The organism is Planococcus glaciei (genome assembly GCF_900099655.1).
GTDB classification, from domain to species: Bacteria; Bacillota; Bacilli; order Bacillales_A; family Planococcaceae; genus Planococcus; species Planococcus glaciei.
Genome location: NZ_FNDC01000015.1, coordinates 1 through 57,671, shown reverse-complemented (window position 1 = coordinate 57,671; position 57,671 = coordinate 1). Strand labels below are relative to the sequence as shown.

48 protein-coding genes and 1 tRNA gene (1 of these 49 running past the window's edge) are annotated in these 57,671 nt (G+C 44.5%); 4 read left to right on the top strand and 45 right to left on the bottom strand.

What is annotated here, in order from left to right; genetic code table 11:
* The 7 genes from BLQ32_RS16295 to BLQ32_RS16265 all read right to left on the bottom strand — a co-directional run.
* Positions 1–1,327: the 5' portion of a glycosyl hydrolase family 28-related protein gene (locus BLQ32_RS16295; RefSeq protein ID WP_074511188.1), read on the bottom strand. Its footprint begins 200 nt before the window's first position; 1,327 of the gene's 1,527 nt are visible here — the first part of the coding sequence; its start codon is at positions 1,325–1,327; the stop codon falls past the left edge of the window.
* 113 nt (positions 1,328–1,440) lie between these two features.
* Positions 1,441–1,818, bottom strand: a complete 378-nt coding sequence (locus BLQ32_RS16290) for a hypothetical protein (protein WP_074511186.1) — start codon at positions 1,816–1,818, stop codon at positions 1,441–1,443.
* Between the two features lie 188 nt (positions 1,819–2,006).
* Positions 2,007–3,068, bottom strand: coding sequence for an S-layer homology domain-containing protein (locus BLQ32_RS16285; RefSeq protein WP_074511184.1), 1,062 nt, complete (start codon positions 3,066–3,068; stop codon positions 2,007–2,009).
* A gap of 161 nt (positions 3,069–3,229) precedes the next feature.
* Positions 3,230–4,309: a D-alanyl-D-alanine carboxypeptidase family protein gene (locus tag BLQ32_RS16280; protein ID WP_074511182.1), complete on the bottom strand. Its 1,080-nt coding sequence runs from the start codon at positions 4,307–4,309 to the stop codon at positions 3,230–3,232.
* Positions 4,310–4,530: 221 nt separating this feature from the next.
* On the bottom strand, positions 4,531–6,048 hold the full coding sequence (locus BLQ32_RS16275; protein WP_074511180.1) for a glycosyl hydrolase family 28-related protein: 1,518 nt from the start codon (positions 6,046–6,048) through the stop codon (positions 4,531–4,533).
* Positions 6,049–6,578: 530 nt separating this feature from the next.
* A complete protein-coding gene (locus tag BLQ32_RS16270; RefSeq protein WP_074511178.1) occupies positions 6,579–8,312 on the bottom strand; it encodes a DNA/RNA non-specific endonuclease in 1,734 nt (577 codons plus the stop codon).
* A 182-nt stretch (positions 8,313–8,494) separates the two neighbouring features.
* The gene (locus BLQ32_RS16265; protein ID WP_074511176.1) at positions 8,495–9,706 is read right to left on the bottom strand and encodes a MalY/PatB family protein; all 1,212 of its coding nucleotides are present in this window, start codon (positions 9,704–9,706) and stop codon (positions 8,495–8,497) included.
* Positions 9,707–9,940: 234 nt separating this feature from the next.
* On the opposite strand from BLQ32_RS16265, the gene BLQ32_RS16260 reads away from it, so the two are divergent.
* The gene (locus tag BLQ32_RS16260) at positions 9,941–10,765 is read left to right on the top strand and encodes an aldo/keto reductase (protein WP_074511174.1); all 825 of its coding nucleotides are present in this window, start codon (positions 9,941–9,943) and stop codon (positions 10,763–10,765) included.
* Positions 10,766–10,996: 231 nt separating this feature from the next.
* Positions 10,997–11,731, top strand: coding sequence for a nuclease-related domain-containing protein (locus BLQ32_RS20060; protein WP_074511173.1), 735 nt, complete (start codon positions 10,997–10,999; stop codon positions 11,729–11,731).
* Between the two features lie 76 nt (positions 11,732–11,807).
* On the opposite strand, the gene BLQ32_RS16250 is transcribed toward BLQ32_RS20060, so the two are convergent.
* Together BLQ32_RS16250 and BLQ32_RS16245 are read right to left on the bottom strand one after the other, a co-directional pair.
* Entirely contained in the window at positions 11,808–12,230 is a 423-nt protein-coding gene (locus tag BLQ32_RS16250) for a CBS domain-containing protein (RefSeq protein ID WP_074511171.1), read from the bottom strand.
* A 319-nt stretch (positions 12,231–12,549) separates the two neighbouring features.
* Positions 12,550–14,004, bottom strand: a complete 1,455-nt coding sequence (locus BLQ32_RS16245; protein ID WP_074511170.1) for an amidase family protein — start codon at positions 14,002–14,004, stop codon at positions 12,550–12,552.
* A gap of 181 nt (positions 14,005–14,185) precedes the next feature.
* Between BLQ32_RS16245 and BLQ32_RS16240 the strand changes: the two genes are divergently transcribed.
* On the top strand, positions 14,186–15,244 hold the full coding sequence (locus tag BLQ32_RS16240; protein WP_083335375.1) for a mechanosensitive ion channel family protein: 1,059 nt from the start codon (positions 14,186–14,188) through the stop codon (positions 15,242–15,244).
* A gap of 24 nt (positions 15,245–15,268) precedes the next feature.
* Here BLQ32_RS16240 and BLQ32_RS16235 read toward each other — a convergent pair whose 3' ends face one another.
* Positions 15,269–16,063, bottom strand: coding sequence for an ABC transporter ATP-binding protein (locus tag BLQ32_RS16235; RefSeq protein ID WP_074511168.1), 795 nt, complete (start codon positions 16,061–16,063; stop codon positions 15,269–15,271).
* 342 nt (positions 16,064–16,405) lie between these two features.
* Complete coding sequence (locus BLQ32_RS16230) at positions 16,406–18,205, bottom strand: M3 family oligoendopeptidase (protein WP_074511167.1); 1,800 nt, start codon at positions 18,203–18,205, stop codon at positions 16,406–16,408.
* Between the two features lie 325 nt (positions 18,206–18,530).
* Between BLQ32_RS16230 and BLQ32_RS16225 the strand changes: the two genes are divergently transcribed.
* Positions 18,531–19,292 carry a neutral zinc metallopeptidase gene (locus tag BLQ32_RS16225; RefSeq protein WP_074511165.1) on the top strand — a complete coding sequence of 254 codons (762 nt, stop codon included), beginning with the start codon at positions 18,531–18,533 and terminating at the stop codon, positions 19,290–19,292.
* 49 nt (positions 19,293–19,341) lie between these two features.
* Here the strand turns inward: BLQ32_RS16225 and nagB are convergent, their stop codons facing one another.
* The 34 genes from nagB to BLQ32_RS16055 form a co-directional block, all read right to left on the bottom strand.
* Positions 19,342–20,079 carry a glucosamine-6-phosphate deaminase gene (gene nagB / locus BLQ32_RS16220; protein WP_036810118.1) on the bottom strand — a complete coding sequence of 246 codons (738 nt, stop codon included), beginning with the start codon at positions 20,077–20,079 and terminating at the stop codon, positions 19,342–19,344.
* Between the two features lie 18 nt (positions 20,080–20,097).
* Positions 20,098–20,937, bottom strand: a complete 840-nt coding sequence (locus tag BLQ32_RS16215) for a MurR/RpiR family transcriptional regulator (protein ID WP_316046791.1) — start codon at positions 20,935–20,937, stop codon at positions 20,098–20,100.
* 112 nt (positions 20,938–21,049) lie between these two features.
* Complete coding sequence (locus tag BLQ32_RS16210; protein WP_074511163.1) at positions 21,050–21,958, bottom strand: ROK family protein; 909 nt, start codon at positions 21,956–21,958, stop codon at positions 21,050–21,052.
* Between the two features lie 77 nt (positions 21,959–22,035).
* A complete protein-coding gene (locus tag BLQ32_RS16205; protein WP_074511161.1) occupies positions 22,036–23,709 on the bottom strand; it encodes an FAD-binding protein in 1,674 nt (557 codons plus the stop codon).
* A gap of 17 nt (positions 23,710–23,726) precedes the next feature.
* Positions 23,727–25,232: a sodium:solute symporter family protein gene (locus tag BLQ32_RS16200; protein ID WP_074511160.1), complete on the bottom strand. Its 1,506-nt coding sequence runs from the start codon at positions 25,230–25,232 to the stop codon at positions 23,727–23,729.
* A 24-nt stretch (positions 25,233–25,256) separates the two neighbouring features.
* Positions 25,257–26,123: an N-acetylneuraminate lyase gene (locus BLQ32_RS16195; RefSeq protein ID WP_074511158.1), complete on the bottom strand. Its 867-nt coding sequence runs from the start codon at positions 26,121–26,123 to the stop codon at positions 25,257–25,259.
* A 19-nt stretch (positions 26,124–26,142) separates the two neighbouring features.
* On the bottom strand, positions 26,143–26,835 hold the full coding sequence (locus tag BLQ32_RS16190) for an N-acetylmannosamine-6-phosphate 2-epimerase (RefSeq protein WP_074511156.1): 693 nt from the start codon (positions 26,833–26,835) through the stop codon (positions 26,143–26,145).
* Positions 26,836–27,235: 400 nt separating this feature from the next.
* Positions 27,236–27,673 carry a MarR family winged helix-turn-helix transcriptional regulator gene (locus BLQ32_RS16185; RefSeq protein WP_074511154.1) on the bottom strand — a complete coding sequence of 146 codons (438 nt, stop codon included), beginning with the start codon at positions 27,671–27,673 and terminating at the stop codon, positions 27,236–27,238.
* Positions 27,674–27,688: 15 nt separating this feature from the next.
* Positions 27,689–28,444 carry an SDR family NAD(P)-dependent oxidoreductase gene (locus BLQ32_RS16180; protein ID WP_074511152.1) on the bottom strand — a complete coding sequence of 252 codons (756 nt, stop codon included), beginning with the start codon at positions 28,442–28,444 and terminating at the stop codon, positions 27,689–27,691.
* Positions 28,445–28,573: 129 nt separating this feature from the next.
* A complete protein-coding gene (locus BLQ32_RS16175; protein WP_074511268.1) occupies positions 28,574–29,119 on the bottom strand; it encodes a DUF2179 domain-containing protein in 546 nt (181 codons plus the stop codon).
* Between the two features lie 170 nt (positions 29,120–29,289).
* Entirely contained in the window at positions 29,290–30,663 is a 1,374-nt protein-coding gene (locus tag BLQ32_RS16170) for an Ig-like domain-containing protein (RefSeq protein ID WP_074511150.1), read from the bottom strand.
* 203 nt (positions 30,664–30,866) lie between these two features.
* Positions 30,867–31,214: a hypothetical protein gene (locus BLQ32_RS16165; protein ID WP_074511148.1), complete on the bottom strand. Its 348-nt coding sequence runs from the start codon at positions 31,212–31,214 to the stop codon at positions 30,867–30,869.
* Positions 31,215–31,352: 138 nt separating this feature from the next.
* The gene (locus tag BLQ32_RS16160) at positions 31,353–31,733 is read right to left on the bottom strand and encodes a hypothetical protein (RefSeq protein ID WP_036810090.1); all 381 of its coding nucleotides are present in this window, start codon (positions 31,731–31,733) and stop codon (positions 31,353–31,355) included.
* Positions 31,734–31,831: 98 nt separating this feature from the next.
* On the bottom strand, positions 31,832–32,554 hold the full coding sequence (locus tag BLQ32_RS16155; RefSeq protein WP_074511146.1) for an amino acid ABC transporter ATP-binding protein: 723 nt from the start codon (positions 32,552–32,554) through the stop codon (positions 31,832–31,834).
* The gene (locus BLQ32_RS16150; RefSeq protein ID WP_074511145.1) at positions 32,551–33,207 is read right to left on the bottom strand and encodes an amino acid ABC transporter permease; all 657 of its coding nucleotides are present in this window, start codon (positions 33,205–33,207) and stop codon (positions 32,551–32,553) included. The genes BLQ32_RS16155 and BLQ32_RS16150 overlap by 4 nt, the downstream gene beginning before the upstream one ends.
* A gap of 97 nt (positions 33,208–33,304) precedes the next feature.
* Positions 33,305–34,129: a transporter substrate-binding domain-containing protein gene (locus tag BLQ32_RS16145; protein ID WP_074511143.1), complete on the bottom strand. Its 825-nt coding sequence runs from the start codon at positions 34,127–34,129 to the stop codon at positions 33,305–33,307.
* A gap of 251 nt (positions 34,130–34,380) precedes the next feature.
* Positions 34,381–35,019 carry an acetyltransferase gene (locus tag BLQ32_RS16140; protein ID WP_074511141.1) on the bottom strand — a complete coding sequence of 213 codons (639 nt, stop codon included), beginning with the start codon at positions 35,017–35,019 and terminating at the stop codon, positions 34,381–34,383.
* 24 nt (positions 35,020–35,043) lie between these two features.
* Positions 35,044–37,476, bottom strand: coding sequence for a transcriptional repressor LexA (gene lexA / locus BLQ32_RS16135; protein WP_074511139.1), 2,433 nt, complete (start codon positions 37,474–37,476; stop codon positions 35,044–35,046).
* Between the two features lie 229 nt (positions 37,477–37,705).
* On the bottom strand, positions 37,706–38,611 hold the full coding sequence (locus BLQ32_RS16130; RefSeq protein WP_074511137.1) for an AEC family transporter: 906 nt from the start codon (positions 38,609–38,611) through the stop codon (positions 37,706–37,708).
* A 200-nt stretch (positions 38,612–38,811) separates the two neighbouring features.
* Positions 38,812–38,895: transfer RNA gene (locus BLQ32_RS16125), tRNA-Leu, on the bottom strand.
* A 273-nt stretch (positions 38,896–39,168) separates the two neighbouring features.
* A complete protein-coding gene (locus BLQ32_RS16120; RefSeq protein WP_074511135.1) occupies positions 39,169–40,503 on the bottom strand; it encodes a UDP-glucose dehydrogenase family protein in 1,335 nt (444 codons plus the stop codon).
* 19 nt (positions 40,504–40,522) lie between these two features.
* Positions 40,523–41,413: a UTP--glucose-1-phosphate uridylyltransferase GalU gene (gene galU / locus BLQ32_RS16115; RefSeq protein WP_074511133.1), complete on the bottom strand. Its 891-nt coding sequence runs from the start codon at positions 41,411–41,413 to the stop codon at positions 40,523–40,525.
* 282 nt (positions 41,414–41,695) lie between these two features.
* On the bottom strand, positions 41,696–43,540 hold the full coding sequence (locus BLQ32_RS16110; RefSeq protein WP_074511131.1) for an asparagine synthetase B family protein: 1,845 nt from the start codon (positions 43,538–43,540) through the stop codon (positions 41,696–41,698).
* Positions 43,541–43,571: 31 nt separating this feature from the next.
* Positions 43,572–44,861: a lipopolysaccharide biosynthesis protein gene (locus BLQ32_RS16105; RefSeq protein WP_074511129.1), complete on the bottom strand. Its 1,290-nt coding sequence runs from the start codon at positions 44,859–44,861 to the stop codon at positions 43,572–43,574.
* Positions 44,862–45,127: 266 nt separating this feature from the next.
* Entirely contained in the window at positions 45,128–45,823 is a 696-nt protein-coding gene (locus tag BLQ32_RS16100; protein WP_083335372.1) for a sugar transferase, read from the bottom strand.
* A gap of 1,037 nt (positions 45,824–46,860) precedes the next feature.
* Positions 46,861–47,877 carry a glycosyltransferase family 2 protein gene (locus BLQ32_RS16095; protein WP_074511125.1) on the bottom strand — a complete coding sequence of 339 codons (1,017 nt, stop codon included), beginning with the start codon at positions 47,875–47,877 and terminating at the stop codon, positions 46,861–46,863.
* Between the two features lie 133 nt (positions 47,878–48,010).
* Entirely contained in the window at positions 48,011–48,697 is a 687-nt protein-coding gene (locus BLQ32_RS16090) for a CpsD/CapB family tyrosine-protein kinase (protein WP_074511124.1), read from the bottom strand.
* A gap of 6 nt (positions 48,698–48,703) precedes the next feature.
* Positions 48,704–49,432 carry a YveK family protein gene (locus tag BLQ32_RS16085; RefSeq protein ID WP_074511122.1) on the bottom strand — a complete coding sequence of 243 codons (729 nt, stop codon included), beginning with the start codon at positions 49,430–49,432 and terminating at the stop codon, positions 48,704–48,706.
* Positions 49,433–49,510: 78 nt separating this feature from the next.
* Entirely contained in the window at positions 49,511–50,602 is a 1,092-nt protein-coding gene (locus tag BLQ32_RS16080; protein WP_074511120.1) for a glycosyltransferase, read from the bottom strand.
* A gap of 277 nt (positions 50,603–50,879) precedes the next feature.
* The gene (locus tag BLQ32_RS16075) at positions 50,880–52,001 is read right to left on the bottom strand and encodes an EpsG family protein (protein ID WP_074511118.1); all 1,122 of its coding nucleotides are present in this window, start codon (positions 51,999–52,001) and stop codon (positions 50,880–50,882) included.
* A gap of 67 nt (positions 52,002–52,068) precedes the next feature.
* On the bottom strand, positions 52,069–53,157 hold the full coding sequence (locus tag BLQ32_RS16070; RefSeq protein ID WP_074511116.1) for a glycosyltransferase family 2 protein: 1,089 nt from the start codon (positions 53,155–53,157) through the stop codon (positions 52,069–52,071).
* 411 nt (positions 53,158–53,568) lie between these two features.
* Positions 53,569–54,681: a phosphotransferase gene (locus tag BLQ32_RS16065; protein ID WP_074511114.1), complete on the bottom strand. Its 1,113-nt coding sequence runs from the start codon at positions 54,679–54,681 to the stop codon at positions 53,569–53,571.
* Between the two features lie 85 nt (positions 54,682–54,766).
* A complete protein-coding gene (locus tag BLQ32_RS16060) occupies positions 54,767–56,242 on the bottom strand; it encodes a lipopolysaccharide biosynthesis protein (RefSeq protein WP_074511112.1) in 1,476 nt (491 codons plus the stop codon).
* Positions 56,243–57,386: 1,144 nt separating this feature from the next.
* The coding region (locus BLQ32_RS16055) for a group II intron maturase-specific domain-containing protein (protein ID WP_280513368.1) at positions 57,387–57,671 on the bottom strand (285 nt) is incomplete at its 5' end.

Here is a 57,671-nt window from a genome sequence, read left to right as displayed (position 1 = left end):
GATGCTTCGGCGGAGCCGGCAAATTGATGATAGATGAGCCGATCAGGTTTCCTGCTTGATTGACCGTAATACGGGCTGTTTCTGCTGTATTGGATGCAAAATTACGGGTTGTTTCATTAATGAAATTATAAAAACGTCCGTTATGGAGCACGCTGGTCGTTTCGTAGTCGAAGGGCTGGTCCCTCAGGGAAGCAATTGAAGCGACGCCTCCAGCTGTTCCGTCCACCGGTTCTGCCAGCAGGGGTTCGATAATGCTGAGGCCAGATGGATAGTCCAAAATGACATTTGCGTAGCCGTTCGCTTCGAAATATGCATGGGTAATCGCATTGGAATAAGCGGGCGTCGTATTGATCATGCCGGAACCGATATGGATGCCGGCAATGCCGTTCGCATCGAAATTGCCGCCTTGTACATTATGTCCATAGAGACCTCTTACTACCAGCCCCGCTCCGGCATTGCCGACAAAGTGGCAGTCGTAGATGCCATAAACATTGTTGTCGCTGCCCCGGTCGGTCTGCAGTCCCGAGCCGATATGGATTTTGTACTCGGTGCCGGAACGAAATGCATTTCTTAAAGCAGGCGATACAGTGATGCTGTTCCTGCTCACTGAATTGATGTGGTAAACCGACCCCGGTCCGCTGCCGATTTTGATATAGGCACCGACATGGACATCGCTTGACTCCGGATTAAAGCGGGAAAAACTGATTTTGTCGCCGGATCCACTGCCGTCGCTTCCTTTCACGACTGTGCCGTTTTGCTCGAACTTGCAGGATTGGTCAAATACACATAGATTGTTATTGCCTTCTTCCGTAATCTGCAGCCCGTGTACTTTCGCCCAGCTGAATGATACGTTCGAGAAGGTTTTGTTCCGGATATTGCTCGCCAACATGCAGACTTTCGTATGCTGGACCGAACCGTTAAACGGATCGCTGCCTTTAAAAGTCAGCCCTTTGATATGCCCGTCCCCGCCGCGCATGCGGACCATATAATCCATTGGAGCAGAAGGCACGATGATGGTCGTCTTATCGCTGTAACCGACCCACGATACCGCTTTTTCTTCGTCGGTCACCGGCACTTCAAGCGGCTTGGAGATGCGGTATTGGCCGGGCGGGAAAAACAGCGTACCGCCGCCTTTGGCATTATAGGCAAAAGCGATGGCCTGCTGCAATGCCCGCCAGTCGTCCGCGTCGTCATCGCCTTTGGCTCCAAAGGCTTTGACGTTGAACGTTTTATCCGGCCGTTCGCTGAACGTCACTTCGTCGGCCATTTTCCTCAATCTATTTGCTGTTGCAAGCGTCTGCTTCTCTTTTTTATTCCCAAATGCCATCTAAATGCCCACTCCCCTGTTGTCATTCACCGACTAAAGACCCTCTATTGTGCTATTGTTACTTATTCAATAAACTCTTCGAAAGTCCTTCACTCCTTTAAAACTTTGTTTAGTTAAAAAGGAAGGTCTTCCAGACGGCTTCTATGCGACTCTTTTTCCTGCTGCTCCAGAAATTCACTGAACTGTTCCCACATATGGTAGCGGGGGTCTACCGTCTCATGCGATGCAAACAATTCCGCCATGAATTTGCCGAAAGAGTCCGGCCGCGCTTCATGGTCCCAGATCAAGTTGAAGTTCTTGCTGAAAGTCACCCGGTTGAAGTTGCCGAAAATCTGCGTCAGCGTGCCGACCAGCATGCGAATTTTCGAAATATGCGGCTTCTCCATAAAGCGGTTGCTGCTGTAAACCAATCCATCTCGGTCAATCAGCCGCACATTAAACGACAGCTCATAATCTTCAAGCACCAGCACCAAATTATTTTTCCCTACCATACGGCACCTCCTGAAAATAAAATACGAAACAGCCCAATTGCCAGAAAATATCTGGAACCGGGCTGATTCAATCATTTATTCAATATCTATCAAGTAAAACGAGGAACAGAAAAAGCAAAGTGGCCACGACATCCAAAGATTTCTTCATGCTTTTTATTAACCTTTCCCCGCCAGCATACAGGTGCCAATCATTCCACTTTCACTAATTGGCTCTCGACTCTTCCTTGTGCATTAATTGATTTCACTGTTGAAAAACCTTCCACCATGTAATACTTCAAACCGCTTTCCGTCGTCACTTCCGTCGCATTCGTAAAAGTTCTGTATGGGGTTCTGACGGTTTTATTGACTCCGGTGATCGTGTTCGTGATGGTTTCATCGCCAAGCCCGGTATTAAATGTCTTGCCGACGCGGACCGGGTAAACGAGCGCCAGGTCATATTCAGAATACGGATAGCCGAATGCGAACATCTGGTAATTCTCAAACTCCAGGTATTCGTAGGTATCCCCGTCCACTTGGACCGTCCACATAAATCCGTAAGCCAAGCCGCCCCGGTCCGGCACATCAGCGAAACGGTGGACCGCCGTTGTTCCATCTGACATTTGGTAGGTGTACGTTTTCGTTTTATCTTTTTGGTAGGAACGGGCAATGCGTGCGTCATTTTTAAATTCCGGTTCCAGGCCGCGTGCCAGGAAAGCGGAAAACTGGCCGCGCGTCACTTCCTGGCGTGGACGGAACGTGTTGTCGGAATAGCCGATTGTGATATTGGCCGCCAGCAGTTTGCTGATGGCTTCTGAATAATAGGCGTTTTGCGGCACGTCCTTGAACGAATGATTAAAACCTAATCCCAGATTGAATACACGCTCGACCACCACTGCCATCTCGCCGCGGTTGATCGGCGAATTCGGGCGGTAAAGGCCATTTCCATCGCCGCGGATATATCCTGCTTTAGCCGCTTCTGCGATGAAGCCGCTGGCGAAATGGCTCGCCGGCACATCACGGAACGGCGTCGCTTTTTGCGTGCCATCGAACCCTTTCAGCCGACCGATCATCACTGCAGCCTCAGCTCTTGTGACAACCGCATCCGGCCGGACAGTACCGTCTGGGTACCCCCGGATTACGCCTTTCTCCATTAAGTAATCAATCTCCTCATAAAATTGGTGGCTCTCCGGCATATCCGGAGCAGCGCCGGCAACAGGCAGAACCAGCAGCAGCGACATCACAAGAACAAGAGGACTCATCAGCTTTTTCATACAGACACTCCTTTCAGTTTCCCGTTTTCTACTTGCCTCCATTCTAACAATAAAAACTTACTAATATCTATATTATTTACTAAATAATCAGAAATATTTATACAAATTAAAACCGCATCCCATAGACGGATACGGTTCCTGCTTACTGTTCTATTTATCTTTTATTCTTCTGTAAGTTCCAAATACTCTTCTAACGCTTTGCCGCTGTCTTTCACTTTTTCAGCATTCTCAGCGCCTAAATAGCGGAAATGCCACGGCTCGTACTGATAGCCCGTTATGTGTTCCTTGCCTTCCAGGTAGCGCAGGATAAAACCGTATTTATGGGCATTATCTGCAAGCCACTGTCCTTCTGCTGTATCCGCAAACGACTTGCTCAACCCGGTATTGGAGGGGCTGCCAAAATCAAATGCCAATCCTGCCTGGTGCTCAGAGTGGCCGGCTTTTGCGCTGACCGTATCGGCTTGTTTTTGGCCGTAGCGATTCACGTAATTATCGTACAGGCCGGCTTGGTAGGAGTACGAACGGAATCCACTGACAGTTTTGATGGAAAGACCTTGTTCTTTTGCCTCTTGCAGCATATCCGAAACAGCTTGTTCCGCTTCCGGAACCACGCCCGGATTATAATCAGCAGGCAAAGCGTATTCCTTGTTGACGACTAAAATGCCATCGATATATGTTCCCGGCGTTTCAATAGAAGGCCCCGGATATTTTTCCGCTTTCTCTGCAGGAGCTTTAACTGCTTTTAGGTAAGCCGAATTCACATATCCCGTTTGATCGCCATAGGAAACTTCGACCCAGCCGCTTTTTCCGGAAATCAGTCGGACTGTCTCGCCTTCCGGGATTTCTGTAATGATGCTATATTGCACTCCGGCTCCTTCGCGCAGATTTAATTTATCTATCGTCACATGGGTTTGTGCTGCCGGTTTTTGTTCTTCTCTGTTTGACAGGAATTTCGAATTCACATAGCCTGTTTTTGCACCGTAGCGCACTTTCACCCAGGATCCGCTTTTTGACACTAATTCCACTTGCGCTTCTTTTGGAATGATTGTCACCACTGCGGTTTCTGCCGAAGCGCCGGAGCGAAGGTTCAAGTTTTCGATTGTTTGATATGTATGGGTGGATGCTTCTGCTTGAATTGCATGATTAAAAGGAAGCTTTTCTCCGAGCGGCGTCACAGTCAGCGCCAAAGCCGCTGCTGCACTGGCCAGGCCTGCATTCCTCAACCAAAATTGTTTTTTCATCGCTGGTTCTCTCCTTTTTCACCGCCTGGATTCTTCACATCGATATCCAGTTACGGTTGCTGTTTTATAGTCTTTTTATTTGATTCAATAAAATCTTAATAAAACATACTCTTTATATTACCTCTTTTCATAGGAAAAAACGTGATGCAAGGGTTCTAATTTTTTGCCAATCAAAAACCTGGAAGCTCCTTTTCTCAAAGTGACTTCCAGGTTTCAAATTTTTATAGTTGGACAGGTAAGGTATGCGACACCATCCAGGAGGAATTTCTCGGGCTGTAAAACACCGTAATGACAAACCCGATGCCTCCCGGAACAACGATCCCACGTTCGCCGGCTTGCTTGTTTACTCCGGCATGTTCACAGACCAAATGGACCGGCTGACCGCCGCTGTCTTCCACAAAAATTTCAAGCTTTTCTCCGAATTGGTGGCGGGGCACTGTCGGCAGCTGAATGACCGCCGGACTCCTAGCACCTGCCGGACGGTCAATAGCCAGCTGCGAAGTCCCTTCCATCTGATAAGAGCTGCTGCAGTCCGTTTTGGCCACATAACCATACTGCCGCCCGTTGTACGAGATGCTCGTCGAGTCAAAATCGAAATAATAGCCGCGCAGTGACGTAATCGAAGCGACGTCCCCTGCTGTTCCGTCGACCGGTTCTGCCAGCAGCGGATCCAGAACGGTAAGGCCGGATGGATAGTCCAGAATGACATTGGCATAGCCGTTGGCTTCAAAATAAGAATGGTTGATCGTATTTGAATAAGCGGGAGTCGTATTGATCATGCCGGAACCGATATGGATGCCGGTGATGCCGTTTGAATCGAAATTGCCTCCTTGGATGTGGTGGCCGTATAGACCGCGTACCATTAGCCCTGCTCCGGCATTGCCGACAAAATGGCAGTCGTAAATGCCGTAGACATTATTATCGCTGCCGCGGTCTGTCTGCAAACCGCAGCCGATATGGATGGCGTATTCGCTGCCTTCATCAAGCGGCTCTTTCAAGTCGGGCGATACGGTTATGCGGTCTGAAGTGACTGCGTCAATATGGTAAACCGACCCTTCCCCACTGCCTATTTTCAAATACGCGCCGACATGCACATCGTTCCTTACCGGATTGAAATCACGGAATTGAACCGTATCCGCTGAACCGCTGCCGTCCGTCCCTTTTGCCACTGTGCCATTTTGTGAAAAAACACAAAGCCGGTCGAAGACGCATAAATTGTTATTGCCTTCGCCCGTAATTTGCAGACCGTGCACCGCTCCCCAGACAAATGCAGCATTTGAAAATGCCTTGTCCCGGATATTGGTCGCAAGCATGCAGACTTTGGCGTTTTGGGCATAGCCGTTCAACGGATCCGTCCCCCGGAACTTGATGCCTTCGACCTTTCCGCCTTCTCCGCGCATCCGGACCAGATAATCCATCGGTTCGGACGGGGCAATCACGGTCGATTTGGAGCTATGGCCGATCCAGGAAACCGCATTGTCTGTGTCCGGCACTTCCAATGGCCGGCTGATCCGGTACAAACCCGGCGGGAAAAAGAGTGCACCGCCTCCCGGCTGCCGGTAGATCACATCAACCGCTTCCTGCAGCGCTTCCCAGTCATCCGATGTCCCGTCCCCTTTGGCGCCGAAGCATTTCACATTGTATGTACCATCCGTCGAATTGATATCGCTGCGCGTATCCAGCTCGCTTTTGCTTGGGCGGTTGCCGAATAGTTTCCCTGATTTTGATTTGAAAGGCATAGCATCTCGCTCCTTTAGGCATCATCTTAACTTAAGATTATAGAACTTTCAGAACTCTTTCAATCAAGAACTGGTTATAGTGGATCTTCCGTTTCCGAAATTCAAAACTCGAATGGACAAGCTAAAAGCCTATTTGCTTCATCAAAAAGCAAGCAACGCAAAATCTTTACCAGAGTTTCGAGTTGTTTCTATCGGTGTAATTTAAGTTTCTATCGTTGTTTTCTGCGTTTCTATCGAAGTTTCTCACATGTCTATCGATGTTTTCCAACTTCCTATCCATGTTTCGTGAAAAATCCGCGTCCTAAGTTCAAAATACAATTGGAAAAGCCCTTCGCCAAGGCGAAGGACTCCTTAAAGCCAAAGCGCTTTTTGCTGAGGCAAAAAGCAAGCAACCCAAAACCTTTATCAACGTTTCAAGTTGTCTTTATCGATGTAATTTAAGTTTCTATCGATGTTTTCTGCGTTTTTATCAAAGTTTCTCACATGTCTATCGAAGTTTCCTAACTTTCTATCGCTGTTCTCACCATACATTACAATCGAATATCCTCCCGCCCGGCAATCACAACTTGCACTGCCGTTTCCGCGAGCGGATCAAACTTCCGCAATTCCCCAAAACCAAGCCCGGTCAGCTCTTCAATCTGGGTGACCGGCACCTGGTAAGTCTGGAAGTCGCCGTAGACAAATTCCAAATCACCGAGCAGGTTTTCCTGCGATTGCAGGTAAGCGGTCGCAGAAAGCGTGCCGTCTTCTTTCCGCAAAACGGCCACTTTCCAAAACTGGGAAGGAATCTGGCAGCCGCGGTATACCACATCGCTTTCGCGGAATACCGGCCCGGTGAACACGGTCACTTTCAACCCATAGTCGCCGGCGTTGTCCAATATATAATTCTCCAGATCCAGCCAGGTCTTTTGGTTGAAATTTTTGTGCTGGGGAGCACAATTGGTGAAATGGAAGGTGTGTTCATTCGCTTTCACTGCATCGATTCCCCAGTTCGGATCTTGCCTTCTCGTCAGATGCCCGCGGTCAATGTCGTTGTTTTTATAGACTTCCGGCCCGACTTGGAATTCTTTTGGAATCCGGGGGTCGAAATACCACTTGTCGTTTTCGCGCCGGACTTCAATGAGCTGCGTGCCGTCAATATTGACGGCACTGTAAAACGCGAGTTTTCTCGACCGGCTCATGACAATCGAAAAATGCGTATAGTCGAGGATTTTTTTGCCGTCTTCCGTTCCCATGACATCCGTCTGCTGACTCTCATTCAATAACGGAAGCGGCACTTCAGCGTCCAGACCGAGAAATGCTGAATTATAGCCGGCCGCTCCGCTGTACCACTCGGCTTCCAACGTCCCGACTTCCATGGCGGGAACTAAAGAATCAGGAGCCGCCAGCAGCGCGTCGAGCAATTTGCGTCCGGCGCCGTCTTCCACGCCATTCCGGCGGAGCCGGAGAAACCGTAAAATCGAACTGATGCGGATGCCTTCATTGGCAATCCATTCCCCTTCGTTGTCGGGGTGCGGGATGCCGGCATGGTGCAGAGAAACGACCACCCATTGGTCGTTGAACACGGGCGAACCGGATGAGCCGGGTTCCGTGTCGCTGACGTAATGGACATAATCGGAAGAAATCGACTTGACTTCGTTTTCACGGAGGGTGACGGCTTTCGGTCCGCCTTTCGGATGCTGAATGATGCTCACGTATTCTCCTTCCAGCACTTTTCCGGTTTGCGGCAACAGCGGCAAATAGCCGAAATCAGCCAGCCGAACGCCTTCCGTGTCCACTTCATGGACCGCAACCAAGGTGAAATCAAGCCCTATATCGGTGATAAACAATTGTTCGGGCGCCAGCCGGAAAGAAACGATTTCCTTTGGCATGAAATTCACGTCGTCTTCGTAATTGAACTCCGCTACCGCATACTGCGCCGCATCAAATGCATCAAGTACATGATTGTTTGTGAGTAGAAGCGACGGCGCCACCATAAACCCTGTGCCGTAGCCTTCAATTTGCCCGCTCCGGTTGCGGAGGGAAATGCGGCAGACCGCTTTACTGACATCGAGCCCTGCCTGAAGATGGGCAATCGGGAACAAATCGCTTCGGTTGATGATGCGCTCCATCGCCAAATTGTCATGAACATTGATGATGCTACTGCGGCTCATCATGCGGGACTGCGCATCCTGTGTCGCGGCTGCACTTTGTTTTTCTGCATTAAACTGCAAATACCGTTTTAACGCCTGTTGTTCGATGTGAGCCAGTTTGCTCGTCTGCATAATCCCATCCGCTCCTTTGAGTAAACGAAGTGCTGTTGCCGGTTAAATTTCCCTTTAAAAAGTTCAAATATTCAATTTATTGACTTCCTATTATTTAGTTTAGCATAATCCCCCTCATTTCCCTTGCTACTAAAGACGCAAAAAAGCGGCTCTCAACTGCTCGTTTGAGAACCGCTTTTCCATTAGTTTTCAATAGTGCTTGCTACCGGCAAATCCTTGAATTCCTTCGCGATCCGCTCAAGTGCTTCCTGGATCAGCGGACGCGGCGACGGAATGCAGATGCGCTGATACATCAAGCCTTCTTCGCCAAACATACCGCCGTCTTCGAGAAGCACATTGGCTTTGTTATAGATGCGGTCATGGATTTCTTCAGCGTTAATGCCATAGCCGCTAAAATCGAGCCACAAAACATACGTCCCTTCCGGAATATACACTTTCACTTGCGGCATTTCTTTTGCGAAAAATTCTTTGGCGTATTGCATCGTGCCGTCGATATACGCTTTCAGCTGCTCGAGCCAGTCTTCACCTTCGTTGTAGACCGCGATCAACGCTGCTACCGTAAACGGCGATGGCAGCTGCATACCCATTTCAGTGGCGAACGTTGCACGCAAGTCTTCGTTCTGAATGATGACGTTTGTACAATGCAAGCCCGCTACATTGAAGGTTTTATTGATGGCCGTCAAAGTGATCAAGTTATCGGTATTGCCTGCGGCTTTTGCCATCGGGATAAACTTCTGGTCTTGGCGGATCAGGTCGCCGTGGATTTCGTCCGCCACAATCAGGACGTCATGCCGCGCACAAATTTCCGCTATTTTGCGCAGTTCTTCTGTGGTGAAGATGCGCCCCGTCGGATTATGCGGATGGCAAAGGATGAACATCTTCGTGTTTTCGTCTTTCGCCTTTTCTTCAAAATCTTTAAAATCGATGGTGTAATGCAAGTCAGCTCCCGCCACGAGTGGGCTGTTGACGACGACCCGTTCGTTCCCTTCAATTGCACCGGTGAACGGCGGATAGACCGGCCGCTGGATCAAGATCCCGTCGCCAGGCTTCGTAAAGGCTTTGACTGCAACATTCAATGCGTGAACCGTGCCGGGGCTGAAAACGATATCCTGCTTGCTCACTTTCCAATTGTGGCGCTTCAAGAACCACGATTCGATCGCTTCATAATATTCTTGCGGGAATACCGTATAGCCGAAAATCCGGTGGTCCACTGTTTTATGTAGGGCATCCACTAAAGGCTGCGGCACCGGCAAGTCCATATCCGCTGTAAACAACGGAATCGTGTCTTCGTCGTAGCGTTCTGTCAAGCCAAATTCCTTGATCAAGTCAGCGCCGTCCCACTTTAAAGAATACGTGCCTCGGCGGTTGATCATTTCATCAAAATTGTATTTCATGTCGCAACTTCCTTTCGTCTTAATCTCTCTTAAGTGTAACGCAACTAGTCTTTCATTACCCCACACCGTGCTTTGTTAAGCTGGGAACCGCTCTTTACTACTGTAAATTTCCCCTATAGCTTATAAAATTAATACTTCTGAAGTCGAAATAAATGCATGAATAAGGGTTACTCTTTATACTAGAAGGGTATTCTTTATTGCAATGAAAATTACCAGACAAAGGGGAACTGCAAAATGGAATTTGTGACGTTAAACAATGGATTAAAAATGCCGCAGCTTGGCTTTGGCGTCTGGCAAGTGCCGGATGATCAGGCAACTGCAGCTGTAGCGAAAGCCATCGAATCCGGTTACCGCTCGATTGATACCGCGATGATCTACCAAAACGAAAAAGGCGTCGGTGAAGCCATTAAAAATTCCGGCGTGGCACGCGAAGAACTTTTCATCACGACAAAAGTCTGGAACAGCGACCAAGGCTATGACAATGCCCTTCGCGCTTTTGATGAAAGTCTGGAGCGTTTAGGCCTCGATTACGTCGACCTTTACTTGATCCACTGGCCAACTCCTGACTTCGACCAATACGTCGATACATATAAAGCGCTTGAAAAGCTTTATAAAGATGGCCGCGTCAAAGCGATCGGCGTCTGCAACTTTGAAATTGAGCATTTGGAGCGCTTGCTGTCTGAATGCGACGTAGTGCCTGTCTTGAACCAGATTGAATGTCATCCGTACCTGGCTCAGAATGATTTGAAAGAATTCTGCGCAAAACACGACATTTTCGTTGAAGCCTGGAGTCCGCTTGACCAAGGCGGCGAAGTGCTGCAGGACGAAACCGTTCAGCAAATCGCACAAGCGCATAGCAAATCACCGGCACAAGTTGTGCTGCGCTGGCACTTGCAAAACAACACGATTGTCATTCCAAAATCTGTGACACCTTCGCGCATCGAAGAAAACTTCCAAGTATTCGATTTCGAGCTGTCCGCAGATGAAATGGAACAGATTAATGCCTTGAACAAAGACCGCCGCAAAGGCTCGCATCCGAATGAAATGAATGTGCGATAATCTGACTCAAAATAGTTCTGTGAAAAGCTTATTCCTTTTGGGATAGGCTTTTTCTCATTTCATAACAGCTCTTCAGTCTTTTTCTGATGGTTTAGAAAGTCGATTGGGTTCAATCCTGTAAAGCTTGTTCTCATTGCACAATTCTAATTTTTCAAAAATCACCAAAAAAACCTTCCAATATAAGTAATAAAATGTGATAATAGGACTAAACATTATTCCTACGAGGTGCCTATGCCATTTCTATTCTTACTTTTCATGATTATTCTTGCAGCCGTGTTAAAGTCTCCCGTTGTAAAGGGCTTTTTCGGGGAACTGGGTGTCCGCTCAGCTTTGAACAGACTCGATATAGAAGATTTCCGGGTCCTCCATAACATCACATTGAGCGACGGCAAGAAAACCACACAAATTGACCATGTAGTCATTGGGCGGACGGGCATTTTTGTAATCGAAACAAAGAATTACAAGGGCTGGATTTTCGGTTCCGAGAACAGCGCCAAATGGACGCAGACCATCTACAATTCCAGACGCCAGTTCCAAAACCCGATCCGCCAGAACTATGGCCACATCAAAATGCTGGAACATCATTTCCCGGGCTATAAACAGCCGATGGTGTCCATCATCAGTTTTTCCGGCAACAGCGTGTTGAAGAAAGTAGATGTAGCTTCCAGCCACATTCATGTTCTCCATACTGCCGGCATCGTACGTGCTATCCGCTCCTACCAGGAAACCATTCTGTCTAAACCGGCGATTGCCGCGTTTGCTGATCACTTGGAAAAAGCCAATATTAAAGATCCCAAGTTGAAAAAGCAGCATGTCCAGACCATTAAAGAAACCGAGCACCGGAAAAAGAGACAGTTTTCTGCAAACATCTGTCCAAATTGCGGAAGCCCGCTCGTCTCCCGTATCGGAAAACACGGCAATTTCAAAGGTTGCTCGTCTTTTCCAACATGCCGCTTTACCGCGTAATGGATTTACAAAACAAAAACCACGCTCAGCTAAATGAGCGTGGTTTTCCTATATTAGTTAATATCTTGTTCTATTTTCAGCTCGGTTCAGCCGGTTTTGAAATATCTTCAATGGCAGCGCCTGCGTGCATATCGGATGGGTCTTTCACGGCAACGTCTCCCAAGGAAACAATACCGAGCAGTTTGTCGCCTTCCACAATTGGCAAGCGGCGAATCTGGTGTTCAGCCATTAAGTCCGCAGCTTCTTCCAAGTCCATATCTGGCCGACCGGTTACAAGGTCTGCTGAAAGAATTTCTCTCACCGAGGCATCCAGCCCAAAATCGGCAGCAATGCCGCGTATAACTAGGTCACGGTCGGTGATGATTCCTGCCAATCTGCCGTTTTCAACAACCGGAATCGAACCAACATCCCACTCCATCATCATTCCGGCGATTTCTCGAAGCGACGCATCCATTGTGCAAGTTTGTACATCTGTCGTCATAATATCTATTACTTTCATGATTTGTAGCCTCCTTTTAGTTTTCCAACTAGCCGTAAGCGTTATTCACGAAGTTCAAGACAAAATCCTAACAATGCGAAACCGAACTTTTGACTTGTTCAACTGGGATCCGACACTAGCAGGACGGCCAGAGCATCCATGCTTTATTTACGTGGATTGATGATTTGAAGGTTTTAATGAGTTGATTCATCCGCCACCTCCTCTAATTTCACATCTATACTGTTCCCCCTTACCTGCCGGATAAACTGCTTCCTAAGTCTTAAAATGTCCACAAAAAATAGCCGCCCCAACTGGATATTGGAACGGCAGCTTTCTCTGCTTATTCAAATTTCGGTGCAACGCGCTTTTTCGTGGCCTGTTCATAGCTGTAAGCCAGTTCAATCAAACGCGGCTCACTCCAAGCCAGTCCGCTGAAGGTTACACCGACCGGCAAGCCTTTGCTCGTGTAACCTGCCGGCACCGTAATGGATGGATACCCGGCCCGCGCGGGTTTTGCCGCGCCGCGGTTGTTCTGGAACAAGAGTGCATCCAGGCCGTACTCCGCCATCACTTGGTCGATGCCTTCCGTAGTGGACATTCTAAGGTCGATTTCCCGGTGCTCCAAATAAACCGGATCTGCCGGGTCATCACTCAACGACTCGGCCTTTTCAAGAATCGCCTGCCCGAACTTCATGCGCATGTCCGGGTCCTGCTTGTTGAATTCGATGACGTCCGCAAGCGACTTCACCGGCACCTCTTCCGGAACCGTGCTCAAATAGGCATTGACGCCTCGTTTAAACTCATACCACATAACGTCCGATTCGAATTCCTGCTGGGGAATCGCCACTTCCACGATAATTGCTCCCTGCGCTTCCATCTCCGCCATCGCTTCTTCGATGATGGCCCGTTCTTCCGGTTCTTTGTCGTTCAGGTAGCTGTAATCGATGCCGATTCTTGCTCCCGACAGGCCGTCCACCTTCAAATGGGCGGTATAATCCGTCAAGCCTTTCCCAACACTCTGTTCTGTCGCCGGGTCCCGCTCATCCACTCCTGTCAGAACGCCGAGCGTAATGGCTGCGTCTGCCACGGTGCGTGCCATCGGGCCTGCTGTATCCTGGCTTTCCGCAATCGGAATGATGCCCGTGCGGCTCACCAAACCAACGGTCGGCTTGATGCCGACAATGGAATTGGCACTTGCTGGACTTAGAATAGACCCTGAAGTTTCCGTACCGATGCCTACAACAGCAAAGTTCGAGGCGATGCTCGCCCCGGTTCCGGAACTGGAACCGCCGACGCTTCCTGCTTCAAACACGTCCGCTTCGTAAGGGTTTAGCACTTGTCCGCCGAGGGCGCTATAGCCGCTCGGTGCCTGTTCATCTGCCATGAAATATGCCCACTCGCTCAAATTGACTTTGCCCAGGATAATGGCGCCGGCCTGGCGCAGCTGGGAAGCAATAAAGGCGTCTTCAATCGCAAAGTTGTCCTTTAATGCAATGGTCCCAGCTGTCGTCGGCATATCGTCCGTCGTGTTGATATTGTCTTTTACCAGGACGGGAATTCCATAGAGCGGCCCCTGCCCTTCCTGTCCCCGCATGCTATCGAGTTCTTCAGCAATTTTTAGGGCATCGGGATTGATGCTTAGCACCGAATTGATCTTCGGCCCATTTTTATCGTACATCTCGATCCGGTCCAAATAAGCCTGGACGAGTTCAACGGATGTCAGCACCTCTTCTTCAAACGCTTGCTGAATGACTTTGATCGTTGCTTCTTCTATTTCAAATGCGATTTTTTCCATAACCATCTGCCCCTGTCGTGTTGTAATTTCTTCCATTCCATCTTTCTCTATTATAAGTAATTATTCCGAAATGGGAAATAATATTCTGGCCAATATATTCTTATACCGAATAAAGGATTTAAAAAAGCGCATAAAGGGAAAATTTAACCTATAGCCCGCATATTGAAATGAGGGACAAACAATGGAAAACACTCAATTATTCGATGGCATTGAATTTCTGAAGACTATTTCCCTTCTGGAATTTTTTATGTTTTTCATTTACCTTTCCTTAATTTTTGCGCTGCGGTCGTTTCTTGTGTTTTTGCTGAAACAGCTCGGTTCCTCCAAGCGGTTTAACGAACGGATTTTCCCGATGCTCGAAGACTTGATGAATTGGCTCGCCATTTACAGTGCCATCCTTTTTTTTCTGTTATATTTCTCGGAAGAACAGTGGCTGTTTTATCCGTTTTATGAAACGGACGGCATCAAAGTATCGGTATTCTTGGTTGTAGTGGTCGCCATTGTGGTAAATTTTGCGAGCCATTTGGTGAAAGCATTCAACCGTTTCGTCATGCCCGTTTTCTACAAGCAATTTGGCGTTGATGAAAGCTTAAGCTATACGCTCAACCGGGTCATTTACTATGTCGTGATGTTGATTGCCTTAGCCATTGGGTTCACCGCCGTTGGCATGGATTTGACAGCGCTCGGCGTGGTCTTCGGCGTGCTTGGCATCGGCATCGGTTTTGGCGTACGCAACATCGCTGCGAATTTCGTGTCCGGCATCATCATTTTGTTTGAGCGGCCGATGAAAGTCGGCGAACTGGTCGAAATCGATAAAAATATTGGCCGGATCACAAAAATCACGCTGCGTTCCACTATCATTGAAACCTTAAAGAACGGGACACTTATCGTCCCCAATCAGTATTTCATCGAACAAATCGTCAAAAACCGTTCCAGCGCCAAACTGTTTGCCCGGGTAGTGGTGGGTGTCGCTTATGGCAACGACACCGAACAAGTGGATGCCCTGCTCCATGAAGCGGCCGTCAAGGAAATGCAGGCCTTCCCCGGAATTCCAAACGAGGCGCCGGATGTCCGCTTTATCAATTTCCGGGATTCTTCGCTTGATTTTGCAGTTGAGGTCCGGGTCGTCGATATCGAGATGAAAGAACAACTTGAAAGCCGGATCCGCCATGCAATCGCCGAACTTTTCATGAAACATGCCATCCGGCTGGCCGAAATGCCGAGTTCCAAAGAAACGTAAATCCCGATATCAGGCAACGGCCTTCTACCGGGATTTACGTTTCACTTTCGACAACAAAGGCCTCCCTTGGTTCCAGCCCACTTCCACCGGCATGCCGAAAAATGCCGACAGCCCTTCACTTGTCACCAATTCGTTTGTATGGCCGGAGGCAAATACCGCTCCGTCTTTTAGCAGCAAGGTTTTAGTAAACACCGGCAAGATTTCTTCAATATGATGGGTGACATAGATAATCGTCGGCGCATCCGGTTTCTTTGCAATGCCTTCAATCGTTTCCAGCAACATTTCCCGGGCAATGAAATCAAGTCCATTGGCCGGCTCATCGAGCACCAACAGCGCCGGCTCCGCCATCAAGGCGCGCCCAATCAGCACTCTTTGGCGCTCGCCGTGCGACAAGGTTTCGTATGTACGGTTTGCATATTCCAGGCAGCCAAGCTCTTTTAATATCTCCACGCCTTTTCGGTCAATCGCTTCGGTCGTTTCTTCATACAATCCGATGGATGCATAGGCGCCGCTCAACACCACTTCGTAGGCATTGTCGTACGGACTGATTTTCTGCTGCAGCGATGAAGACACAAAGCCGATCTGCTTGCGCAGTTTCTCCGACAGATAAGTTTTGCCGAATTCCAATCCAAGAACACTCACTTTGCCTTCCGTTGGAAAAATATAGGCATTGATCAAATCGAGGAGCGACGTCTTGCCAGCGCCATTCAAACCGTACAGCACCCAGTGCTCTCCTTTCTCGACTTGCCAGTTCACCTTGTTTAATACCGTTTTGCCGTCCCGCCGGCGTGTAACGTTTTCCAGTTCCAATACTTTCATCGTAGGGCCCCTTTCTATAAAAAACCTTTGAAACAGATCAAAATCCGATTGGAAAAGCCCTTCGCTAAAGCGAAGGCCTCCTAAAACCCAACCCGCTTTTTGCTCAGGCAAAAACCATAGGCCAAAATCTTTATCGGTGTTTCCAACTATCTCTATCGATGTTTTTCCGACTTTTATCGAAGTTTTTAAACTTTCTATTATAGTTTTTTCAATTTCTATCGAAGTTTTCAAGTTTTCTATCGAAGTTCCCCAAAATCCGGCAGCCAACTCTCCGCTTGTTAATTCACCGAATAAGCAAACGCCGCCTACAGAATCAATCCGATTCTGCAGACGGCGAAACTTTTACTTCACAGCGACTTCCGTCAGCTCCAAAAACTCTTCAACATCTTTCACACACACCGCAATCGCATCTTCCCAAAAAGCGGCTTCTTCCAAATCAACGCCTAAATGTTTCTGCGCCAACCCTTCCACCGTCATGCGTCCGGTATCCCGCAGGAGTGCATTGTAGGATTCTTCGAAACCGCCTTCCGTTTCCAACCCTTTGGCATAAATGCCTTGGCTGAAGAGATAGCCGAATGTGTACGGGAAGTTATAGAACGGCACACCGGTAATGTGGAAATGCAGCGTCGACGCCCAAAATGTCGGGCTGTAGCTTGCAAGTTCTTCGCAATAGGCTTCTTTTTGAGCTTCCACCGCCAGCTCGTTCAAGCGCTCTGCCGATACTGCTCCGTTTTTCCGTTCTTCATAAAAAAGCTTTTCGAATAGGAAGCGGGAATGGATGTTCATGAAGAACGCGATGCTGCGCTTGATCTTGTCTTCCAAAAGCGCAATTTTCTCTTTATCGGAAGAAGCATTTTTCACCGCCGCGTCCGAGACGACCATTTCCGCAAAAGTGGAAGCCGTTTCAGCCACGTTCATAGCGTAGCGCTGGTTGAGCGCTTCCGTTTCGTTCATGACGTGCTGATGATAAGCATGGCCCAGTTCATGCGCCAGCGTGGAAATATTTGTAGCCGATCCCGAAAATGTCATAAAGATGCGGGTCTGCTCACTGTCTGGGAAACTGGTGCAGAAACCGCCGGGGCGCTTGCCGGCCCGGTCTTCCGCTTCAATCCAGCGCTTTTCAAACGCCTTCTTTGAAAACTCGGCCATTTGTGGGCTGAACTTGCCGAATTGCTCCAGGATGAACGCCGCCGCATCGTCGTAGCTGACTTTTTGGGTGGACTTTGTCAGCGGTGCATTCAAGTCGTGCCAGTCCAATCTTTCAAGGCCCAGCAGTTTCGCTTTCCGCTTCAAATATTTCACGAAAGGCGCTTTTTGATCGCTGATAGCTCCCCACATCGTGTCCAAAGTCTTCTCACTCATGCGGTTCAGATCGAGCGGCTCTTTCAGCACATTGTCCCATCCGCGGTGTTTATATGTCTGCAGGCGGAATCCAGCGAGGTTGTTCAAGGTTTCGGCGAAAAGATCCGCGTCTTCCTGCCACGCCGCACTGATTTTGCCGGATACTTCTTTGCGTGCAGCCCGGTCAGGCGTACTTAAACGGTTTGCGGCCTGCCCCATCGACAACTTTTTCACTTGGCCATCTTCCGTATGTTCAATGCTCATTTTGCCGACCAGGCTCGCATACATCTGGTTCCAGGCCGCATAGCCGTTGACCGACAAATCGTTGATCAGGATTTCCTGTTCAAGCGGCAGTTTTTCTTTTGCTTGCGACCGGCGTTCATCCAGCACAAAAGCGACCGGCTCCAGGCTTGGCTGTTCGAGCATGCCCTTCCATACCGCGTCATCCACCTGCAGAAACTTCTGGTCGAGCTTCGCCATGACCGACGCAAACGCAGCACCGAGTTCGCTCCGTTTTCCTGAAAGGATTTTCGCTTCATGGTCGGTGATGTCCTGAGCGGTCAGGCAGCTTGCAAACGCGCCGATTTCCCGCAGCTGTTTCGTGGTGCTGTCCAGCAGTTCCAAAGCCAGCGACAGCTCCTGCACTTTTTCCGGCGAGTCGAGTGGGGCCAAACTGTTCACTAGCTCTTTCAATTCGTTGAGATTCGCTTCAAATTTAGCTATGTAGGTTTTTAATTCCGGCGACGTGCTGCCGCCTTTAAAGATAGATTCCAGATCCCATGTCAAGTCATATTGAGCCATTTGTTTTTCTCCCCTTTATTTAGCCGTGTTCCTCTATATTAGTTTAAAAATTCTTTCAATTCAAGTTATCGGCGGATTCTCTGCTTAGAAACCTGCACCGGAAATACATTGCACTAAACGAGCCGTTCCCGAATGGTGAGGGGAAACCCCAAAATTCTCTTTTGACTGCTGAAATAGGCTTTGCACAACCCATTCATGTCTTTAAACTGATATCAAAAAAATATTATTTTAATGATAAATTAATAAAATTATAGATTAAGTAAGAATATTCTGATAATATATTTTATATCGAAACTACATTTTATTCTTCAGGAGATGCATGCATATGAAAAACATCGCAAAAGTTCTGTTCATCTTTCTATTCACTTTCTTTCTAGCTGGATGGGCCCATTTGGAAAACTCAGCTTCAGCGGCCCCGCAGCCCAATTATGTAAAAGATTTGCCGCCTGGCCATTCGATGCATGACTACCTCCTTTATTTAGCAAAAGACCTGGATGCATTTTGGTCGCCGATTATGGTCGGGGACGGCTACGCTGATCCTGCCGCAACTTATTCCTTCCCGGCTCCCGGCGTGCCGGTTGTTACCAATTGCGCCGTTGAAGAGCCGGCAGATTTCCCGGCGCAAGCCTTTTACTGCGGCTTTGACGACCAAATTGTCCTAACACAGGAAATGGCAAGGCAGTTGTGGGACGGCACCTACCGGACCAACTACGAGGCACCTGTCACATACAAGGCCGGCGACTTTTCCGTTGCTTTTGTGATGGCGCATGAATATGCCCATAACCTTCAGACCGAACTCGGCTGGCTGCCGGTTTACGAAGAAGAAGAACCGCTGGCGACGTCCCGCAGCCTCGAGCTGAACGCCGATTGCCTCGCAGGTGTCTGGGCCCGTTCCGTTAATGACCGCGGGCTTCTCGACGCGAGTGATCTCAACGAAGCGAAACGGACCTTAACCGACCTCGGACAGGATCCCAACGATCCGAATCCGACACACGGCACGCCGCAGGAACGGAACAAAGCGTTTCTCTTAGGCTATAACAACGGCACAGCCCCTAGCTGCGACCCATATTTATTGAATCCATATTAATAAAAAAGAACCGTTTGCCGGCTCCATTAGAAGCTGGCAAACGGTTCTTTTAGGATTTTGACAATGAAGGCTCAAGCGCCAGTTCATCTGCAATGACTGTGACATCCGGATGTGTCTGCAGGATGGATGCCGGAAAGTCTTCCGTCACATCGCCGTTCAGCAAACGGTGCAGCGCTTCCGCTTTTTGCTCACCGGACACCAGCAAGAGGATTTTTTTGCTTTCCATAATTGATGCAATGCCCATGCTGATGGCTTGCGTCGGCACCTCTTCAATGCTTGGGAAAAAACGGGCATTGGCGCGGCGTGTTGATGGGGAAAGCTCTACCACATGCGTCCGGCTTGAAAACGGCGTTCCCGGTTCATTAAAGCCGATGTGGCCGTTCAACCCGATTCCAAGTACTTGAAGGCCGATGCCCCCTGCACGTTGAATCTGTTTTTCGTATGCCCGGCAATCCTGCTCTAAATCCTCAGAGTGCCCGTCCGGAAGATAGATCTGGTCCGATCTAAGATCGACATGATCAAACAGCTTTTCCTTCATATAATGATGGTAGCTGTTCGCATCGTCTTTTTTCAGCCCGACGTATTCGTCCAGATTGAAGGTCGTCACGCTCTCGAATGACACTTTGCCTTGCTTGTACTTTTCAATCAAACAGCTATACAGCTTTTCAGGCGTGGATCCGGTCGCCAGTCCGAGGACTGGATTCCGGCTCTCTTGAATATGCTCCATGATTATGGAACACGCTTTTTTGCTCATTTCCTCGTAGTTGTCCACTTTAACAAGTTGCAATTTTTCCACCTCTATCGATTAATATAACTTGCTTGCAATATGCTCCGTGATTTCCCGCTTTACACTCTCTGCATTTTTGAAGTTATTCATTGTGAGTCCCGTGCAAATCAAATCAATCAAATATAATTGGGCAATTTTCGACACAAGCGATCCGCTGTCCAACGGACTTTCTTTTGCCGATGACAGCAAAATATGGTCGGCGTATTTTGTTAACGGCGACTTCACGTACGTCGTTAACGCAATAACGGCTGCGTTCTTTTCTTTGGCAATCTTTACTGCATCGATGATGTCTTTCGTGCTTCCTGTCAAACTAATGGCGATTACGACGGAATTTTCATTGAGCGACGACGCCCGCATAATCTGGAAGTGGGAGTCCGTAATAACGCTGACATGTTTGCCGATGCGCATCAAGCGGTTTTGCATATCGAGCCCGGCAATGCCCGATGACCCGATGCCAAAAATGACAACATCCGATGAATCGTTGATGGCTCGTATGCATTTTTCCAAAGTTTCAGCATCGACGACATCCGATGTGTCTTCGACCGCCTGGATGATGTTGTTGCGGATCCGGTAAATAAAGGACTCGTCGTTTTCGGAATGATCCGCAGCCGGCACTTCCTGGGCAAACAGGAATTTAAAGTCCTGGAACCCTTTAAAGCCGAGCTTGCGGAAAAAGCGCAAGACAGTCGCTTCGGCAACACCGCTCAGCTCGGACAATTCCGTCAAAGAATGGTAGAGGACCTGGTTCGGGTTCGACAGGATGTATTCGTAGATTTTATGTTCGGATTTTGTGAAATTGTGCTTGTGCTGTTCCATTAATAGGGAAGGTTTCGGTCCAGCAATTGTTCTCGAATCCATCATTTGGCCCCCAATCAGTTGAAATATTCCACTGGTGCTTCAAGTCTTAATTATGGTCTGTGCAATGGTCCATAACCCGTATGAATTATACGTTAATCGCCTAATTGCTAACCTACTCCATGCCGCTCTTATCCAAAAAATTCTTAGCGGCACCAAGCAAATTCGATTTATTGTCGTGTTCGGCCATCTTAATCTGCAGGGATTGCCGGTGATTCGGCATGATCTTGTTTTCCAAAGAGGACAGGACGGCTTGCTGCAGGAAGTCACCTTGGGCAGAGATGCCGCCCCCGATGACGATAAGCTCCGGATTCAAGAGGTGGACGAGTGTCTGCAGGCCAGTGGTGAGATCATCCAGCCAGTGTTCAAAGAGCTGGACGGCTTCCCGGTTGCCTGCTTTTACTTGCTCAAAATACGCTTTTAGTTCCCATCCTTCTCCGAACTGCTCAATTACTCGTCTTTGCAGTGCCAAGCTGGAAGCGTATTGTTCGTAGCAGCCGCTTTGTCCGCAAGTGCACGGTTTGCCGTTCGGATACAAATTGATGTGCCCGATTTCTCCAGCTGAAAAATGGCTTCCTGTGTAAAGTTCACCGTTTAAAAACAAGGCGCCTCCGATGCCGGTGCCGATGGTCACACAAAGGAAGTCCCTCGTTCCTCTTGCCGCCCCTTTCCAGTATTCCCCGAGAGCGGTGCAGTTGACGTCATTTTCCACACATGCCGGCAGGCCGGTATGTGCGGAAATCCGTTGAGCCAGTTCAGTACCAGTATAGCCCGGCAAGGTGTCGGTTGCAAAAACGACCTGGCCGTTGACGTTGTCGATCTGTCCAGCGGAGCTGATGGAGATGCCGTCTAGTTGAACTTTTCCCATCAACTCATCACAAAGGCGCTGCACTTTTGCGACCAGCGCTTCTCCACCTTGAGCCGCTTCTGTCGGAACCGAGCCGTGAAACAAAAACGAGCCCTCTTCATCCACCGCTGCATATTTGACGAAAGTGCCGCCAATATCAATTACACCAAGCTGCATGTGATGTTCCCCTTTTCGTTATGAATAAAAAGAGAAAAACCGCGTTGATGGGCTTTTCTCTTTTTAATCGCTTCTCTTTATTGGTTCAGGAACTCAAAAGATAAAGTTCCCGGTTTCGTTTCTTTTATAAACAGCCGTTTTGCGAATTCTGGCTTTTCCTGCGGATGGTCTTCCCGGTAATGAGCGCCGCGGCTTTCTTTTCGTTCCAGCATCGCCTGCAGCAAAAGCGGCGACAATTTCAAGAAGTTCTTTGCCTTGATTGCCAATTTCCGTGTGGCTTGCTGCTTGAAAAAGTGGGCCAAATCAAGACCGTTTTCCAATGCGTTGATCTCTTCTATTGCTGCGAGCAGCTGTTGTTCTGAACGGACGACGTTGCCGGCATACCATAGGATTTCGCGGACTTTATCAACCGCCTCATGGACTGCCTCGGCATGTGTGCATTTGCCCTTTTTGTTAAACAACCGGTCCAATTGAAGTTCCGCTGCCTTTAAACCAATCTCGTATGGTTCCACTTCTTGCATATAGCGGGAACAATCAGCGGCCGCACGTTTCCCAAATACCATACAGGCCCCCGTCGAATTGCCGCCGAGGCGGTTCGCCCCTTCGATATTACAGGACAGTTCACCGATGGCGTAAAGACCGGGCACGCCGGAGCGGCCGTTTGGATCGATGTAGACGCCGCCGTTGCTGGCATGCGCGAACGGCGCAATCCGGACTTCGTCCTCCACCAAATGGATGCCGTTTTGTTCTAGCCAATTCAAGTATACCGTATAAAACTCTTCATCGTTTTCATAGAGCTCCGGATCATACAACAGCTTAAATCCTTGTTCGCTGCGGGTTCTGATGATTTCTTTCATCATCGCGATGTCCACCCATTTCGACTCGAGCGAATCAGTGAACGGGCCGTGGCCGCTGCGGATTTCCAGGCATTCTTTCCGGGACAGCCCTTCCGGGAGTATTGGATCCAGCAAGCTTTCCCCGCTGTCTTTCACAATATCCCGGCAGTACATCAACGTGTGTTCGCCGAATAAGGTCTTGTAGCGCGGGGTCGTAATGCCCGGGATAAACTGGATGAACTCCATATTGACGAGGCTCGCTCCGGCTTCAAGCGCCAGCACATGGCCAGAGCCGTCCACGTCGTTCGGATTCAAATTGTGTTTGTACAAACTGCCGAAACCGCCGGTCGCCAAAACAACCGCTTTGCATTCGACAACAATCACTTCATTGTACCGGTCGAGGAGGAGCGCCCCTACCACTCGCTCTTCCTGCTGGATCAACGAAATGACAACGGTCCGTTCCATGACGTTCAACTTTTCGTAGCCGCCAAAAATCTCCGTAACGTTTTCGCGGATGCCGTCCCAGTTGCTGAGCAGATAAATGTTCCGTGGATGTTCGGCAAAACACGCTTTCCGCTCGCCCTCCAGCTTTTTGGAGATGACGCCGATGTCGCCGTATTCTTGAACCCGCTCCGCAATTTCCTCGACGTATACTTCGGCAAGATCCTGCCGGTGCATCCCCCGGCTAGCTGTTTCGATATCCGCCATGAACACCGGTTTATCGCTGCCGTCTTTTGTCACCTGTGTGCCAAGAGACGCTTTTAACGGGTAGAAGCTGGAACCGGAAGCCAGCTTCATCTTCGTTGCCATCAATACTTCATGGTGTTGGTCTGCCAGTTCTTTCGCCACTTTAATGCCGGCCAAACCGCTTCCCACAACCAATACATCCGTCTTGATTTTTCGGTTAATGCGCACAACTGATTCTCCTATTTTCAAAGAGTTGATTTATTGTAGTCGAAGAACGTAAGGCCTTCCTTGCCTTCTTCCTCTTCGTCTTTTTTCGCAAACAGCAAACTGAAGCCATAGCCAAAGACAATCGATGCTACCAGGTTAATGACGGAATACGCCCAAAGTGTGATATCGGTAAAGTACGAGATGTAGATCGCTACTGCCGTAGTGGCGATAAATCCAAGCATCGCACCTTTTGAATTCGCTTTCTTAGTCATGATTCCTAAAGTGAAGGTACCGCCGATGATTCCAAGTGCAAGCCCCATCAAACCGTTAAACCATGAATACGCAGAGCCAACATCCGAATAAGCTAAGACGATTGCGAATGCGATGGAGAAAATTCCGACCACAGCCGATACGGTACGCGCCATTTTCGTGCTTTTTTCATCACTCATGTCTTTTCTCAATACTTTTTGAATATCCAAAGTCCAGCTTGTTGCTACACTGTTCAATCCCGTCGAAAGCGTCGACTGTCCCGCTGCGAACAATCCGGCGATCAACAATCCGGATACCCCTGCAGGCAGTTCACTGACGATAAAGTTTGCAAAGATCAAATCGGATTTTCCTGTCGGCAAAACGCCGCCTTTTTGAAGATAGAATACGTACAACGACGTACCGATCAAGAAGAACAAGGTCGCTGTCCCGAGTGACAGGAATCCGTTCAAATACGTCATTTTGTTCATTTCCTTCAAGTCGTCGGTGCTCAAATAACGCTGCACCATGTCCTGGCTGGAAATATACGAGAACAGTGTAGAGAAACCCGCACCCAGGAAAATGATGAACAAGCTGTTGTTGACCAAATTGGCGTCAAAAATCGCCACATCGCTGAAGAATTTCTGGTCAGATGTTCCGACGCTGATAACTTCCCCAAGACCGCCATTGATCGAGAACAACAATACGATCAAAGCGAAGAGCCCGCCGCCGATCAATACGACACCTTGGATAAAGTCTGTCCATAGTACGGACTTCAAGCCGCCAAATGATGAATAGATCGTCGCGATGACACCCATGAACAGGATGATGACGACTGTATTGATCCCTGTAACCGCTGCCAATGCAATTGCCGGCAAGTACATGATGATCGACATCCGGCCAATCTGGTAGACGATAAACAGCAAACTTCCCAAAATCCGCATGCGCTTATCGAACCGTCTTTCCAAGTATTCATAAGCTGTGTCCAAGTTTAGCTTCCGGTAAACCGGAAGGAAGAAATAGATGGCCGCTGGAACGGCGATAAACAGCCCGAGTTGCGCCACCCACAGTTCCCACGTGCCGGCATATGAATTACCGGCAAGCGACAGGAACGAAATCGGGCTCAGGAGTGTGGCAAACAAACTAACCGAAGTCACCCACCACGGAATCGTGCCGTCCCCTTTAAAGAACTCTTTGCCTTTCATTTCCTTTTTCGCAACCGCAATTCCGATATACAAAATGAACAACAAGTACGCAAATAAAATGACATAATCAATAAACGCAAATTTCCCCGCCATATGGCTTATCCCCCCAGTGAATGATTACAGATATTTTTCCGCGATGCTTCTCGCTTTTAGTAATTTTTCTTCCGACAATCGCTTCATCGGCTTGCGCACATAGCCCGCATGGACGCCTTGTGTTTCAAGCATTTCTTTGATGGTCTGGTACAAGCCGTTTTCAAGGATTTCCGAAATCAAATCATTTGTCACTTTTTGGATTTCGCGTGCTTCGTCGATGCGGCCGCTTTGCGCCAAAGTGAAAATCTGCTTCGCACGTTTGCCGTTGACGTTGAATGTGCTGCCGATCGCGCCGTCTACATTCAAGACGCTCGCTGACAACAGCATTTCGTCAAAGCCGGAGTAAATCAGTTTGTCCGGGTAGGCATGGCGCAGGCGCTCAAGCAAATAGAAGTCCGGGGCCGTAAATTTCACGCCGATGATTTTTTCATTTTCAAACAGCTCACCGAACTGCTCCAAGTTCATGCTGACGCCGGTAAGCGCCGGGATGGAGTAAATGATCAGCTTCGTGTCAATACCTTCCAAGATCGTGTTGTAGTAGTCTTTGATTTCCTCGAAATCGAATTTGTAGTAGAACGGCGTTACCGCAGAAATGGCATCGTAGCCAAGGTCCGTCACGAATTGCGCCAACTCCGCCGCTTCGTCGACGTTCAGTGAGCCGACTTGTGCCATCAGTTTCACCCGGTCGCCGACTTCGTCTTTGACGATTTCGAAAATCTGCTTTTTCTGTTCGGTCGAGATGAGGAAGTTTTCTCCTGTGCTGCCGTTGACGTACAAGCCGTCAACTTCTGAAACTTCGATATTGTAGCGGACAATTTCCCGCAAGCCTTGCTCGTTTATGTTTCCTTGCTCATCAAATGAGCACATCAATGCTGTGTATAAACCTTTCATGTCGTCACCTGTCCCTTTCTTATTGGGTGTTGCTGATTTTTTCCTGGATGGCATTTGCAAATTTCTCAGTGATTAATTGCGGGCGGGTGATAGCGCTTCCAACCACGACCGCATGAGCTCCGAGATCCAATGCTTTTTTGGCTTTTTCCGGCGTGTCAAAATTGCCTTCCGCAATCACGGGAACCTTAACAATTTCAACCATGCGCTCGAGCAGTTCGAGCGGAACCGTTCCCTCCGAATACGGCGTGTAGCCTCCTAGTGTGGTAGCTACGATGTCGACGCCTGCCTGTTCAGCAGCTATCGCTTCTTCGAGTGTCGAGGCATCTGCCATGAACAGCTGCTCCGGGTATTTCGCTTTCACTTCCGAAAAGAATTGCTCGAACGTCTTGCCGTCCGGCCGTTCCTGTTTCGTTGCATCGAACGCGATGATGTCAACGCCTTCTTGATGCAGTGCGTCCACTTCTGACATCGTCGGCGTGATGTAGACATTGCTGCCCGGATAGTTCTGCTTGATGATCCCGATAATCGGCAAATCCACTTCTTTCTTGATTGCCTGAATATCTTTAACCGTATTGGCGCGAATTCCCGATGCCCCGCCTTGTTTAGCGGCCAGCGCCATTTTGCTCATGATGTATGGGTCATGAAGCGGTTCGTCCTCCAATGCCTGACAGGAAACGATTAATTTCTTGCTGATTTGTTCTAAAACCGTCATGCGAAAACTCCCCATCTGTATGTAATGATCAATACCCTTGCTGTTTGCAGCCGAATACCGAACCGGCCTCCTTTTCTTTTTGAATATTTTATTAATCGAACTATATCATTTTGACAACTGACTTTCAATAAAAAAATTTAAAATGATTATTTATTTTCATTTTAAATATTTTTATTAAGCTATTGTCCCTAGGATGAGCTGATTAAAATAGTCTCTAAAATTCCTTGATGTGCATAACGTCGATAGAAATTAAAAACCCACTGATAGAACCGCAGAAAAACGTTGGTAAAGAGTTTACACCAGTCCCATTCTCTATAAAAAACCACAACAAAAAACCACCTGCAACGAGGAATCGGACAATTCCGCTGCAGGTGGTTCCAAAGTTATTCAGTTTCAGCAATCACTGCGTATTCCGTTCTTCAATCCCCCGGATCAGCTTTTCCTGAAGCGACAAATACTGCCTGACTTCCTCTTCGCTCAACACATCAAACAGCTCCAGGTAAACCTCTTGGCCGATTTCCTGGGCTTCGGCCAAGGCTTTTCTGCCTTCGGCTGTGAGGCTCAACTGAATCGTCCGCCGATCGCTTTCGTCGTACAGCCGCTCAGCCAGACCCAATTCCACAAGCTTCGCGGCGATGCTCGTCATAGCGCCTTTTGTGACGCCCACCGTCTCTGCCAGTTCCGCCTGCTTTTGAGGGCCCTTTGTCTTCAATTCAGACAGCGCCAGAATCGGCGAAATGCCGATCGGGTAGCGGAAAGCTTTTGTGAAGCGCATGATGTTGCTGTTGTTCATCTGTTCGACCATCTGGATCAGCCGAAAAATCGTTGTTTGTTTCAAAGAAATCCCCCCTGATTAGCGCAGCATAATGGAGCCGCCGTCGACCATCAGCGTTTGCCCGGTAATGTACTGGGAATCGTCTGAAGCGAGGAACACTGCCACCCGGCCGATATCTTCCTGGACATCCCCGAAACGGCCAAGCGGTATTTTGTTTTTCACGGCTTCGTAATATTCCGGCTGCGCTTTCGCCCAAGCCTGGACTCCCGGTGAATCTGCGATCGGGCTGATGATGTTGACGTTGATGCCAAAACGGCCCCATTCATTTGCGGCGACGCGTGAAATGCCGCGGATTGCTTCTTTTGCTGCCGCGTAAGCGCCTTGCGTTTCATGCCCTGCCAGCCCTGCACCGGATGCAAAGTTGATGATGTTGCCTTTCGATTCTTTCAAATGCGGCAAAGCTGCCTGCATCAAATAGAAGGTCGGGTAAAAGCCTGTACCGAACGACAAGTCCAGATCTGCCTGCGTGGTTTCTTCAAGCGTCACTTGTTTGGACGCGTGCGCATTATTGACCAATACATCCAGTTTGCCGTATTCCGATACGACCGCTTCCACAATCTTACCCAAGTTTTCGCGGTCCATCAAATCCGCTTTCAAGAACATCGATTTCGGAGACACTTCCTGCAGCTCCTGCGCCATCGCTTTGCCCGTCTCATCGTTGACATCGACAATCGCCACAATCGCCCCTTCTTTCACCATTTCTTTCGCAATTCCGCCGCCAATGCCGCCGGCTCCTCCAGTGATGATGACAACTTTATCCTGTAATTTCCCCATTCAGAACATTTCCTTATACTTTAAACTGCAATTAGTTTAACACTAAACTGTTTAACATTAAACTAAAAAGTCTTAAAAAAAGCTGCCGGAACTTTTAAGAAGTCCTAGCAGCTTTCCCCTCTTATTCAATTACCGATGAGACATGGTTCTCCCTCTCACCGTCCGGATCCAGAACCCGCCATGAATCGTCTTCGAATCATTGGCCACTACAAAGGCTTGCGGCTCCAGTTCTTTGATGGTCTGGTATAGTTTCAGCTCGCGTTTTTTCGGCGTCAGGATCTGCAGCGAACGGCGCGGTCCCTCGTGCCCGTTCGTTTCCCAATCTGTCACCCCGTAGCCCCGTTCACGCAATTGCTTCGACAAATGGTCCGAGTTTTCCGGAGATACCACGGTCGCGGTGACATAGCCGAGCGAAATCTTGTCTTCAATCATGGAACCGACAATGACCCCGGCACCGAAACCGACCGCATACGAAATTAAGTTCTGGATCTCTGAAATGTTCTCGAGTACAAGACCCAAACCTAAAATATTGATGATGACTTCGATGATCGATAAGCCCGCAGACAAGTAGCGGTAGCGGTAGCCTTTCATCATCAAGATCATCCGGACCGTCGACAAGGTCACATAAACGATGCTGATCAAGAAAATAATAATTACCAATACAATAGGATTCATGCCCAATATAAAACCCTCTTCCTAATAGTTTATATTTTCCATTTTTATTTTTAGGATATGGTACTTTTCCCTGTCAAAATGGAATTAAACATAGCAGAATCTTACTTTTTAGACTGATGAGCTCAAAATAAAAAACCGCCTGAAATTCAGGTGGTTAAAAGTAAAATCGACTATTTGCTTTTAGTGAATACTACTTTGTTCAAGCCCGAAATTTCAATACGGTCTCCATTACTGAATGTTTGGGTTACGCTTGTTACAAAATAAGGTTCCTTTTTGGAAGAGAGCATTGCATTTACAAGCAAGTTAGAGCCTCGGTATACAAATAAATTTCCTGCACCGCTTGGCGTAGTGACTCGGTATCTGCCTGCTGCGATATCTTTGCCCACTGTCCAGTTGCCTGCATGCAATGTATTCGATTTTACATTGGTGACTTTCGTAAACTGAACACTGTCGAGACTTAATATGTCAATTTTATCTCCTTTTTTGATATCAGTCGTCACCATCTGGACTCCCCAATCTTCGTTGGGACCAGCAAGAATTTCATTGATATACAAATCACCTGTTGCGGGTGTTATGAATAAGTTGCCTGCACCGGATTTAGTCGTAATTTTATAACGGCCCGTACCAATATGCGTACCGCCTTTCCAAGTACCTGCAGACAGGGTTTTCACATACGGAACAGTAACCGTTGCCGTAACGGTTTTGCCGTTCGCTGTCGTCGCCGTAATTTTAGCCGATCCGGCACCGACTGCTTTTACGACGCCTTTACTGTCGACAGTGGCAACTTTAGCATTCGAGGTTTTCCATTTCACCGATTTGTTTGTTGTGGTGCTCGGACTGATTGAAGCTTTTAACGCATAGGTTTTTCCAGCGGCCAATGTAAGGCTTGTTTTATCCAGCTTTACGGATTGCGCTGCAATCGGAGAGGTGACTGTCACTTTTGCAGTTGCTGCTTTGCCTCCGCTCACTGAGGCGGTAATTGTTGCGGTACCTTTGGCTTTGCCAATAATTTTCCCTTTCGCGTCAACTGTAGCAATTTTAGCATTGGAACTCTTCCACGTAACAGTTTTAGGCGTACTGTCGACTGGGGAAACAGTCGCCGTTAATGTAATCGCTTGTCCCGCAACAACGGACACACTGGCTTTATTCAATTTTACTGTTTTCGCAGAAACCGTTACCGCCAATGTTTTGGCTATTGCCGGATTAGCTTTTGCAGTAGCGGTAATGACAGCTTTGCCGCTAGCGATTCCTTTAACGGTACCTTTCGCATCAACCGTTGCAGCTTTAGGGTTGGAGCTTTTCCAAATGACGGTCGAATCTGCCACATTTGCCGGCGCAATAGTCGCTGCTACTTTATAGGTTTGATTTGTCGCAATTGCTAAAGAAGCCTTACTCAATTTCAACCCGTTTGGCAATACCTTATCAGCTACATCAGTGTTAGTACCTCCCGAAGTATCAGCAAATACTGTCGCCACATTGCCAAATAGCAACAAGCTAGCCAAAACAAGAAACAAGAAGCTTTTCTTCAAAACATTTCTCTCCACTCAGTCACCTTCTTTCTTATGAATAAATTGATGAATAATCAACCAAAATATGGTTGCTCCTTTTCTTTATTATAGTTATTACGCCTTAACGTGAATGAGTTTATCTACCTATCTTTTAAAATAAGAAAGAAAAACCCTTTTCCGGAGAGAATTAGTGGATTCTCGGAAAAGGGTTAATGCAAATCGTAGAGTGTCAATTGAAATTAGACGTTCTGATTCCGCTTCGGATGTGGCTGCGTGATATCCACGGCATATACTTTAATGCGGTTGACCATCAAATCACGGATGCCGTATATCGGCCGCTCGTTTGCCTGCACCTCGCTGATATACGCATTCATCTGCTCCTGCAAGTAAACGCCGATCGGCTTGTCCTTGTATTCCTCGCCCAAGCTTCCACTGTCCGCCGCAGTGCGGAACGAAGTTTCAAAATACAAATTCGACACCTCCAGCGCTTTCAAGGTCTCGCCGTCCATATGTACGCCCACCACTTCGTAATAATTTCCGTACTCATCTCTTACCAAGTCGTTCGCCTTGATGTTTTGCATGCTCAAACTGATCCTCTCCTTTCCTGGACTCTTTCGGCGCGCGCCAACAGAATCCTTTCTTTAGTACATTACCTATCTGGCATAGGGGCGAAACCTAAAAAAACGCTTTCTTCAGTTGTGGGCCGAAGAGAAGCGGCATCTTCCTTAAGATAATTTAGTTTGATTTTTGTTCTTTGGCCACAGCACAAATTCTCCCGGCGGCGAATAGAAATGGACAAGTTCATCATTGATCATCCATCCAAGCCCCTTTGTTTCCAAAGCCGCTTTGACGTGCTCCGACAATTTCTCGCCGTATGCATTCAGCCAACTGCCCCCTCTATGCTCTTTTGCAAAGTCTTCTCTTGTCTGAAAACCTACAAGAAGGGCCAGCATATCCAGTTCATCGCCAATCGTATGGCAAACGCCACTTTCGTATGGTTTATTCGGTTTCACACAATTCGAATCGCCTGCGTATTCATAAAACCCGCTGACGCCCTTTTTAATTCCCGGCAACACCATATACCTTACCGCAATTCGCTTCCCCATCCGTCTCCTCCTTTGCACTAACAATCAGGCCGGAAAATATTTCTCTTCAAATCCCTAGTAATGATCTATCATTTTTCAATGATTGAAAGTACCCGTCTTTAAAGCACCTTACTCAAAAACAACTGCGTCCGCGGATGCTGCGGGCGTGAAAACAATTCCTGCGGCGTGTTCTCTTCGACAATATAGCCGCCGTCCATGAACAACACCCGGTCGCCGACTTCCCGCGCAAATCCCATTTCGTGCGTCACGACAATCATCGTCATGCCTTCAATCGCCAGCTGCTTCATGACTTCCAGCACTTCGCCGACCGTTTCGGGGTCAAGCGCGGACGTCGGTTCATCGAACAGCATGATTTTCGGGTCCATCGCGAGCGCCCGGGCGATTGCCACTCGCTGCTTTTGGCCGCCGGACAGGGAATCCGGATACACATTGGCTTTTTCCACCAAGCCGACTTTCTTCAGCAGAGCCATGGCTTTTTCCTTTGCCGCTTTTCCGTCGACGCCTTTCACTTTGACCGGAGACATCGTGATGTTCTCCAGCACGGTCCGATGCGGGAACAAATTGAACTGCTGGAACACCATGCCGACATCGGTGCGGATTTTGTTGATGTTCGTCTTTTTATTGGTGATGTCGACGCCTTCGATATAGACATGGCCGTCGGTGATCGATTCGAGCAAATTGATGCATCGGAGGAACGTCGACTTGCCGGACCCCGACGGCCCAATAACAACAATCACTTCCTGTGGTTTGACTTCCACACTAATATCTTTCAGCACTTCGTTTTCACCGAATGTTTTCTTTAAGTTCACAACTTTAATCATTCAGTAGCCAACCTCTTTTCTATACGATCTAGAATAAAGCTCATCGACAAAGTCAAAATCAGATATATCAGCGCCGCCGTCAAATACGGCTCCCAAATTTTATAGTATTGCCCCTGGAACGCCCGCCCCCAGTACATCAATTCCGGCACCGTAATAACGGCGAGCAGCGAAGAATCCTTCAGCAGCACGATAAATTCGTTGCCTAGCGGCGGAATCATCCGTTTGACCGCCTGCGGCAAAATCACGTAGCGCATCGCCTGAAGATGCGTCTGCCCAAGCGAACGCGCGGCTTCCATCTGCCCCCGGTCAATTGACTGGATCCCGGCACGGAAAATCTCCGCAATATAGGCTGAAGCATTGAGGGTCAGCGCCACCACACCCGCGACAATCGCGTTAGTCTCCCCGATGACCAATGGAATCAACCCAAAGTGGATCAACAGAATCTGTACAAATAACGGCGTCCCCCGGAAAAACGTAATGAACAAATTAAACGGAAACGCCAGCAATTTGTTCTTCAGCATTTTCCCGACACCGATCACCAAACCCAAAATGGTGCCAAATAAAATGCCGAGAAGAGAAACCCCGATCGTATACAAAGTTCCTTCCAGGAAAAAAGGTAAGTAATCTCTAATCAAATCAAAACGAAAATCCATAGCCTGCCCTCTCTTTCTAATCCGCATGAAGTTTTTGTGCCAAAAATTGCGTAACACTAGTCACTAGAGTTACGCAATTCAGCTAAGATTTTTATGCTTATTGTTGGGCTTTCAGAGTTTCAACATCCGGCTGCGAACCAAACCATTTCTCGTAGATTTCCGCATATTTGCCGTTATCCAGAACCGTATTGATCGCTTTATCGATTTCCGGCTTCAAGTCGCTGCCTTTCGGGAACAACACGCCGTAAAACTCATCGGCGAAACTTTCGTCTTCGACCGCTTTCAAGTTTTGATCCGGGTTCATCTTCGTGTAATATTCCACAATTGTATTGTCCGCGATGACCGCATCTGCGCCGCCCGCAAGCAGCTCCTGGATCGCCAAGTTGTTGTCTGCGAACTTCAAAATATCGCGGCTGTTTTCGCCGACGATCTTCTCTGCCACTTCCTGGCCGGTTGAACCGTTCAATACGGCAATTTTCTTGCCTTTCAAGTCCGCGCCGCTTTTAACATCGCTGTTTTCCGGCACCAGGATTTTATTGGTAGAAAGATAGTAAGGCACGGAAAAATCATACGTCTGTTTTCGTTCGTCGTTGATGGTAATCGAAGAAACTGCCATGTCCGCCGTTTTTCCTTCGATTTCCGCAAAAATCGGATCCCAGCCGATGACTTCGATATTTGGCTCATATCCCGCTTCCGCGACGACCGCTTTTGTGAAATCAATGCCGAAGCCGACCACTTCGCCGCCTTCCATGTACTCCATCGGCGCATAAGCGCCATCCGTTACAATACGGAGCTCTTTCTTCTCTTTCCCTCCTGAATCTCCCCCAGAAGCACTGCCATTTGATTCATCCGAACCACAGGCAGCCAAAAACATGGCCAGCACCAACATCAGTAAAAAGCCGATTCTTGATAATTTCCCCATAAATAATTCCCCTTTTGTGATGTATTTAGAAAATGCCGGCTCACATAAGCGCGGCACAAACTCCTGAAGATTGTTTGATGCTAAATTCTTCAGAAGCTTTCCGTTGTCCTCCTATCTTATGGGCAAAAGGTTAAATAAAGGTTAAGAAGTCTGAATAAAAAGTAATTTTAAAACAAAAGTTTAGGGCAAAAGAAAAAAGCGATTCCATCGTACTGGAACCGCCTGATTTTAGTCTTCTATTCATATTCCCTTTACGGGTTTGCAGATTCCCGCTTAGCGACTACTTGCGCCGGAACCCCGACGACCGTCGTAAATGCTTCGACATCTTCCAGTACCGCAGACCCTGCCCGGACGACGCTCCACTCGCCAACACGTTTGGTTGGTATGACGCTGGCTCCCGCTTCTATCAAAACGCCATCACTAATCGTTGCCACACCCGCCACCGTAGCGCCGGGTGAGACATGAACATAGTCGCCGACTGTACAATCATGTTCCACCACAGCCCGTGAATTGATGATGGAATGATTGCCGATCTGCGCTGCCGCATTGACCACTGCGCCGGGCATCACCACAGTCCCTTGGCCAAGCACCGCACTCGGACTGACAATTGCATCTTTATGGATGGCAGTCGCATAGTGATCGGCCGTTAATGCCAGATGCTCGACAATCTTTTTTCTCACCGTGTTGGCCCCGATTGCGACAATCACTTTTGCCCCTTCTTTTTGGATCAACGCATGCACTTCCGAAACAGGGCCAAACCAGCAGCCGGCTTCTTTGAAAAGCTCGCTGTACTTGTCATCGAGCTTGGCGATTACTTGATGGCCGCAGGAAACCAGATTGTCCGTAATGACCCGCGCGTGGCCGCTGTCTCCGATTAAGATGATGTTCATAGTCATTCCCCCTAGGTCAGCACCTTATTTCTTCAAAACCCCAATCACCCGTCCGTTGATCCGGACGTCTTCGCTTCTCATCAAAATCGGTTCATATGCCGGGTTTTCAGACACCAGCAAAATGTCGTTGCCCATCGGCATGTATTTTTTCATGGTCGCTTCTTCCGCAATGACGGCAATGACAATGTCGCCGTTTGATGCAGTGTTTTGAGCATTAACAACGACAAGGTCTCCTTTATCGATGCCGGCACCGGTCATGCTGTCGCCGGTAACCGTGAGTGCAAAGGTTTCGCGCGGCGATACGAGCCATTCACGCGGCACGTAGAAAGAGGTTTCGTAAGACTCTGCAGCAAGCGATGGCAGACCCGCTGCGACGTTGCCAATCAGCGGAACAGCGGCTTTCTCGTGTACTTGGAGTTGCACGTCACTGCCTGCTTCACTTACTTCGATATCTTCTGCCGAATCCACATCGATTGCGTAAGTGTAGTCCCGGCCGTTCTTCAAGTTTCTATAAAGCCGGCGATTTTTCGTCTCCGGCAGGAACTGCGGCCGGCATTTCGGCAAGTCCTGCACTTCTTCGCCGCTGCGGTCGATGATTTTCAGTTCGAGCCCGTCAGTCGCAATGCCGTAAAACGCCCGGCTGTCAGCCTCCAAATACGACTTCAGCTGGACCAGCGCCTCGCCAATTCCGCTCCCGAAGCGCTTTACTTCTGCAATGATGTAAGGCCGCGCTTCACCTGCCATGTACACCATCACCGCAATGTCGCAGTAGCCCTTTTTGGAGAACTGCTGGACCCCGAATTCAAGTTCCATTAATTCATATGGGTAGCCGTACGTTTCCCGCAGTTCCCGCACAAGCCACTGGCGGACAACTTCTTCTTTGGAATGCAGATCCACCAATTGGTCCGTCAGCTGATAATCGGTCATCGGAATCGATTCAAACGGCTTTAAAGAGGCATCTTTTTTCATTCGCAAGTGCTTGCGATTGATTTCCTTGATGAACTTGGACGGTTTTTTCACCGAAGACATATACAGCAGTTCGTTGGCCCGGGTCATGCCGACATACAATAACTTCCGTTCATCCGACTCCAGCGTCTCCTGGTCTTCCGCATCGGCGTACCGGTCCGGCGGAATCAGCCCGCTGTTTAAGTCGATCAGGAAAATCACTTTAAACTCAAGCCCTTTGATCGAATGCATCGTCACGAGCTTCACCCGGTCGGATTCAAAGTCCGGTTCACTATTTTGCAGAAGGTCATTCGGAATGCCGGCCGCATTCAACCCGGCCGCCATGCTTTCAATATGGCGCTTTTCCCGGGCGACCACGCAGATTTCCGATAACGCATAATCGTTTTGAAGCGCCCGGATTTCCTCGATCAAAAACTGCAGCTGCTGCTGAGGCGTCAGGAAAAAACGGTAAATCGGCGGATGGCCGTGGCGGTCAATCAAAGCCGGTTTGACGAAATCGACATTCGACCGGATGCTCTCGTCCGCTTCGATGAGATGGAATGCAGCCGTTGAAATTTCCGTCGTCGTCCGGTAGTTCTTGCTCAAAGCGCGCGATTTCCCGCTCATGTCATAGCCGATCGACGTATACGGACGCCCTTTCCCGAGCCAAGACAACGGATAAATGCTTTGCGTATTATCCGCCACAAACAACAGCGACGAATGGTCTTTTTCCCGGTACAGTTCTTTTAGGAACAGCAGCTGCACACGCGTCAAATCCTGACTTTCATCGATCAATATATGGGTGTAAGCATGGGAACGGCTGCGCCGGACTTCTTCCAGCGCGTACAAATTCATTTGCTTGAACGTCGTCAGCCCTTCTTTTTCAAGCAACTCGATAAAATGAAGGCAGACATCAAAAATGGCGGCCCGCAGCTTCGAATTCTTCAATAATTTCTGGGGCGTTCCGCCGTCTCCTGAAGAGCGCCCGACGCGGTCAGCCGCCTGGTACGTTTCCACATCCGTCATGGCACAAGCCAATAGCCACTCCACTTCATCCAGCAGGAATTTGCTGTTTTTCGGCGTCAGCACTTTGACATCCGGATTGGATTTCTTCACGTGGTGAATCGCCAGAACCATGAGTTTGTACATTTTTTCAGGCGCTGCAATTTCCAGCTTTTTATTCAGCCGCTTCTGATAGCGCATAAACTCCTTGTACATCAAGCTGTCGATATTTGTAATATCCACTTCCGCATCCGAAGAAAACAACTGGGCGGCCGACAACTCGTCTTCATCCGCCAGCCGGGCATACTGATGCTTTATATACTGAAGCAAGGTTTTATTATACGTGACCAGCAAAATCCGGTCATCGTCTTCATGGCAATAATGGTCTTTCAAAAAATTAAGGCGGCGAATCGCTACAGTCGTCTTTCCAGATCCTGCTACGCCTTTTACGAGCATTGGGCCGGCCGGTTCCAGTTCCACGATTCTGCGCTGTTCCACGTTCAATTTCATGCTGACACCTCCGCATTACTTACAAGTTCTACCTTTATTCTATGAATATTGTCGTAAAATAGCAAGTTGATTTCTGAGTCTTCAGAATCTGGAGAGACCGTATCTATTAAACATATTTTGGGTCTTTAATAAAACAAAACCCGTCGGGCGATTTGCTTTATCACCGGACGAGTCTATTCATGTTCTGGCATAATTCTTTAGGCTTCATTTCTCATGTCCTTTTAAAATTTTACAGCAGCAGCAACAACACCGGAATGGTCACAATGCTCACAAGCGTACTGACAAACATGGCGCTTGAGACCATATCAGGGTTCATTCCGAATTTAATGGCGAGCAGGGTCGTTGTCGCAGCTGTTGGTGTAGCAGCACCTATCAATAGCACTTTTGCTTCCAGTGCATCCGCCGGATAAATCAACAGCAACAATGCATAAGCAAGTGCTGGAAAGGCGATTAATTTGAACAGTGTCGCCGTTCCGATAAACTTGATCACGCTTTTTAACTGGATTGAAGCAAGCGTGATGCCAAGCAGTGTCAACATTGTAGGAATCGATGCCTGGCCAAGCAGCCCGGTCGCATTTTCAATGGCTTCTGGCACCGGTATTCCGGTGATTTTCAGCAAAAGTGCTAAGAGGATAGCACTAAATCCAGGCATCCGCACCACGGTCAAAAGGATGTCTTTTTTCGGGACTTGCGCATGATTGGAGGCATAGAACACTCCGGCTGAATTCATCAAAAGAGACTGCATGACCAAATAGATAATTCCGATTGCCACTCCTTCTTCCCCAAATGCAAAAAGGATAATAGGCAGTCCATAATTCCCGGCATTCGGAAATCCGGAAGCCAGCATCAAGGTATTTTGGTAAGCTGTATCCCAGCTGAAGAATTTCCCGGCTATGTAGACAAATAACGCAAATAATAGAAATAAGGCAAACGCAAAAAGGACAATCCGCCCGAGATCCGCCATATCCATTTCAGAAGTCGATACTGAATAAAAGAACAGCGTAGGGCTAAAAACATAAATTGACAAATCGGAGACCGACTTCGAATTGATCGACATGTATTTGCCAACGATAAAACCGACACCCAATAACAGGAATACCGGCAAGACAACATTCAAAATTTCTGCAATGACCAACTGAACTCACATCCGATGCTAATCTAGGAAGGCTTCTTCCTTAATCATTAAGTTTACGGAAAGTTTGCTGAAAAAACCAGCGTTCTTCAGCTTCTTCCCTATAGTACAGCTCCCGATTCACTCCTCTGTGCAGTACAACCAAATAAAGCCCGCCTAATTAGAGGCGGGCTTCATCGTATTCTTTCTATAAACGCTTGGTATGCGGACGAAGGGAGTCGAACCCTCACGGTGTTTCCACCACTAGACCCTGAACCTAGCGCGTCTGCCAATTCCGCCACGTCCGCCAGGCAAAACACGTTTCTCAAAAATTAATTGTCTTTATGGCAAGTAATTGCTTTCTAAACATGTCAATGTTTAATTTTCTCTACGTATTGAAGCAATCCTTAAAATTAGATATTTGTTTTATCCAACAATTTTTATACTTTCATTTTTTAGCTGAAAGCCATGGTAAAACACTTAAAAACATGGAAGAAAATCAGGAGAGTGTTGGATTGTTAAAGAGAACTTTTACGTACACTTTTTTACCTTCAGATAAATCATTCCAAATAGAAATATTTTTATTTAATTTCTGAAAATGTTTGATTTGTCACCTCAACAATGGATGGCCTTCCTATTGAATGGTACTCAATTGAAAATGATTTTACAGAATCTAATTTGTAACAATTTCTTCCATCTATAATCAACGGCCGTCTCATTTTTGTAAAGATATTCAAGTCAGCATTCTTAATTTCATCCCACTCGGTAATAATTAATGCTGCATCACTGCCTTCAATTGCATTTTCAACTGAAGCAGCATATGTCACATCGGAACTAAGAAGAACTTTAGCGTTTGCTATTGCTATTGGATCATAAGCAACTACTTCTGCCCCTTGCCGCAAAAGCTCTTCGATTATTAATATGGAGACTGCCTCTCTCACGTCATCTGTGTTTGGTTTAAAGGCAAGTCCTAAAACAGCTATTCTCTTTCCTTCTATAGTATTATAGCAGTGACGCAACTTCTCAATAAGCAGCATCTGCTGTTTTCGGTTTACATTAATGACGCCTTTTAATAATTCAAACTCATAGTTTACGTTGCCAGCGATTTGGATTAATGCTTTGGTATCTTTTGGAAAACAGGAACCACCATAACCAATGCCTGCCTTTAGAAATTTGCCTCCAATCCGGTTGTCCAGTCCCATCCCAAAGGCTACGTTTTCCACATCGGCACCAACCAGTTCGCAAATATTTGAAATTTCATTCATAAAGCTGATTTTTGTTGCTAAAAATGCATTAGAAGCATACTTAATCATTTCTGCACTTTTTATATCAGTATGGAATATCGGTACACCAAATGGTTTATTAATAGCTTCCACAATCACTGCTTCACGCTTGTTGTCAGAACCAATTATAATTCGATCTCCTTGAAAAGTATCCTCTATGGCCGAACCTTCTTTTAAAAACTCTGGATTTGAAACAACTTCTACTTGGATGCGCCCTTTTACCGCCGTTTGAATCTGTTCTTTGACTTTATGATTCGTCCCAACAGGAACTGTACTTTTAATTATCACAATGACATCATTAGCAAGATGAGCGATAATGTCTTTCACTGCCTGTTCTAAATAAATTAAATTAGCGGAACCGTCTTCATTTTCCGGTGTTCCGACAGCAATATAAATCACTTCTGCATTCTCAAGACCTGTTTGATGATTAGTTGTAAATATTAGCCGATTATCGGCAATATTTCTGGCCATCATCTCACTTAAACCTGGTTCGTATATGGGAGAGATAGCTTGTTTCATTTTTTCAATCTTCTGTGCATCCAAATCGATACAAATGACTTCGTGTCCTATTTCCGCCAAAGTTACACCTGTTACAAGGCCAACGTAACCAGTTCCAATCACCGATATGTTCACATCAATCCCTCCCCTTACCCTACAATATTTTAACCATCGATTTTATTTTCAATAATTCAATCATTATTTCTTCGACTTCACTCTTGTATTCTTCATTTTCCAAAGCAAATTCGATAGTAGTTCGGATAAAGCCAATCATTTCTCCCACATCGTATCGCTTGCCTTCAAAATCATAGGCATAAACATTTTGTACTTTATTCAGTTTTTGAATCGCATCTGTTAATTGCACTTCTCCTCCCGCTCCTATTTCTTGTTTTTCCAAATAACGAAAAATTTCAGGAGTTAAAATATAACGTCCCATAATAGCTAAATTGGAAGGTGCAGTACCTGGCACCGGTTTTTCAATAAAATTTCTGACTTCGTAACAGCGTCCATCATTTTGTGTTGGTTCGATGATGCCATAACGATAGGTTTGATCTCCCGGAACAGTTTGTACGCCGATAATGGATGACTGCATTTCATCATATTTACCAATCAATTGTTTCAAACATGGCTCTTTCGAACGGACGATATCATCTCCAAGCAGAACCGCAAACGGTTCATTCCCTATAAATTTACGAGCCGTCCAGATTGCATGGCCAAGTCCTTTTGGTTCTTTTTGACGGATATAATGGATTTCCACTCTTGAAGAAGCTCGTACCTCTTTTAATAATTCAAACTTTCCCTTTTTCAAAAGATTGTCCTCAAGCTCGAAATTATTATCGAAATGATCTTCGATTGCTCTTTTCCCCTTGCCGGTAACAATTAGAATATCTTCTATTCCAGATGCTACAGCTTCTTCTACGATGTATTCAATAGTTGGCTTGTTTAAAATCGGCAGCATTTCCTTAGGCATCGCTTTGGTAGCTGGCAAAAAGCGTGTCCCCAAACCAGCCGCTGGAATAATGGCTTTAGTTACTTTTTTATTCATCCAAGGTCCTCCTCAAAATAGAAACTTAGTAAAGACATTAACTTGCGGTTTCAAAAGCAACACAAATGTTGACTTAGTTTTTTATTGCATTTATATAAATTAAGAAAGATATCAATTCTATTAAATCAACAAAAATGAATGCTAAATTTTTTCAAAAAACGCCATCTTCAATTTTAATTTTTGAAAATGGCCATTGATCGATGTCTGGACAACATTATTAATCGAATACTTGTCTACTGCCGATTAAAATTTTAGGAATATTCCAACTTTTTTTGAAAGTTCTTAATTACTGTATTTGCTTTTCTTTTCTGGCAAGAAATTAGTTGCAGGAGTATTTTTTACTTCTATCAATTCTTCTTTTATATTTATATTTTTTAGATTGCTATATAATGTTTGCAGCAAGTTTATATGTTGCATCCTTGTTAATTCATTGCTTTTAAAGAGCTTTTCAACTCGTTCTTCTGTAAACGCATCAGCCATTACTGTGATTCCTTTTGCATATTTAGATATATAGTCTTGAAACTCTTGACTCTTAATTATCATTTTCCATTCTCCCCAAGGCCCCTGAAACCCTTTTACTAATCCGATTCTGGTGCTGATTTGCTGATAACTCCATACTCCAGATTGAATAATGCAATTCAAGTACCAAGGAAAGTAAGGCAATCTTCCATCTGAATGAAACAGCCATTTGCTTTGTTCCAAATACGGCTTTGTTGTTTTAAGAAAAAGCCGTCGGTTAAGCCTCCAATTTTGCGGCACAGAAGCACTCACCTTTACAACACCATTCGACATAAATGGTTCATAACTTCTAAAGAGACGTCGATTTACATGGGTTGATGGCAAAACCCAATTCATCGAACTTGGCCATAATTCAAACCACTCTTCAGCAGATTCCTTCCGAAAACTTTTGAGCCATTTTAAATGAGCTGACCTCCGTCGATTCAATTCTTCTAATACCTCTGCTTTAAATAGGCTGCACCTGATTTTATCGCTTCTCGAGTAGGCACGGCTCTTGATCTGCGGAATAAACGGGAGACGTAACTTTTCCAGCATTTTCACGATGCATTCTCCTTTTAATAGATCATCGGAATACAGCCCGCCGAATACAGCAGGATACTCCATCAATCGGCACGACTTATAGAACTTTAAAGTATGAGCATGAATGTATTCCGCTCCACTTCCCACCAATTCAGCACTTGAAGGGAGAATTTCTAAATAAAAAAATTTGCTTCGGATTGCTAATTTAAATTGAGCATCATAAGCATCAGCAGCTTTTTTTGCTCGTCTCCCTTCAAGGTTCATAGAATCCAAAAATATGAATGCATCGCGGTTTAATTTTTTTGGCAACAGGCCCGAAAGTGTCCTCGAATCTTCTCCTCCGCTAATGAATTGAGCGACACTAGTCATTCCTTCTGTTACTCGAGAAACATAATCCTCTAAAGCTTCTCTCAATTCTCTAGCCGCATCGTCCATTGCTTCATAATTGATGGATTCAGTTGGAAGCCAATAAAATTCAGAAGACATTTTATTGGAATTTGGCACTTTAGAATGGATAGAAGCTGGTTGAAGCTGAGTAATCTGCCGATATACAGTATAAGGATACGTAACGATTCCATGAAGAACGAAATCTACTTTTGACACGATATCGATGTCGTGCTTTTGCTTGCTTACTGCTCCTAATACGTCAATATGTGTCGATATCATTATCTCTGATGAATGCTGATAAGCAAACACGGGTATAAAAGACATGAGATCGGTGATGCAATGAGCGACAGCTTTCTTCTTTTCCACAATCACTACCACAAAAGGGCCACTTAAATCTTCATCCCACTTCATTTGGCCAGATAGCCATCGCTGAAAAATAGAGACCGTTCCATCACTAGCCTGCCCACCGTTCAAAAACAGATTGTCTCTGAAACAAAGCACCGGCCCACCAACCACTGCACATATATACGAATCATTTTCATAAGGGTGAAATCCGTTATAAAGATTACGACTTATCCCCAAAGAACCCCATTTCCCATGAAATTCATCTACTTCCGGTGAATCCTCTAGATAAATTGATTGCAGCTCCGAAGTTAATATTCCTTTTGGCAGTTGACTTGCTGAAAAAACAAAATCACTCATCCTATCCCTTCCTTCTGTCATAATAGCCACACTAGCTTATCTGGTCTTGTTTTTTGCTAAAATACAATGTCATATACAAGAATATGATTTCCAGAACAGCCTCTGCTATCGCAGCTATGATTATCGCTGCTAATGCGCTGGAAAAAACATAAAGCCCAATTAGAAATGCGGAAATTTTAGCGATTAAGAAGATAACCGTGCTGCATAAAAGGAAGGCCTGAGCAGATAAAGCAGGCAATGCTGTTAAACTGGCACTATTCAAAAATCTGAAAAACATCCAAAGAGCCATCCATCTCGCATATTCACCAGCGGTCCACCAATTTTCTCCGAAAACAAAACTAAATAGCCAAGGACCAAATACAATTATGACAAGGTATGGCACAATTCCAGCTAATCCTAAATAAAAAGTCGCTTGCTTGATCAGCTTTGTCATATTCTCCCCATTATTCTTAGCATCAGAAATTCTAGGATAAAAGACGTCCCCAACAGATTTACCAATCAATTGGGCTGGCACCGACAATACCGTATAACCGATAGAATAGAAGCCAGCCGAAGCAGGTCCGAAAAAATTAGCTAACAAAAGGATAGGAACCCCAAGCGTTATTGCATCGAGAAATACTTCTGGAGCACGAAAAGCAGGAAAATCTTTATGTTTAGTTGCCAGTTCTTTCAGTTCCGTTAGATTTTTCCACCCGATTGTTGTCTGTTTTAAAAAAGGAATTTGTGAAAGCGAGATCATCATGACAGCTTTAAATCCTATAGCTAAAGCTGTAATGATAATCAAGACCGTCGCCTCTGGATAATAAATTCCGATTAAGACTATACTTCCTTGTACAATCAGCGCTTGGATAACAGTAACTCTTGCAGTTACCTTGAATTGTTTAGTCCTGATTAGCCAACCTTCTGCAATTTGCAGCATCCCCGAAAATAAAGCTATAAATGGCAACAGAAACAGAAAAGATGATAAATGCTTCAAATTAAACCAATTGACGATAAAATCACTGAAAAACAACAGTAACATAGCAAGAGCTGCTGCACTTCCTATCGATATCATAAAAGAAATTTGCATCAACCCATGTGCTTCTTTATTTTTTTTAGGAAGAACTATTGCAAATGGATATGTCAGTGCAGCTACAGGCCCGATTATCGCTACAATGGCCATAAAAGCTCCCATTAATCCATACGCTTCGGGCCCATACATCCTAGTGATGATAGGTGACAAAGCCATATAAATTATTTGAGCCATGGCAGTGCCTGTCGCCATAACTGCTACATTGCGCAAAAATGGCTTATTGGCTATTTTCTCAACTTGGCTCTTCATTATCTGCCTAATACCTACTCTCCATCATCGATTTGCAGAATCGCCATTACCAAGTGGCATAATTGATATTTATATTTCTTGAATGAAAGCTTGAAATATGCAACAGCAGTCCATTCGATCAATTTTGAAGTTATAGTGAATCTTTTCTAAACTCAAAGAACATATTTTCATCTGTCGTAGATTCCTTCCTCACGAACGAGCTTTTGCATGATTCTTTAACCTGCTCAATAATCCTGTCCTAAGATTCCGCTGCTTTATCGTTTCGTTTAATAAGCATCTTTAGAACCGAAAAGGACAAAGAAAGTTTTAAAAATCAATTTAAAATCAATCCAAATAGTATGTTCACTTACGTATTTCAAATCCATTTCAATCCATTCTTCAAATCGGACATTGCTTCTGCCACTTACTTGCCAATAACAAGTTAACCCTGGAATGACATTAAGTCTTTGGTGTTCATAAAGAGTATATGTTTTCACTTCTTCCGGAAGAGGTGGCCTTGGCCCTACTAAACTCATCTCGCCTTTTAGTACATTGATCAATTGCGGCAATTCGTCCATGCTAGTTTTTCGAATAAACTTACCGACAAAGGTAATTCTCGGGTCTAGCCTAATTTTGAATACAGGTCCCGTAGCTTCATTTCTATTAAGCAATTCAAGTTTCATTTCTTCTGCGTTGCATACCATGGAACGGAATTTATACATAACAAATTCTCTGCCGTTTTTTCCGACACGTGTTTGGGAAAAGAAAGCCGAATGGCGCGGATCTTCTATTTTAATCGCAAAGTAAACTAGCAAGAGAAGAGGAAACAGTAAAATGATTCCGGCGATGGCACCTAAAACATCAATTATTCTTTTCATAATCAAATATGACCTTGCATCATTTATTTCCTTGAGGTATTGTGCGCTTTCTTGTGTTTCGCTGATTAAAATTTCCCTGGTTCGCTCTGGATTGGAAACTGCCATACTTATCCCTTCCTTCAGCTTTACTCGAAGTATCCAGCGGCTGTCGTCATTACCTTTTTAACTCGTCCCTTGGTATATCAAGCGCATTCTTTGTTGCCTCTTTTTCATAAAACTTTATTCAAAGTAAAAATATTTAAATATTTCAAATACCATTTTGGCTAATCAGTACTACTCTCCTAAGGATTATTCTTTCAAAACTTTTTACTACTTCCTCTCTTGAACTAACGTCTCCCTTCTGATTACATTTTTACATTGAAATTTTGCTCCCTCGGTAAAGCTTTCTTCAAATCTTTTTCTTTAAACTTTCTTTTTATACTAGTTGTGCTGTACACCCTATGCCTTTCGCTCATAATCAAATTTTTAATATTGTGAGAGCCTTACACCGTTAAAGAGTATTCAAAATCTTTTTTGTTATGCACCTGAAGATAACAATCAAGAAATCAAAAGTACATTTTCATTATTTCAAAATATATACAAAAAAATAATCAATTATTACTAATAAAATATTTTTTTGATTTTCTTTTTAACAAGTCTAACTCTATTTACCTAGAAATTCAACATAATTATCAATTTTTTCTGAAATTTCAGATTAATATGAATGTTATTTTATTGAAACCTTCATCTAATCTACTTTTTAAAGAGAAAATATTATAAAAGATTTTTTGCTTCATCTGGCTTTGTTAATAAATAATGGATTTTGGTTTCATTCAGTACTGAATCGACATTTATGATCTTGAACTAGACATGTAAAGCACTTGCTTTTCTCCTGTAAAAGGATAACTATTTTATGTAAAATTTAAATAGTTCCCCTCTTTTCTTAGCACAAATCAATAGCATCTTGCTCGAAACCTGCTGTTTTTATTGATACCTCGAGCTTACTCGACCGCGACGCTCTTTTTAAGAATCTGAAATGTCCATATTAAAGTATCCCTGTAACCGGACTTCAATCGTGTTTGCCTCTTTATCGAATGATTTTTGAATCATTTATTCGAGGATTTCTCACAATAAGAAGCGCCTTTTTTATTATGGCACTGGCATTATACTCCTCCTTTGTTAGTTACACTGTTTGTCTTCTGCCCGCTTAAACTTGCCGTTTTTTTGAAAGCAAACGAATAATAGCCAGTGTTAAATCGCTCATACCGTGTATGAAGATAAAGTAGAAATTTTAAATTTACATAAGTCGATAAATATAAAAACATACTTTTATGCATAGTATGTTTTTTCGACAAGCTTGCAACTAAGATTTTTCTAGAAAGTTTAACTTTTTCTTTGTCTTGGCTGATTAACCCCACCCTGAAAATGGTTTTTGCTATTTTGAAACTGAATTTTCGAAACACGCTTTCCCCATTATTATGAGCAAGCCCTTTATATATTTCATAAATTCGCATATGACCGTCTACTACCGCCTTATGATTTGTTGATATCCGTTCACCGGGATGTTGAAAATACAATACTAAAGGTTCCTTAACAAATTCAAATTGACTTATTTTCGCTAATCGAATGTATAGATCCCAATCCTGACAGCTAGGCAGCGAAGAATCGAATCCTTCAATCTGTTCAAGTATTTCTTTCTTCACTAAAATAGATGAAGTTGTGTAGATGCAGTTTGATTCTAGTAATTTTATTAATAAGTCCTCCTTATATTTCGGGAAAATATCTTTAATAAAAGTAGTATTTTGCATTACTTTTATACCTGTATATACTACTTCTGCTTTTGGATTCTTTTTAAAAACTGCTAATTGCTTTTCTAATTTATCAGGGAGCCACTGATCATCCGAATCCAAAAAACCGATAACACTTCCCGTAGCATGCTTAATACCAGTATTCCTGGCTTCCGCTCCCCCCTTATTCACTTTATGCTGAAGATAAACAATTCGTTTGTCATCTATGCTTTCTACTATCCGAGCCGTGGAATCGGTCGAACAATCGTCCACAATAACAATTTCAATATTCCGATACGTTTGTTCTTGAAGGCTTTTCACTGCCGCCATCAATAACTCCGCCCGATTATAGGTAGGTATTACAACACTCACTTTTTCACTTGCGATTGTCATCAGCATTCACCCCTTCATCCATTCACTACCCTACTTTCAGCACAGCGTTTAGTTATTCGGAATGGCACGCAAGTTTATGAAACCAGCAGACTTTCTCCTCATTGCAGCCATAGACTCGCTGCTTTTTGAAGCATTATCTTTTTTGGAAATTACCGGACATCGGAGTCAGAAAATTATTTAAAATAACCCCCATTAATCTGCCGTTTGAAAATGTGATGGCATCTTTCGCTTTGATAGCTTCTTGTCGATCCGTTTTTCCTGCATGGATAACAAGAATACTTCCATCGCTTTTACTGGCCAGGATCTGGCCGTCAACCACTGTAGTCAAGGGCGGAGAATCAGCTATAATTATGTCATAGCTCATTTTCATAGATTCCATAAAATTGTCCATGCCTGCCGAAGAAAGTAATTCAGCAGGATTAGTTGGAATCGGTCCACACGCCAATAGGTCCAGTTTATCCATAAAAGTCTTTTTAATTGCTGCCGCCGCTTCAATCTCTCCTGTTAGAACATTGGAAAGTCCCACATCATTCAAAGTATTAAAAATCTCATGCGCTGATGGTTTTCTCATGTCACTATCTACGAGCAGCACTTTTTTGCCTTCTTGGGCGTAAATGGCTGCCAGATTGGCTGCCACCCACGTTTTCCCTTCTGAAGGGGCTGCAGAAGTAATAACGATTGATTGTATTTTTTGGTCAGAAGACGAGAAATTTATGTTGCTTCGGAGTCTTCGAAACTGTTCTGCTATATGAGTTTGTGATCCAGCTATGACTACCAATTGTTCCTTGTCTTTGTTAATCTTGTGTTTCTTTTTCACCATACTGGATCAAGCCTCCTTTTCCTCTAACGCGACTTTCGCCGATTCATTGTCTTTTAAATTTTCCTGCGCTGGAGACATCACTGCTAAAACTGGCACTTTAAGATATTTCTCAACATCTCTCTCATTCTTTATAGATGTATCCAAATAAGACAATAGGAAGGCTAAACCTATGCCAATTATCAAGCCTAAAGCCGCGCCTATAGCCATGTTGAAAAGTGGTCTTGGCGAAATCGGATCCGCATTTTCAATAACTTCAGCTGGAAACAAAATTTTTACATTATTTGCATTCATTATAGTCTTAACTTCTCCCTGAAATATAACAGCTGTTGCATTGGCAATATCGACGGCTCTTTTTTGGCTCTCATTGGCAACAGCGATTTCAATAAGTTGGGATTCTGCGCTTGAGTTGATTGTGAATTGTTTTCTCAGATCATTGACAGTTGTACTTAGATTAAGTTGTTTTATCACTTTCCCCATAATTACCGGACTTTCAATCAGCCCTCTGTAGGTGTTTACCAGCTGCAAATCTGCTTGCACATCATTTTCAGTCAATCCCTGGATCCCTTCTGCACCTTGACTGACCAAAATTTGAGTAGTTGCTTCGTACTTTGGGGATAGGACGTAATAAGAAAATACAGCCGCTAAACCAGCCGCGGCCAATATTATTAATAAAATCATCCCCGCTCGCTTTTTTAATAAACTAAAAACTTCTTGCAACTCGAGTCTATCCTCCATTTTGCGACCTCCTTTAAATTACAAAACTCAATAGTTTTGATAATCATTATTCATCTGCCCTATTGCACGCACTTTCCTTTAAACACTTTGATAAATAGTAATCAGTTTTTTAAGCATCTGATTGATATTAAAGCGGTCATTGAAAATGCGATATGAATTGTTAGACAATACCTCCCATTGTTCCGGGTTTTGAATAAGATTTTCTACAAACTCATAAATAGCATGGTCTTCTTTGTTATTGAATAAGAGGCCATTTTCTTTCTCCACCACCAAGTCTGTGTGTCCAATAATATTACTTAAAAGAAGTGGCAGTCTGTAGGACATGGCTTCAACTACAGCAAAAGGCAACCCTTCATATTGGGAAGTGGAAAGGTATAAATCTGATTTCAGGAAGATTTTCTCCTTTTCACTCGAAAATCCGATAAATTCTACTTTTTCGGCTAATCCATATTCCTTTACTTTTTTCCGAGCCTCTTCAAGATACTTGCCATTGCCCGCCCAAATAAAATTGACATTCATATCTTTGTTTAGAATATTCCTGGCTATTTCAATAAATTCAAATGGGTTTTTTGGATCATCCACTCTGGCTAGGTTGACGATAGTGAAAACATCATTTACTCGGCCGATGGCTTTTACTTCCGGATCTTTTGAACCGTTTAAAACAACGGTTGATTTACCAGCTTTGGTTAGCTTATTTTCGATTGCTTCTCTTTCTTCACTAGTTGATACATGGATAATCAGATCCGAAGATTTATTAATTCGTTTTTCCACAAATCTGACGAGTTTTTTTTTTGCTTTTCTCATGCTTTTGAATGAATAATAGCCATGCGGGCTATAGATGTAAAATGGTTTTCGATTCAAGAAAGAATATAAATATATCAATATTCCAGCAAATGTACTGTTTGCATGGACTATATCGATTTTCTTTTCAATTATTACTTGATGAAGTGTCCGTAAAGCCTTAATCAGTTTAAAGGGAGACTTTCCAAATGACATATTATTTTCTATCAAATAAGAGTGATCGATTCCTTCGTTGTTTTCTAGCCTCTTCGAGCTGACAAGGGCTTGAAAACAAATAGGTATTTCTTTTTCCTGATTTAACATAATGGTGTCAATATAAGTTTTGACTCCGCCGCCGTAAGCTTCTCCTACTAATAAAACATTTCTCACAAGCCTCTCCTCCAAAGTCTCTTTAGCAATCATCCTGCTTCTTAAAGCAAAACAGTCTCTCTAAGTCCTTTCCAATCTGGTCTGATTATAGATTCACAAGTAAATAAACTCTTTTATTTCTTATCTATAATCATACAAATTGCACAATATTTAATTTGGCAATATCATGAAAAATTACCACTTATTCCTTTAATGTTACATACTATTAAAACTTTAGTAATTATTTATAAAAGTCTGTACCTCTTCATTTATTGAATTTACTTTTGGAGGTTCTCCACTAACTCATAAAATTATATGGTTTTATGCCTCCTATGCCTTGATTTACTCTCAAAATGAAATATAGAAACCAAAAAGATATGCTAGCTAATACAACCATCCTATTCATATTCACTTTTTTACCGCTTTGTTCTATTTCTCTAGTTGTATAAATCGAATGGATTAGATAGTCATAGAAAAGGATAATGGAAGGGTAAAAGTAGTACTGTATCCGGTCAACCGCTTCAACCCCAGAGGCTGAGTATAAAAACAGAAAGGCCAAATAATAACTTGTGAGAAACTTTTCGTAAACACTTTCTGGTTTTTTTAAATTAAAACTATAATATAAAAATAAGTACTGGATAATCACTGGCATAAATTGCAGTATTCCCTTTTCTTTGTTGACTAAAAAAAAGAAATCCAAATCATTCTCATATTTTTGGGCATAGAAATCAATCACCGCTAGACTATAGCCGATATTATTTTTTATAAACGGCGTGAAATACCCCATTACTGTAAGAAGAAATACAATAACTATAGTTGCTCTATTTACTTTGAAGAATCTTAAAAAAAGTAATGGAAACATAAAAATTGCGCTAACGTGGAACTGTGCCGCTACAAAAATTAATAATATAAATGCCAAAAAGTCCCTCATTCTCATTTGTTCTTTTTGAACGAAATAAACAGCCGAGAATACAACAGCAATGGCCACAGCTTGTCTCATGCCATTAAAGACAAAGAAAAAATAAAAAGACAAAACAAAAATTGTGAAACTCACAAAAAAGTTATAGGTTATTTTTTTTATCGCTAACAAATTAAAAAGCAAAAACAGACTAGTAATAATGAAAGTAAAAAAGAGAAAGTTTCCTTCATTCCGAGCGAAATCATAAATTAGTACAATAAAAAGATCGAATTTCTCAGTATACTCTCCATTAACGTAAAAGTTATAGTACATTTCATAATCGGTTCCTACATTTAAGGATCTGAAAATCGCTAAATACATGAGATAGCCGATTATCGGAATTAAAAGGAGGCCTCTCATCGCTTTTACATGGGTTATTCCTGAGCTTCTATTCGGGAGTAGCGGCAGGTTGATTAAAAATAATATATAAAGTAGACTTCCAACAAATACATAAGTAAGCATGGTGACCTCCCGTCCACTTTCACGAAGCTATCTTTTGTCATCATCATTAGAACTGTACTATAGCCATTCAATGCTTTTTCCATTCAAAGACTTCTTTTTCCGTTTTTAAAACTTTGTTTTTTCCTGAGTGCAGTTTATTGGCCTGTACATAATTCTTCCAATTTTTTACGACAAGGTATGCAATCGTATAAAATGTCCAAAAAAAGGACTTCCCTATCCCATCGAACCTTTTAATGTAGTCCGGACCGAGCCTTCTTTCAAAGAAAGGAGCATTCCATTGTAAAAATTCATTGTCTTTCCATTCTGGAAAACGAGTGTATATCAAACAGCGGGTTGCTTTCATTTTCCGATGGAATCCCCAGAAGTTGTATTTGAAAAACCGGAGCTGCCGATACATATTTGACCAGCCAAGCAATTTGACATACTGATAACATAAGCCTTGCCGATTTTCATTTGTAAGCGCATTATGCTCAAGATAAAAGCGATAGGTACTTTCTAATGCTTCGTAAAGATCGTTGATATTCGATGAAACAGTTGAAAGAATGCTGCCTTTCCTATTTTTTCGGTAATTGTACAAAGCCTCATTGATGTAGATATAATCTTTCGTTGAATAGAGCAGTTTGTAAATTGTTCCTACGTCTTCATAAACACGGCCTTTCGGAAATGAAACGTTTTTGAATAGAACGGTATTATATACTTTGTTCCAAGCGCCTGGCTGGGCTGTCCAAAGAAATTCCGCAAATTCTATTCCCTTTACTACTTGCGGAGCCTGTCCTTCTAAGTAATCCATCCAATTAAAGATGATCAGATCGGGCTTTTTTTGAATCGCCTCTATAACTCTTTCGAAATACGCTTGCCGAATCCAATCATCACTATCTATAAAAGTGACATAGTCATATTTCACAAATTGAAGGCCGTAATTTCGCGCTTCCGAGATACCACCATTTTCTTTGAATAAATATTGAAAGTTAGCATGCTTTTTTGTATATTTTCTTGCAATTCTTCCAGAACCGTCAGGGGAATCGTCATCAACTAAGATGATTTGAATGTTTGGCAAATCCCCCATGCTTTGTATTACAGATTCAAGACATTCTTCCAAGTAATTTTCTACGTTATAGATTGGGATGATGACACTGAGCCCCTTATTATTGTCCATTCCGGTTCCCCCATTCAGCCGATTTTCTATATGTTACCTTTCAATTGTTATCACACAACTAACCTTAAACTCTTCTCAAGATTATGATTTTTTGGATCTACACCAGGGGTAGGGAAATTTTATATATTTATCAGAATATTAAGAATATAATTTATTTTTTACAATTCTATCACTACAATACGCCTAAGTCACTATGAAATTTTTAAAAAAAGTTTTTTGTATTTTATAAATAGTAATTTAGAACTATTTTTAACATTTAAAATGCTCTCCAATTAGATTGGAGAGCATTTTTCTTTGAAAGTAAATGAATCTGACTGATACTTTTAAATGTCCTTTAGCTTTATAAAAACGGTCTTGTAATATACAAGTTTAATTCTCAAGACAAATTCTTTTTAATTTTTGCATTCACCTCTATACCTGCTTGTCTAATTCTTCAATTTTAGTCATGATCATAAAATATTTGTTGAACATATCCGTCAAGTCCAATCGATGTACCACTACTTTTAAATCATAGTGAATGATCCTATCAACTAAGTAAACGGCAATATAGTATAACTTTTTTTTGTTATCATACTCTAGCCCCATAGCTTCAAATAGTTTTTTGTATTTTTCGTCGTACGCTCCTTCTAAGAAAGCCTGGACATAGGAAAAGTCACCGTTCATCGCTTCATTGAAGATTAAGTTTATCAAGTCATAAATAAAGAAGTAGGCAGCGGAAAACTCCAAATCAATAAAATAGAATTCCTTTTCCGCCAATAGTATGTTTTCGAATTTCATATCCCCGTGCCCTCTTATAATTGGGTACAATAATTCCTCCGGGGACTCTTCCAACCATTCTTCCACTGCAATAATTGTTTTATGGTTTTTATAGTCCGTTGCCTTTATTTCTTCGAATAAAGCGGCAGGATTATGAGTAGGTATATCCCCTTTTTTGATTGTGACAAAATAGCGGATATAGGAATTGAAAATCTCATTGATGCAATCTTTTATGTCGCGTGCTTCCCAAAGGTTGTAGGGGATAAATTCAAGGTATTTTTCGTAATATATAAATTCCTCATCCAAAAATTCAATAATAGTCATTTTAAAATGCTTGTTTAAACTTTGATATCCTTGTTTGACTCGTTCATAAGTAAGGGGGGCAGCTTCCATTCTGTTCAAAATGATTTTTTTAGTAAAATCAATTATTTTAACGTTGCTGCTATAAGTCATCATAACGAGTTCACCTTCGAGCTTCTGCTCTTTCTCGTTGGTTATTGTAATCGTAGAAAGGCTTGCTGAAATGGCATCAATCACCGATTTCATCTTAAATAGAAACGAATTATTGGATTGCAGTTTATTTTTTAGCAAGAAATGGGCAGTATTTTTATTTTTCAAATAAACTTTCCGTTTGCCAGTCCAACTAACCCTGTAAGTTCCGCTTACTAAATATTTTTTATTGTCTTCAAGCACAGAAATTAAGTAGTCTTTTTCTCTGATTTTCTTCATGAAATAAAATTTCAGCTTCTTTTCATGATTAATGATCAAAAAGCACCGCCTTCCTCTCCTATTTGTTATCTCAGTGACTGCTTAAGCGTTTGTTTGAAGGAGCAGTCCAAGATTTTCATGGGCATTATATTTTAGAAAACCTGATTTTTCTAACTATCGGAATCAACAATTGATAAATATCGTTCAGCTCATTTATCTTCAGGCATTTACAAATGAATATATAGAAAAGGACTCCAGCAGTTGATTGGCTGACAAGCTGAATAACATTTCCGCTCTGCACTATTTCCCCGACTGTTAAGACAACTCCTCCCATTACAAGCGAACTAATATAAATAGGAAATAAATCTTTTATTTGTTCTCTAACAGGATATGAGATTTCCCTACCTGAAAAATACGTATTAATAAATAGAGCAATATAAGACATCAATACAGTAACGATAACCAGTCCGATAATTCCTGTATCTAGCCAAATGGCGAGGACAATAAAGAAGGCTGCCACAACAATTTTGGCTATTTCAAGCAGTAAGAACAAATCAGACCTACCTTTTACTTGAAGAACATTCAGATTGATTGCCTGAATTGGAAACAGCATACCCGCCAAACAAAGGAGCTGAAAATAACTCAACATAGGCATCCATTGATTTCCAAGCAGTATTTCTATAAGAGGCTCACCAACTGCTGCCAGCCCGATCATAATGGGAAAGATAAGAAACGCGGTTGTTTTGATGATTTTCCTATAGGCTTGTTTAAGCCGGTCTTCTTCTTCCTGAATACTGCTGAGAATAGGATATGCCACTCGTCTAATGGTAGCAGTCAATGTCTGTGAAGCCATATTGCTGAACCGGTATGCATTCGTATAAAAGCCTAATTGATCGGCAGAAAATTGCTTCCCAATGATAAGCGTGTAGACGTTCTGGTAAAACGCATTGATCAGTTCCGCAACAAGCAGCTTCCAGCCGAAACCGAATAACCGCCGGAAAGAAGCCAGACTAAATGTAATTGACGGCAACCATTTGGTTACCCATAATGAAAGCACTGATTGCAGTACATTCATTATCAGCACGCGGGCAATTAAGCTCCAGACACCAAAGCCGTTCAGTGCCATCAACACTGCCGATATACCTGATATCACGCTGGTAGTAAGATTAACTTTGGTCATGGTCTTGAAGTTGATTTCCCTGGCGAACATGACTCGTGGGACCATTCCAAAAGAATTGATGACGATGCCCAAAGCCAGTACCCTTAAAAGAAAAACAAAATCCGGCTCATTGAAAAAGTTGCTAAGAACCGGGGCCGAGGCGTAAAGCAAAGCATAAATAATTATGGAAATCATCAGATTAAAATAAAAAACTGTAGAATAATCTTTTTGCGTCACTTGTTTTTCGCGTATAAGTGCATTGCTGAATCCGCTATCTACAATCGCGGCAGAAATGGCATTAAAGACCAGGATCAGTCCAATCAAACCAAAGTGCTCCGGAAGCAACAGCCTCGCCAAAATAATTTGAATCAGAAACTGGCTGCCTTGGTTTGCAAGTTTGTCAACAAAGCTCCAAAATACCCCTCCAACCGCTTTGCCTTTTAAAGAGTTTCGCTTCTCCATTGGCGTTCTCCTTATTATAAAGACGTCATATTACATATTTCTGCACAACCTGCTTATCGAAAGAGGCTAAGCCTAATCTTTAATTACTATTTTTGAACTAAATAAAGTTCCAATACGCCTCTTTTTCTAAATGATTTTAAATACTCCTATAAAAACTAAAAATCCACATTATTTCCAGGTATATGAGTGTGTTTAATATAGTCCACCATTGTGCCTTTCATTTTAACATATAAGAATCTATTAATAACTGATAATTCTAATAATTTAAATTCAATTTTTTACAATCTACCTTTCCTTGCTGTTCGTTATTCAAGCTCTATATCCAAAATAAACCACCTCCACCAGCTAACTGCGAAAGGGGCAGTTAAAAAGCCAAAGTAAATACCAGAAAACGTGGCCAGTCCCCAGCAGCCAAAGGCTGCGACAACAACCGCTGCTATGAATAATATGCCATCAACAAACAGAGCATAAAGAGGCCGGAATGGACAAAACCGAAAACCGGCTACTCTAGTTCCACATTCCCCGCGTGCTGATAACTTTCAGAAGTCTGCGGAAAAACAATCAGCTGACACTGCTAATTTTTACACGATGAACCAAAAACAAGCAAAGCGCCTTCTCGCCTGGAGCATGAGGATAATGATTGGGGGGTTCACAGCATTAGCAGTGCATGAACATATTTCTTTTTATACGGCATTCCGCGCCTGCCTTTGGCCGCTCTTTTGAACGCATCTGCCGTTCACCTGTTACTCATCGGTGCAGTATATTTTGTTATGTATCATAAAAGCATCCGAAAGAGCAACTAACTGCACAAAAGATTGGCTGCTATTCAAAATACTCTGCTATCGGTGGACATCACCAAAAACATAAACGACCCTGCTGCCAAGGCACAGGCAGAGACTTTGCTGATCGACAGGCTAATCAGCAGAAACAAAGGATAAATAGGCGACAGCGAACAAGCAGGTTCTTTTCAACGTTTCAACGAAATAAGCTGAACAGACAGGAAATTTTGGTACAAATAATTTCAAGCATGAAAACAGCTTCCCTGAAAAGGAGGCCACTGAAAAACCCTAATCGAGTAGGAGGGAGCGATTAACTCCCGACCTCTCACACCACCGTACGTACCGTTCGGTATACGGCGGTTCAATTAAGATGGATGACGCAAAGTTTCATAACGTGCAACCAGACTTTTGAGCCCTTGGGAACTCCAGTAGGAGTTTCCGAGGGCTCTGTGCAATACGGGACTTTTTGAAATTCGCCAGTAGCTCTTTCGCGAGTTGCCCCATTCATAAGCCTTCCCTTTCGGGATGCTCAACCCGATGAGTTTTCTCACTTTCGTACTCGGCTTCTTCCAATCTTTCCATATGCACATGCGGAGCCTTCTTCGAATCCACGATTCGAGGTCTTTGAATACGCTCGGCGTATCCGCCAA

Coding starts and splice junctions, on each gene's coding strand:
- BLQ32_RS16290 (WP_074511186.1), bottom strand. CDS start 1,818: ATGGTAGGGAAAAATAATTTGGTGCTGGTGCTTGAAGATTATGAGCTG.
- BLQ32_RS16285 (WP_074511184.1), bottom strand. CDS start 3,068: ATGAAAAAGCTGATGAGTCCTCTTGTTCTTGTGATGTCGCTGCTGCTG.
- BLQ32_RS16280 (WP_074511182.1), bottom strand. CDS start 4,309: ATGAAAAAACAATTTTGGTTGAGGAATGCAGGCCTGGCCAGTGCAGCA.
- BLQ32_RS16275 (WP_074511180.1), bottom strand. CDS start 6,048: ATGCCTTTCAAATCAAAATCAGGGAAACTATTCGGCAACCGCCCAAGC.
- BLQ32_RS16270 (WP_074511178.1), bottom strand. CDS start 8,312: ATGCAGACGAGCAAACTGGCTCACATCGAACAACAGGCGTTAAAACGG.
- BLQ32_RS16265 (WP_074511176.1), bottom strand. CDS start 9,706: ATGAAATACAATTTTGATGAAATGATCAACCGCCGAGGCACGTATTCT.
- BLQ32_RS16260 (WP_074511174.1), top strand. CDS start 9,941: ATGGAATTTGTGACGTTAAACAATGGATTAAAAATGCCGCAGCTTGGC.
- BLQ32_RS20060 (WP_074511173.1), top strand. CDS start 10,997: ATGCCATTTCTATTCTTACTTTTCATGATTATTCTTGCAGCCGTGTTA.
- BLQ32_RS16250 (WP_074511171.1), bottom strand. CDS start 12,230: ATGAAAGTAATAGATATTATGACGACAGATGTACAAACTTGCACAATG.
- BLQ32_RS16245 (WP_074511170.1), bottom strand. CDS start 14,004: ATGGAAAAAATCGCATTTGAAATAGAAGAAGCAACGATCAAAGTCATT.
- BLQ32_RS16240 (WP_083335375.1), top strand. CDS start 14,186: ATGGAAAACACTCAATTATTCGATGGCATTGAATTTCTGAAGACTATT.
- BLQ32_RS16235 (WP_074511168.1), bottom strand. CDS start 16,063: ATGAAAGTATTGGAACTGGAAAACGTTACACGCCGGCGGGACGGCAAA.
- BLQ32_RS16230 (WP_074511167.1), bottom strand. CDS start 18,205: ATGGCTCAATATGACTTGACATGGGATCTGGAATCTATCTTTAAAGGC.
- BLQ32_RS16225 (WP_074511165.1), top strand. CDS start 18,531: ATGAAAAACATCGCAAAAGTTCTGTTCATCTTTCTATTCACTTTCTTT.
- BLQ32_RS16215 (WP_316046791.1), bottom strand. CDS start 20,937: ATGGATTCGAGAACAATTGCTGGACCGAAACCTTCCCTATTAATGGAA.
- BLQ32_RS16210 (WP_074511163.1), bottom strand. CDS start 21,958: ATGCAGCTTGGTGTAATTGATATTGGCGGCACTTTCGTCAAATATGCA.
- BLQ32_RS16200 (WP_074511160.1), bottom strand. CDS start 25,232: ATGGCGGGGAAATTTGCGTTTATTGATTATGTCATTTTATTTGCGTAC.
- BLQ32_RS16195 (WP_074511158.1), bottom strand. CDS start 26,123: ATGAAAGGTTTATACACAGCATTGATGTGCTCATTTGATGAGCAAGGA.
- BLQ32_RS16190 (WP_074511156.1), bottom strand. CDS start 26,835: ATGACGGTTTTAGAACAAATCAGCAAGAAATTAATCGTTTCCTGTCAG.
- BLQ32_RS16180 (WP_074511152.1), bottom strand. CDS start 28,444: ATGGGGAAATTACAGGATAAAGTTGTCATCATCACTGGAGGAGCCGGC.
- BLQ32_RS16175 (WP_074511268.1), bottom strand. CDS start 29,119: ATGAATCCTATTGTATTGGTAATTATTATTTTCTTGATCAGCATCGTT.
- BLQ32_RS16160 (WP_036810090.1), bottom strand. CDS start 31,733: ATGGGGAAGCGAATTGCGGTAAGGTATATGGTGTTGCCGGGAATTAAA.
- BLQ32_RS16155 (WP_074511146.1), bottom strand. CDS start 32,554: ATGATTAAAGTTGTGAACTTAAAGAAAACATTCGGTGAAAACGAAGTG.
- BLQ32_RS16150 (WP_074511145.1), bottom strand. CDS start 33,207: ATGGATTTTCGTTTTGATTTGATTAGAGATTACTTACCTTTTTTCCTG.
- BLQ32_RS16145 (WP_074511143.1), bottom strand. CDS start 34,129: ATGGGGAAATTATCAAGAATCGGCTTTTTACTGATGTTGGTGCTGGCC.
- BLQ32_RS16140 (WP_074511141.1), bottom strand. CDS start 35,019: ATGAACATCATCTTAATCGGAGACAGCGGCCACGCGCGGGTCATTACG.
- lexA (WP_074511139.1), bottom strand. CDS start 37,476: ATGAAATTGAACGTGGAACAGCGCAGAATCGTGGAACTGGAACCGGCC.
- galU (WP_074511133.1), bottom strand. CDS start 41,413: ATGAATAAAAAAGTAACTAAAGCCATTATTCCAGCGGCTGGTTTGGGG.
- BLQ32_RS16110 (WP_074511131.1), bottom strand. CDS start 43,540: ATGAGTGATTTTGTTTTTTCAGCAAGTCAACTGCCAAAAGGAATATTA.
- BLQ32_RS16105 (WP_074511129.1), bottom strand. CDS start 44,861: ATGAAGAGCCAAGTTGAGAAAATAGCCAATAAGCCATTTTTGCGCAAT.
- BLQ32_RS16100 (WP_083335372.1), bottom strand. CDS start 45,823: ATGGCAGTTTCCAATCCAGAGCGAACCAGGGAAATTTTAATCAGCGAA.
- BLQ32_RS16095 (WP_074511125.1), bottom strand. CDS start 47,877: ATGACAATCGCAAGTGAAAAAGTGAGTGTTGTAATACCTACCTATAAT.
- BLQ32_RS16090 (WP_074511124.1), bottom strand. CDS start 48,697: ATGGTGAAAAAGAAACACAAGATTAACAAAGACAAGGAACAATTGGTA.
- BLQ32_RS16085 (WP_074511122.1), bottom strand. CDS start 49,432: ATGGAGGATAGACTCGAGTTGCAAGAAGTTTTTAGTTTATTAAAAAAG.
- BLQ32_RS16075 (WP_074511118.1), bottom strand. CDS start 52,001: ATGCTTACTTATGTATTTGTTGGAAGTCTACTTTATATATTATTTTTA.
- BLQ32_RS16070 (WP_074511116.1), bottom strand. CDS start 53,157: ATGGACAATAATAAGGGGCTCAGTGTCATCATCCCAATCTATAACGTA.
- BLQ32_RS16060 (WP_074511112.1), bottom strand. CDS start 56,242: ATGGAGAAGCGAAACTCTTTAAAAGGCAAAGCGGTTGGAGGGGTATTT.